The sequence below is a fragment of the Stenotrophomonas sp. MYb238 genome (assembly GCF_009496535.1).
GTDB lineage: Bacteria > Pseudomonadota > Gammaproteobacteria > Xanthomonadales > Xanthomonadaceae > Stenotrophomonas.
This window is the reverse complement of the sequence record NZ_WIDL01000007.1, coordinates 126,045-167,957: the sequence shown is the minus strand read 5'-3', so window position 1 is coordinate 167,957 and position 41,913 is coordinate 126,045. Positions and strand designations below refer to the sequence as shown.

At 70.1% G+C, this 41,913-nt stretch carries 29 protein-coding genes and 2 pseudogenes; 18 read left to right on the top strand and 13 right to left on the bottom strand.

Going from position 1 to position 41,913, the window contains the following annotated elements; genetic code table 11:
- Positions 1 to 178: 178 nt before the first annotated feature.
- The 3 genes from CQ393_RS07025 (at position 179) to CQ393_RS07015 (ending at position 3,567) form a co-directional block, all read left to right on the top strand.
- Positions 179 to 652: a DUF3574 domain-containing protein gene (locus CQ393_RS07025; protein WP_153190842.1), complete on the top strand. Its 474-nt coding sequence runs from the start codon at positions 179 to 181 to the stop codon at positions 650 to 652.
- 121 nt (positions 653 to 773) lie between these two features.
- Positions 774 to 2,381 (top strand): hypothetical protein, encoded by a 1,608-nt coding sequence (locus CQ393_RS07020; RefSeq protein ID WP_153190841.1) that lies wholly within the window; start codon positions 774 to 776, stop codon positions 2,379 to 2,381.
- A gap of 415 nt (positions 2,382 to 2,796) precedes the next feature.
- Positions 2,797 to 3,567, top strand: coding sequence for an energy transducer TonB (locus tag CQ393_RS07015; RefSeq protein WP_194269603.1), 771 nt, complete (start codon positions 2,797 to 2,799; stop codon positions 3,565 to 3,567).
- Positions 3,568 to 3,719: 152 nt separating this feature from the next.
- Here the strand turns inward: CQ393_RS07015 and CQ393_RS07010 are convergent, their stop codons facing one another.
- The 8 genes from CQ393_RS07010 to CQ393_RS06975 all read right to left on the bottom strand — a co-directional run bounded on the left by CQ393_RS07010 (position 3,720) and on the right by CQ393_RS06975 (position 11,630).
- Positions 3,720 to 4,481: a putative DNA-binding domain-containing protein gene (locus CQ393_RS07010; RefSeq protein WP_153190839.1), complete on the bottom strand. Its 762-nt coding sequence runs from the start codon at positions 4,479 to 4,481 to the stop codon at positions 3,720 to 3,722.
- Positions 4,478 to 5,326 carry a DUF692 domain-containing protein gene (locus tag CQ393_RS07005; protein ID WP_153190838.1) on the bottom strand — a complete coding sequence of 283 codons (849 nt, stop codon included), beginning with the start codon at positions 5,324 to 5,326 and terminating at the stop codon, positions 4,478 to 4,480. Before CQ393_RS07005 ends, CQ393_RS07010 begins: the two co-directional genes overlap by 4 nt.
- 16 nt (positions 5,327 to 5,342) lie before the next feature.
- Positions 5,343 to 5,687 carry a hypothetical protein gene (locus CQ393_RS07000; RefSeq protein WP_153190837.1) on the bottom strand — a complete coding sequence of 115 codons (345 nt, stop codon included), beginning with the start codon at positions 5,685 to 5,687 and terminating at the stop codon, positions 5,343 to 5,345.
- A gap of 54 nt (positions 5,688 to 5,741) precedes the next feature.
- A complete protein-coding gene (locus tag CQ393_RS06995) occupies positions 5,742 to 6,914 on the bottom strand; it encodes a cytochrome c peroxidase (protein WP_153190836.1) in 1,173 nt (390 codons plus the stop codon).
- Positions 6,915 to 6,919: 5 nt separating this feature from the next.
- Positions 6,920 to 7,219: a hypothetical protein gene (locus tag CQ393_RS06990; RefSeq protein ID WP_153190835.1), complete on the bottom strand. Its 300-nt coding sequence runs from the start codon at positions 7,217 to 7,219 to the stop codon at positions 6,920 to 6,922.
- 16 nt (positions 7,220 to 7,235) lie between these two features.
- Entirely contained in the window at positions 7,236 to 10,040 is a 2,805-nt protein-coding gene (locus CQ393_RS06985) for a TonB-dependent receptor plug domain-containing protein (RefSeq protein ID WP_153190834.1), read from the bottom strand.
- 119 nt (positions 10,041 to 10,159) lie between these two features.
- The gene (locus CQ393_RS06980; protein ID WP_153190833.1) at positions 10,160 to 11,146 is read right to left on the bottom strand and encodes a FecR family protein; all 987 of its coding nucleotides are present in this window, start codon (positions 11,144 to 11,146) and stop codon (positions 10,160 to 10,162) included.
- Positions 11,136 to 11,630: a sigma-70 family RNA polymerase sigma factor gene (locus CQ393_RS06975; protein WP_153190832.1), complete on the bottom strand. Its 495-nt coding sequence runs from the start codon at positions 11,628 to 11,630 to the stop codon at positions 11,136 to 11,138. Before CQ393_RS06975 ends, CQ393_RS06980 begins: the two co-directional genes overlap by 11 nt.
- Positions 11,631 to 12,012: 382 nt before the next feature.
- Here CQ393_RS06975 and clpB point away from each other — a divergent pair, with 382 nt between their 5' ends.
- The 4 genes from clpB to CQ393_RS06955 all read left to right on the top strand — a co-directional run bounded on the left by clpB (position 12,013) and on the right by CQ393_RS06955 (position 21,237).
- On the top strand, positions 12,013 to 14,598 hold the full coding sequence (gene clpB, locus CQ393_RS06970) for an ATP-dependent chaperone ClpB (protein ID WP_153190852.1): 2,586 nt from the start codon (positions 12,013 to 12,015) through the stop codon (positions 14,596 to 14,598).
- A gap of 384 nt (positions 14,599 to 14,982) precedes the next feature.
- Positions 14,983 to 17,439, top strand: a complete 2,457-nt coding sequence (locus tag CQ393_RS06965) for an EAL domain-containing protein (protein ID WP_228114332.1) — start codon at positions 14,983 to 14,985, stop codon at positions 17,437 to 17,439.
- Between the two features lie 139 nt (positions 17,440 to 17,578).
- Positions 17,579 to 19,816 (top strand): bifunctional diguanylate cyclase/phosphodiesterase, encoded by a 2,238-nt coding sequence (locus CQ393_RS06960; RefSeq protein WP_153190831.1) that lies wholly within the window; start codon positions 17,579 to 17,581, stop codon positions 19,814 to 19,816.
- A 134-nt stretch (positions 19,817 to 19,950) separates the two neighbouring features.
- Positions 19,951 to 21,237 (top strand): aminotransferase class I/II-fold pyridoxal phosphate-dependent enzyme, encoded by a 1,287-nt coding sequence (locus tag CQ393_RS06955; protein ID WP_153190830.1) that lies wholly within the window; start codon positions 19,951 to 19,953, stop codon positions 21,235 to 21,237.
- 197 nt (positions 21,238 to 21,434) lie between these two features.
- Here CQ393_RS06955 and CQ393_RS06950 read toward each other — a convergent pair whose 3' ends face one another.
- On the bottom strand, positions 21,435 to 22,085 hold the full coding sequence (locus tag CQ393_RS06950; protein ID WP_153190829.1) for an NAD(P)H-binding protein: 651 nt from the start codon (positions 22,083 to 22,085) through the stop codon (positions 21,435 to 21,437).
- 122 nt (positions 22,086 to 22,207) lie between these two features.
- Here CQ393_RS06950 and CQ393_RS06945 point away from each other — a divergent pair, with 122 nt between their 5' ends.
- Positions 22,208 to 23,113 (top strand): LysR family transcriptional regulator, encoded by a 906-nt coding sequence (locus CQ393_RS06945; RefSeq protein WP_153190828.1) that lies wholly within the window; start codon positions 22,208 to 22,210, stop codon positions 23,111 to 23,113.
- An 18-nt stretch (positions 23,114 to 23,131) separates the two neighbouring features.
- On the opposite strand, the gene ybaL is transcribed toward CQ393_RS06945, so the two are convergent.
- Together ybaL and CQ393_RS06935 are read right to left on the bottom strand one after the other, a co-directional pair.
- Entirely contained in the window at positions 23,132 to 24,829 is a 1,698-nt protein-coding gene (ybaL, locus tag CQ393_RS06940; protein ID WP_153190827.1) for a YbaL family putative K(+) efflux transporter, read from the bottom strand.
- A 354-nt stretch (positions 24,830 to 25,183) separates the two neighbouring features.
- Complete coding sequence (locus CQ393_RS06935; RefSeq protein WP_153190826.1) at positions 25,184 to 27,574, bottom strand: TonB-dependent receptor; 2,391 nt, start codon at positions 27,572 to 27,574, stop codon at positions 25,184 to 25,186.
- A gap of 311 nt (positions 27,575 to 27,885) precedes the next feature.
- On the opposite strand from CQ393_RS06935, the gene CQ393_RS06930 reads away from it, so the two are divergent.
- A complete protein-coding gene (locus tag CQ393_RS06930; protein ID WP_153190825.1) occupies positions 27,886 to 29,760 on the top strand; it encodes an ATP-binding cassette domain-containing protein in 1,875 nt (624 codons plus the stop codon).
- 96 nt (positions 29,761 to 29,856) lie between these two features.
- Here the strand turns inward: CQ393_RS06930 and CQ393_RS06925 are convergent, their stop codons facing one another.
- Positions 29,857 to 30,726, bottom strand: coding sequence for a LysR substrate-binding domain-containing protein (locus CQ393_RS06925; protein ID WP_153190824.1), 870 nt, complete (start codon positions 30,724 to 30,726; stop codon positions 29,857 to 29,859).
- Positions 30,727 to 30,899: 173 nt separating this feature from the next.
- Here CQ393_RS06925 and bla point away from each other — a divergent pair.
- The 4 genes and pseudogenes from bla (at position 30,900) to CQ393_RS06905 (ending at position 36,626) form a co-directional block, all read left to right on the top strand.
- Positions 30,900 to 31,788, top strand: a pseudogene (gene bla / locus CQ393_RS06920) (class A beta-lactamase).
- Positions 31,789 to 31,894: 106 nt separating this feature from the next.
- A complete protein-coding gene (locus CQ393_RS06915) occupies positions 31,895 to 33,130 on the top strand; it encodes a cation:proton antiporter (RefSeq protein WP_153190823.1) in 1,236 nt (411 codons plus the stop codon).
- A gap of 75 nt (positions 33,131 to 33,205) precedes the next feature.
- The gene (locus CQ393_RS06910) at positions 33,206 to 35,935 is read left to right on the top strand and encodes a tetratricopeptide repeat protein (RefSeq protein WP_153190822.1); all 2,730 of its coding nucleotides are present in this window, start codon (positions 33,206 to 33,208) and stop codon (positions 35,933 to 35,935) included.
- A 103-nt stretch (positions 35,936 to 36,038) separates the two neighbouring features.
- The gene (locus CQ393_RS06905) at positions 36,039 to 36,626 is read left to right on the top strand and encodes a hypothetical protein (RefSeq protein ID WP_228114336.1); all 588 of its coding nucleotides are present in this window, start codon (positions 36,039 to 36,041) and stop codon (positions 36,624 to 36,626) included.
- A 35-nt stretch (positions 36,627 to 36,661) separates the two neighbouring features.
- Here CQ393_RS06905 and CQ393_RS06900 read toward each other — a convergent pair whose 3' ends face one another.
- Positions 36,662 to 37,612 carry a DUF3011 domain-containing protein gene (locus CQ393_RS06900; RefSeq protein WP_153190820.1) on the bottom strand — a complete coding sequence of 317 codons (951 nt, stop codon included), beginning with the start codon at positions 37,610 to 37,612 and terminating at the stop codon, positions 36,662 to 36,664.
- Positions 37,613 to 37,772: 160 nt separating this feature from the next.
- Between CQ393_RS06900 and aspS the strand changes: the two genes are divergently transcribed.
- The 5 genes and pseudogenes from aspS to CQ393_RS18040 all read left to right on the top strand — a co-directional run.
- On the top strand, positions 37,773 to 39,524 hold the full coding sequence (aspS, locus tag CQ393_RS06895; RefSeq protein ID WP_153190819.1) for an aspartate--tRNA ligase: 1,752 nt from the start codon (positions 37,773 to 37,775) through the stop codon (positions 39,522 to 39,524).
- Positions 39,525 to 39,622: 98 nt separating this feature from the next.
- The gene (locus tag CQ393_RS06890; RefSeq protein WP_153190818.1) at positions 39,623 to 40,132 is read left to right on the top strand and encodes a GNAT family N-acetyltransferase; all 510 of its coding nucleotides are present in this window, start codon (positions 39,623 to 39,625) and stop codon (positions 40,130 to 40,132) included.
- Positions 40,133 to 40,262: 130 nt separating this feature from the next.
- Entirely contained in the window at positions 40,263 to 40,895 is a 633-nt protein-coding gene (locus tag CQ393_RS06885; RefSeq protein ID WP_153190817.1) for an alpha/beta fold hydrolase, read from the top strand.
- Between the two features lie 66 nt (positions 40,896 to 40,961).
- Entirely contained in the window at positions 40,962 to 41,693 is a 732-nt protein-coding gene (locus CQ393_RS06880) for a YebC/PmpR family DNA-binding transcriptional regulator (RefSeq protein WP_153190816.1), read from the top strand.
- Between the two features lie 75 nt (positions 41,694 to 41,768).
- A pseudogene (locus CQ393_RS18040) lies at positions 41,769 to 41,913 on the top strand (crossover junction endodeoxyribonuclease RuvC); the annotation flags it as partial.

The window sequence follows — 41,913 nt, the reverse complement described above, 5'->3', positions numbered from 1 at the left end:
AATGACGTGGGGGAGGGGGGCGGATGATTTGTTACATTCATCCGGATGGAGCGATATGTTATCTTCGCGTGATGCCGGTCCCGGGTGCAAGCCCCGCGCGGCATCAGTTCATCCGCAAACGTGATATGCCGGCGCAGTGACAAGGATGCCACCCTGCAGATCCCTACAGAGGTCATCCATGAAGTTTTCCGCTTTGCTGTTCCCGTTGTTGCTGTGCCTGGGCGGGGTTGCCTCCGCCGCGTCTCCCGCGGCCGATCCGCCGCCCACCGCCGCGCTGCACGGCGACGCCGCCCGCCCCGCCGAGGGCGCCCACTGGGTGCGCAGCGAACTGTACTTCGGCGTGGGCCAGGAGAACGGCGACTCCCGCCGCGAACAGACCGACACGATCAGCGAAGCGCAATGGCGCGCCTTCCTCGACCGCGAAGTGACGTCGCGTTTCCCCGACGGCCTGACCGTGTTCGACGCCTACGGCCAATGGCTGTTCCGCGGCGCGCCGGCACCGAACCGGCTGCGCACCAAGGTGCTGGTGGTGTTGCACGAGGACACGCCGCAGCGCCGCAACGACATCGAGGCGATCCGCCTGGCGTGGAAGCAGGCCACCCACCACCAGTCGGTGCTGTGGTCGCAGCAGGCGGTCGAGGTCTCCTTCTGACCGGCAGTACCCCGGCACCCGGTAGGAGCGGCTTCAGCCGCGAATAGGCTTTACCGGTAAGGCCCGATCGCGGCTGAAGCCGCTCCTACGAAAAGACAGAAACAACCACCCAGGCCCACGCATGACCTCCACGTCCGCCTCTCCCCGCCCGCGCTGGTTCGTCGCCGGCGACCTCAACGGTTTCTTCGGCCTGGTGGTGGACAACCTGTCCATCCTCGGTTTCATCGCCATGGCGCTGGTGGGCATCTTCCAGTTCCCGGCCGAGGTGGTGTTCGGGCGCATGTTCCCCGGCACCGCCTTCGGCGTGCTGGTCGGCAACCTGCTGTACACGCTGATGGCGCGGCGGCTGGCCGCGCGCAGCGGCCGCGACGACGTCACCGCGATGCCGCTGGGCCTGGACGCGCCGACCAGCATCGGCATGGCGCTGCTGGTGCTGGGCCCGGCCTTCGCCGGTTTCCGGCAGCAGGGCATGGAGCCGCAGGCCGCGGCGATGGCCACCTGGCAGCTGGGCATGGCGGCGCTGGTGATCATGGGCGTGTTCAAGCTGGTGCTGTCGTTCTTCGGCGAGGCGGTGACCCGCGCGCTGCCGCGCGCCGCGCTGCTGGGCTCCATCGCCGGCATCGCGCTGGTGCTGATGGGGCTGCTGCCGCTGCTGGAGGCGCTGCGTTCGCCGGTGGCGGGCTTCGTCACTCTTGGCCTGCTGCTGTACGTGCTGGTCGCCAAGGGCCGCCTGCCGGTGCGGGCGCCGGGCGTGCTGGTGGCCTTCGTGGTGGGCACCGCGCTGTACTACGGGCTGGGGCTGGCCGGACTGGGCGCGCCGGGCTTCACGCTGCCGCAGTGGACGCCGCCGCAGATGGTGCTGCCGTTGCCGACACTGGGTTTCATCGACGGCCTGCCGGCGGCGATGGACTACCTGCCGCTGCTGCTGCCATTCGGGCTGCTGATGGTGGTCGGCGGCATCAACGTGTCCGAGAGCGCGCGCGCGGCCGGCGACGACTACCGTACCCGCGACATCCTGCTGGTCGAGGCGGTGGCCACCCTGGTGGCCGGGCTCTGCGGCGGCGTCGCCCAGACCACGCCCTACATCGGCCAGCCTGCCTACAAACACATGGGCGCGCGCAGCGGCTACACGCTGCTGACCGGCCTGTTCGTCGGCATCGGTGGCATGCTGGGGGTGATCTCCGGGCTGGTGCAGTGGCTGCCGCTGGCGGTGCTGGCGCCGATCATCGTGTACGTGGCCATCGACATCACCACCCAGGCATTCGAGGCCACGCCGAAGCGGCACGCCGCGGCGATGGTGCTCGGCTTCCTGCCGTCGGTAGCCTACCTGCTGGCGATCAAGGCGCCGGGCTGGATCGCGCCGGAGCGGCTGGCGGAGCTGACCACCGCCGTGGATGGCCACGGCCTGCCGGAGCTGGCGGTGATCTTCGCCCTGGGCAATGGATTCATCATCACCGCGATGCTGTGGATCGCCACGGTGGTGGCGATGATCGAGCAGCGGCTGCACCGCGCGTCGGCGCTGCTGCTGGTCGCCGCGCTGCTGACCCTGTTCGGCCTGATCCATTCGGTCGACCCGCGCGGCGGCGTGTACCTGCCCTGGGCGTTGCAGGGGCTGCAGCGCAGCATCAGCTGGCAGTTCGCCGGCGCCTACGTGGCGTTGGCGGCGGTGTTGGGCCTGCTCGGTTCGCTCCAGCCGGCAGGAGGCAAGGACACCCGGGCGGATGGATAAGCCAGGCCTCGCGTTCCGGATGATCCGGAGCGGAGGTCGGGCAAAGCGGGGTGGCGGGCAGGGGCCCTCCAGTATCTGGCAAGGCGGCCAGGCGAGTGAGTCGGGATTGCAGGCGCTACCCCATTGGCGTTGCCGGGCTGTCGCGTCGTTTCGGATGAGAGGTTGGCGTTACCGACGGGGGCTCACGATTTTCCCGTTGATTTCCAAGGCATCGATGCACGCGGGTTAGCCGACGGATCCGTTTCACCGGACAGCAGGCGGGTTGCGGGGCCTTCACTGGGGCATGTGCGTGGAGAGTCCGTGTCCCGGGTATAATTTGAGAATGATTATCATGTCCATGGTGGCCGGCGCGATTGATGGGGAGCCGGCGACAGCCGAGGTCCTCTCGACGCGGAGGTGCCCCGGAGGTGCTGCCTTGAACGGGCCGCTCGGCCGGGCTGGCATGAGGCGTACGAAACGCACGCTGGCCGACCGTGAGCGGCGCACGCATTGGCTAGCGGCGGCAAGTACCGTACTGCTGCACCTGGCTGTAGCGGTGGGCGTGTTGGGTGGCTGGGCACGGATGCCGGTGCCGGCGAAGGTTGCGGAGGAAACCGTGCGGGTGCAGTTAAACCTGCTGCCGCCCGCGGCCCCGGCGATGCCGGTGGCGCAGTTGCAGGCACCGACGCCGACCCCCGACAGCACGGCGTCACCTCCGCGCTCCTCTGCTGCGCTGGCGCCGCCGACCTTCGAACGGCCGCTGGCCGAGGCCATGCCTGCGGCCGCGCAGTTTCCCGACGTGGTTGCCGAAGCGATACCGGAGCCGCCCTCATCGCCCGCGTCGCCGGACGCCGCCGAACGCAGCCAGCAGGCGGCTCCGCCCGCCCCATCGCTGCCGCCGGCGCCGCGCCATGCCGGCAGAATGCAGGCGAACTGGACCGGCGAGGTGCTGGCCCGGCTGGAGCGGTTCCGCCGCTATCCGCGTGCGGCACAGGTCGCGCGGCAACAAGGGGTGGCATACGTGCACGTGCGCATCGACCGGCAGGGGCGCGTGTTGTCGGCGGCGTTGCAACGAAGCAGCGGCCACGCGCTCCTCGACGAGGAGGCATTGCAGACCTTCCATCGCGCGCAGCCGTTGCCAGCGCCGCCGGCTTCGCTGCCCGACCCGGTGGAGCTGGAAGTGCCGGTGGAGTTCTTCCTGCGCTGAAGGGCACCGCACCGTTGCCGCGGCCGCAAGCACACCCGCTCACCTTGTCGTGACACTTCCCGGCGGACGTGTGCGGGCATATCGGGCGTCTCCTGCGCTCCACCATGCCGTGCCGATCACAAGGGTTCTTGCGGCGTCGAAGCCCGCCCCGGTCAACCGGCCTGGCCGGGCCGGATGCCGAGCAGGACGCCTTGCTGCCGCCAGTGCCGCAGCAGGTCGTACCCGGTTGCCATGAATGCGGCGGGATCGGGCGCGGCGGTTTCACCGGCCAACCGGGCAAGCGCTTCGGCCGCGCTTGGCGGTTGTGGCTGGGCGAGCCATTCCAGCAGGCGGAAACTGGCCGGGCTGAGCTCGGCGAAGTTCACCTCGCCGGTTGGCGCACGCCAGACAAGCAGCAGTGTCGGCATGGCCGGGCGCGTGTCCTCGGGCAGGCGGTCTCCGCCGAGGCGATGCACCGGCCAGCGGTAGGCCAGCACGCGCAGCCATGGCGACAACACGGGGGTGCCAGTTTGCAGGTCCCCCTCCGCGAGGTGCACCGGCGCCGGGTCGTCGGCGGTCTGCAAGGTCAGTTCGACTGTTTCGTAGTGCGCCAGTTCGACCAGCCAGGCCGGCGCTTCGGCTTGTGGGGTTTGCAAGTAGGCGACGAATTCGTCTGGAATCCGGACGAACAGCGGCGTCCGGCAGCGGTGCCGGGCATGGAAGCGGCGTACCCAGGCTTGCCATGCGTTTTCCCCGAGCAGGGTCCGGCAGACGGGGAAGGCGGCGTCCAGCATGCGTTGCAGGTTGCCGAGGACCAGCTCGCGGTACAGCGCCAGCCGGCGCGCTTCGACGCCGGGCGGTGGCGGGGCATGTTCCGGGTCGCGGAGATGGTGGGCGAACTGCAATTGCTGCCGGCGCAGCGTGTCCTGGTTCATCGCGGCAGTCCTGCCGTGCCGGCGGCCTGGATGCGGCGGATGTGCGCCACCTCGTCCAGCAGCCCGGACAGCGGCGGAAAACCGAAGTCACGCTCCAGCAGGGTGGGGCGTACGCCGTGGAGGCCGAAGGCCAGCGCCAGCAGCTCCCAGACCGGCTCGCTCACCGCGCTGCCGTGGGTGTCTATCTTCAAATCCGGCGCGACGTCCAGATGCCCGGCGACGTGGTAGCCCGCGACGCGCCGGGAGGGCATGCGGGCGATGAACTCGGCGGCGTCATAGCCGTGATTGACGGCGTTGACCTGCACGTTGTTGACGTCCAGCAGCAGGTCGCAGTCGGCCGTATCGAGCACGGCATTGATGAAGTCCGCCTCGTCCATGTCGCGCCAGGGGGCAGCGTAGTAGGCGATGTTCTCCACGGCGATGCGCCGTCCCAGCAGGTCCTGGGCCTGGCCGATGCGTGCGGCCACATGGCGCACGGCCGCTTCGGTGAAGGGCAGCGGCAGCAGGTCGTACAGGTGGCCTTCGTCGGTGCAGTAGCTCAAGTGCTCGCTGTAGTGGCGCACGCAGTGGTGGTCGAGGAAGGCGCGGGTGCGGGCGAGGAATTCCCGGTCCAGCGGCTCCGGCCCGCCCAGCGACAGCGACAGGCCGTGGCACGTCAGCGGATGACGGGCGGCCAGCGCGGCCAATGCCTCGCCCGGTGGGCCGCCGATGCCGATCCAGTTGTCGGGCGCGCATTCGAGGAAGTCGAAGGCGCCGTCGGGTGCTGCGACCAGATCCGCCAGCAGGTCCCGCCGCAGGCCGAGTCCGGCCGATGCGGCAGGCAGGGAGGAAGCGGGGACCGGCATGCCGAAGGCCGTAACGTCAGCGCCCGGCGCGTGGCGACGGTGCGGCGGCAGCTGCATCCGCGGCGGGCTGTGCCTGCTGCGGCTTGGACTTGGACTTGGGCTTGGCGTTGGCAGCAGGAGCAGGAGCCGGGGCGGCCGCAGGAGTGGCAGGGGTAGCGGGTGCGTGGGCCCCGCACTTGCCTTCGCCGCACTTGCCTTCCTGGGCCTTCTTCGCCGCGGCCGGGGCAGCCTGCGGGCTGCCGGCTGCGTCTTGTGCGTAGCCTCCGGCCAGCGCCTGCACGGCGAAAGTGGAGCCGGCCAGTGCGAGGCTGCCGGTCAGGGCCGAGCGGAGGATGCGGGAGGTCGAGGTGTTGTCAGGCATGGGAGTCTCCGGGTGCGGCCAGGCCGCAAGGAATGAGGGAGTTGCGAAGGCAGGCTACAGGCTTTGCAGGAATTCGGTGATGGCTTCCAGCTCGGTCTTGTGCAGATCCAGCACTTTCAGCAGCGGGTCCGGTTGCGGAAACAACGGGTCGCCGGCCTGTTCCGGCTTCGGTTGCGGGCGCGGCATGCCGACGTTGTACATGTTGACGATGCCGCGCATCCGGGTGAATCCGCCCGTATGCATCCACGGTCCGGTATTGCCTACGTTGCGCAGCGAAGGCGTGCGGAATTTGCCGCTGTCGGCGGGGTTGCCGGTGATTTCGTAGCGGCCGAGATCCTGTTGCGGGCGGCCGTAGAAGTGCAGGCCGAGGTTGTGGAAGCCGTTGTCGGTCAGGGCCGGGCCGCTGTGGCAGTTCATGCAGCGCGCATGGGTGCGGAACAGGTGCAGGCCCCACAGCTGCTGGTCGCCGAGCAGGTTGCGGTCGCCTTCGAGGAAACGGTCGAAGCGGTTGTTGCGTGGCACCAGCGTGCGCTCGTAGGCGGCGATGGCCTGGCCTACCTCGCGCACGCTGATCCTGCGGTTGCCGAACACGCGGGCAAATTCGACCGGATAATCCTTGCTGCGGTTCAGGCGGCGCTCCAGCTCGCGGGTGGTGAAGGCCATTTCCTGGGAATCCTGGATCGGGAACGCGGCCTGTTCTTCCAACGTGGCGGCGCGTCCGTCCCAGAACAGGGGATGCGCATACGCGGCCATCGCCACGCTCATCGCGTTGCGCTTGCCGGCCTGGCGGTCGTGGCCGAAGGACACCTTGCGGCCATCGCCCCAGCCCAGCTGGCGGTCGTGGCAGCTGGCGCAGGCGATCTGCCCGGAGCGCGACAGGCGAGGGTCCTCGAACAGCTTCCTGCCCAGTGCGATCTTTTCCGGGGTACCGGGATTGTCGGCCGGCTCGGGAGGTTGTTTCGGCAGCGGCGCCAGCTCCTGCCATTGCACGCCGTCGTCGATGTAGGGTGCGGGCCATTGCGCGACCGGCAGGGCATAGACGCGGCGCAGGCAATCGAAATCGATGCTCGGCGCGCTCGGTGAGATGCGCTGGCGGCATTGCTCCAGCGTGGGCGCAGCGTCCGGCGCCTTGGCGCTGGTTTGCGCCTGGGCGACGTACAGGCTGCCCACCGAGCACAACAGCAGAGCGGCGAGCAGCAGGCGTGATGGAGAAAGGACGCGAGACATTCGAATCAAAATCCGCTGGCGATCATGGAGAGGCGTGCCACCATCAGCCAGGCTGGAATCATCAGCAGGCGCAGCGGCCACCGGATACGGTCTGCGCAGGGAAGCGACACCAGCCCGAGCAGAAGGCCGGCGGCAGTCAACAACAGACCGCCGCCGGCCAACACGTTGCCGGCATGCGTATTTCCAATGAACGCGCCCAACGGGAACAGCAGCACGATCTGCAACGCCACTATCGCCAACGGCGCCCACACCAGCGTGTTGGCGATGCGGGCCAGCCGGACGTACAACGCGGCAGGTGCGCTCATCGGTTGCGTCCTCCAGTCAGAACTTGTAACCCAGTTCCAGCCAGAAGCTGCGGCCGGCCTCGTAATACATCGAGCTGCTGGTGGTGCCGCTTATCTTGTTGGCGCGGTTCAGGATGTTGGCGACTTCGACGCGGGCATAGGCCTGCTGCTCGCGTGGCAGCTCCAGGGTGTATTCGAAAGTGCTGTCGAAGGTGAAGGCGCGCGGGTAGTCGCGGTCGATGTAGACGGCCAGACTCTCGCCGTTGTAGTTGCCACTGCCGTCCCTGACGATGTCGCGGAAGCCGTCGCGGTAGCGCAGGAAATTGCTCCACAGCAGTTCGCCGTGCCCCAGCGGCAGGCGGGTCTGGGTGGACAGGCGCGCGCTCCACTTGCGGGCAAAGTCCTTGGCCGGCAGGTCGTACAGCCACACCGCTTCGCCCTTGTACAGGACCAGCTCGTCGCTGGCATCGCTCCACGTGGTCTGGTAATCGGTGTAGTTGCGTTTGGTGTCGGTGTAGTCGAAGGCAAGTTGCAGCCTGGTATGGCTGCGGCCCCAATCCAGCGTCTGCGCCGGGGCGGCGCTCAGGGTGTGGATGCTGCTGCGGCTGCGGCCCTTGTTGACGTACTGGTAGACGCTGGTGGAGTAGTAGCCGCTGCTGTCGCCGCTGCGCACCGATTGGCGCAGCACTTCGTCCTTGTTGTCGCGGTTGACGTATTTCAGGCTGACGTCCCAGCCCTTCCATTGCTGGTCGAAGCCTAGGGTCCATTCGTCGGTGTGTGGGATGTCCACGTCGGAGATGCGGTTGGTCGAGGTGCCGAGGGTTCCGGTCACGCTGTCCCACGAGGTGCTGCTGCTGGTGCGCAGCTTGATCTCGGTCAGGCGTTCGCGGCCTTCGCGCAACAGGTAGCTGAAGAAATTGCGCCCGTAATAGCGGTTGACGCCGGCAGTCAGCACCGATTCGCGATTGCCGAGGATGTCCCATGACGTGGCCAGGCGCGGCGACAGTGTGGTCCGGTTCCAGAGGTTGTCGTCCTCCACGCGCAGGCCGGGGCGCACGCTCCAGTTGCCGATGCGGATGTCGTCCTGCAACCAGCCGGCCCATTCGTTGCCGCTGACACTGAACCTGCCGGCGTGGTAGATGGTCAGGCGGCGGAAGTACTGACCCTGGCCGGCCACCAGGACGGGGGCAGCGACCGTACCGGTGGAGGCCTGCACCGGCGACAGCGAGCAGCCGTCGCTGTCCACGGTGCCGTTGCTGAAGGCGCAACTGGTGGTGGCGTAGGGCTGCAGGTAGCTGAGGTGGTCGTTCAGGCGCTCGTAGTCGGCCTTGCGCTGCTGGTACGACGCGCCGAACTGCAGGGTGTGGCGGCTGGCACCCCAGTCGAAGGCCGTGCGGTTGGCCTCGAACCGGTAGCCGAGCTTGCGGTCGTGCTGGTCGACATTGCCCCAGCTGCCCTCGAAGCTGCTGTTGTTCACGCCCCAGTCGTGGACTTCGGATTTTGCCCAGGCCTTCCAGTAGTCCACCTGGCTGCGGCGCGAGCTTTCCAGGTCGCTGTAGCTGAGCGTGTTGTTGAACGACCACGCGGCGCGCTCCAGGTTGGCGCGCAGGCTGAACACGGGGCCGCCCTGCTTGATGTCGAACCAGGCGTCCCTGGCGTTCATGATGAAGTAGCGGTCTTCGGTGGGCGCATGGACCAGGTTCGCGCCCAGCGTCAGCCCTTCGCCGTTGCTCCAGTCCAGATTGAGGGTGGCGGCGGTGTTTTCGCGGGTCTGGGTCTTGCTGTTGGCATCGGTGGCGCTGACGTTGCCTGCGCTGTAACCGCGCAGCGGAATGTCCGAACGTGTGCGGGTGACCGTGCCGATCATGCCGAGGCCGGCGGCGGTGCGGCCTTCCAGGCGCACCCCGAACTTGTACTTGTCGTAGCTGGGTTGGTAGGCGAAGGTGGCCGACTGGTCCCAGGTGGTTTCCTGGTCGCGCGGGATGATGACCTCGTCCCAGGCCGAACGCGCCATGCGGTACCAGACCTTGCCATGGAGCGTATCGCCGGCCTTGCGCGTCTGCGCATCGACCACGCCGCCGGTGAAGTTGCCGAAGCTGGCGGGCACGTTGCTGTCATAGACGGTCACGCTTTCCAGCATGTCCGTGTCGATGGCGATGCCCTGCGACTGGCTGGGCACGTCGGTGATGTTGTTGACGTCGGCGACGGCGGTGAAGGCGTTGGCCGGATCGATGTCGTTGTTGACGCTGACGCCGTCGAGCAGAAACGCGTTCTGGTAGAACGGCGCGCCGTTGATGCTGATGTCGGCCGGGCGGATTTCGCCGCCGTTGCGCGAGCTGCGCGCGGTTTCGCCGAACTGCACCGCCGGGTTGATGCGCAGCAGGGTGGCGAGATCGCCGTTGCCCTTGTTGGTGTCCTGGATGTAGGCCTGGTCCAGCACGGCGCCTTCCGAATAGGGGAAGGCGCGCTGCGCGCCGATGCGCAGCGGCGCCAGCGGGATCGTGCCGTTGCCGGCCGGTGCCTTTTCCAGCGTGTAGCTGCCGTCGGACAGGGCGATCAGGCGCAGGCCGGAGCCCGCCAGCAGGCGTTCCAGCCCTTCACGGTCGCCGACCTGGCCACGCAGCGCGGGTGCCTGCAGGCCCCTGGTCAACGCCGGTTCGTAGGCCAGGGCGATGCCGCGCTGGCTGGCGAAGGCGGCCAGCGAGCGGCCGAGCGGACCGGCCGGCAGCTCGGCGTTCGTCCCGGACTGGGCGACGGCTGCGGGGATGAAGGGTGACAGCGGGGTTGCGGCGAGGGCGGCCGCGAGCAGGCTGACGCGGAACGGGGAGGGCAGTCGGCGCATGGGGAATGTTCGGAATGAAGGGGATACGTAGTGCTTGCCACGCGAGACCGCAAAAAGTGTCAGGCGTTTTTCATTCGACGCGTTTGCCGCCGCCGGATGCGGCGCGGAAGGGCCGGGGTTCAAGCCCCGCGCGGGCCTACCGTGATCCACCAGCCGCCCGCGCCCCGGCGCACGGCCACCGGATAGATGGCTTCCAGCATCGCCAGGCTGCGCTCGATGTCGTCGAGCGGGAACGCGCCGGAAACGGCCAGCGCGGCCACCTCGGGGTCGCAGCGCAGCCGGCCGCTGCGGTAGCGCGCCAGTTCGCCGATCAGCTCGCCCAGCGGCATGCGGTCGGCCGCGAGCATGCCGCCGACCCAGGCCGCCTGCGCAGGGTCGGCGTCGAGCGGTGCGCTGCAGCCGTGGGCGTCGAACCATGCCAGTTGCCCGGCGTTGACCACCCGGGTTTCCACGGTAGGTAGGCCGAAGCCCAGGCGGACCGCCCCTTCCAGCACCATGATCCGGTGGCGGCCGCCGATGGCGCGGACTTCGAAACGGGTTCCCAGCGCCTGCAGGTTGCCGAAGGCGGTGCGCACCCGGAACGGACGCGGCGGCGCGATCGGATCGGCGGCGGTTTCCACCAGGATCCGGCCCTCGCGCAGGCGCACGCTGCGTTCGCTGGCGTCAAAGCGCAGGTCCAGCGCGGTGGCGGTGTCCAGTTCGACCCGGCTGCCGTCGGGCAGGCGCAACTGGCGGCGCTCGCCGGTGGCGGTGCGCTGGTCGGCGCTCCATTCGCTGCGCTGCCACAGTTGCCAGCCCAGCCAGCCGCCGGGTGCGGCGCTCAACAGCAGCGCCAGGTGCTTGATCGCGTTGCGGCGCCCCGCGTCGGCCGGGCGGCCCAGCACCGGCAGGGCAATGGCGGGCGGCACCTGGCCGAACAGGTCTTGCAGGCGCTCCACCCGCGCCCAGGCGCGGGCGTTGGCAGGCGATGCGTTGCGCCAGCGCTCGCAGGCCAGGCGGTCGGCCTCGCTGCCGGCACCGTCGTGCAGGCGCAGCATCCACTCTGCGGCCTGCTCCAGCACGGCCGGTTCCAGCGGGTCTTCCCGATGGGGAGTGTCAGGGGACATGGGCCAGGCAGCCGACGAGGGCGCGCTTCATGTGGCGCTTGACCGTACTCAGGGAAATGCCGAGCCGGCGGGATATTTCGTCGTAGCCGATGCCTTCGAACTGCGCCAGCAGGAACACCTGGCGGGCATCGCCTGGCAAGTTGTCGAGCATGGTGTCGATCAGGTGCAGGGCCTCGCGGACCAGCGCCTGATGCTCGGCCGAGGGCATGCTCGGTTCGGGCAATGCCGCCAGGCTTTCCAGATAGGCGCGCTCCAGCGATTGGCGGCGGCACCAGTTGGCCATCAGGCCCTTGGCGATAGTGGTCAGGTAGGCGCGCGGCTCCAGCACGCCCTGCAGGTCGCGCCCGGCCAGCAGCCGCGCGAACGTATCCTGTGCAAGATCGGCTGCGACTTCGCGGCAGCCGAGTCGTCCGGCCAGCCAGCCGCGAAGCCACGCGTGGTGGTCGCGGTAGAGCGTGACGAGGGTTTCGGATTGGGCCGCCATGAGGGTCGCATGAAGTGGGACTGGGGCGCCTGTTCACCTTCCGGTGGCGTGGCCTGATCCGTTGATGAGTGATAATTGAGAATCGTTATCAATTATGGCGGCGCTGCCGCTGCTTGACCAGCGTGGGCCGCCGACGAGTGCGACTGCAGGAGGTTTCCGCTGGGGGAGGGCGTTCGGGGATGGCTTCGCGGCGTGGCGCGGTTCACGGAAGGTGAAGGTGATTGCGCTGGATCAAAGGCGTCGCACCTGCCGTGTTTGATACTGGAAAGATCAAGATGGTTGCGGCTGAATGGCTGTCGGTGGCGGGCTTGAATCACACCGCCGCAACCGCATCTGAACGAGTATCGCCGGCGGCGCCGGCCCCTGATTCGGGATGACCACCATGCGGATGGACAAGCTCACCTCCAACTTCCAGAAAGCCCTGGCCGACGCGCAGTCGCTGGCCGTGGGCCGCGACCACAGCATCATCGAGCCGGTGCACGTGCTGGCCGCGCTGCTGGACCAGGCCGGCGGCAGCAGCCGGCCGCTGCTGGCCCAGGCCGGCGTCAACGTGCCGCTGCTGCGCGAGCGCCTGGGCGAGGCGCTGGACGCGCTGCCCAAGGTCTCCGGCCAGGCCGGCAACCTGTCGATGGGCAACGACCTCAGCCGCCTGCTGAATGCCACCGACAAGCTGGCCCAGCAGCACAACGACCAGTTCATCGCCAGCGAATGGTTCCTGCTGGCCGCCACCGACGACAGCGGCGCGGCGGGCATGGCGCTGCGTGCGGCCGGTGCGGACAGGAAGAAGCTGGAGGCCGCCATCGACAAGCTGCGCGGCGGCGAGACCGTGCAGAGCGAGAACGCCGAGGAGCAGCGACAGGCGCTGGAGAAGTACACCATCGACCTGACCGCGCGCGCCGAGAGCGGCAAGCTCGATCCGGTGATCGGCCGCGACGAGGAAATCCGCCGCACCATCCAGGTCCTGCAGCGCCGCACCAAGAACAACCCGGTGCTGATCGGCGAGCCGGGCGTGGGCAAGACCGCGATCGTCGAGGGCCTGGCCCAGCGCATCGTCAACGACGAAGTGCCCGAAGGCCTGCGCGGCAAGCGCGTGCTGTCGCTGGACATGGGCGCGCTGATCGCCGGCGCCAAGTTCCGCGGCGAGTTCGAGGAACGCCTGAAGGGCGTGCTCAACGACCTGGCCAAGAACGAAGGCCAGATCATCCTGTTCATCGACGAGCTGCACACCATGGTCGGCGCCGGCAAGGCCGACGGCGCCATGGACGCGGGCAACATGCTCAAGCCGGCGCTGGCGCGCGGCGAGCTGCACTGCATCGGCGCCACCACGCTGGACGAGTACCGCCAGTACATCGAGAAGGACGCCGCGCTGGAGCGCCGCTTCCAGAAGGTGTTCGTGGGCGAACCCAGCGTCGAAGACACCATCGCCATCCTGCGCGGGCTGAAGGAACGCTACGCCGTGCACCATGGCGTGGAGATCACCGACCCGGCCATCGTCGCCGCCGCCACGCTGTCCAACCGCTACATCACCGACCGCCAGCTGCCGGACAAGGCCATCGACCTGATGGACGAGGCCGCCTCGCGCATCCGCATGGAGATCGACTCCAAGCCGGAGGAACTGGACCGCCTGGAGCGTCGCCTGATCCAGCTCAAGATCCAGCGCGAGATGCTGAAGAAGGAAAAGGACGAGGCCTCGCGCAAGCGCCTGGCCGACCTGGAAACCGACATCGACGGGCTGGAGCGCGAGTTTTCCGACCTCAACGAGATCTGGAAGTCGGAGAAGGCCGCGCTGCAGGGCACGACCCGGATCAAGGAGCAGATCGAGCATGCCCGCCTCGAGTTGGAGGCCGCGCAGCGCCGCCAGGACTTCGCGCGCATGAGCGAGATCCAGTACGGCCTGCTGCCCAACCTGGACAAGCAGTTGGCCGCCGCGCAGGAAGTGGAGCGCAAGGATTTCAAGCTGGTGCAGGACCGGGTGACCGACGAGGAGATCGCCGAGGTCGTCTCGCGCTGGACCGGCATCCCGGTCAGCAAGATGCTCGAAGGCGAACGCGACAAGCTGCTGCGCATGGAGGACGTGCTGCACACCCGCGTGGTCGGCCAGGAAGAGGCGATCCGCGTGGTGTCCGACGCCGTGCGCCGCTCGCGCGCCGGCCTGTCCGACCCGAACCGCCCGAGCGGCTCGTTCCTGTTCCTCGGCCCGACCGGCGTGGGCAAGACCGAACTGACCAAGGCGCTGGCCGATTTCCTGTTCGACAGCCCCGACGCGATGGTGCGCATCGACATGAGCGAGTTCATGGAGAAGCACAGCGTCGCGCGCCTGATCGGTGCGCCCCCGGGCTACGTCGGCTACGAGGAGGGCGGGTACCTGACCGAGGCGGTGCGCCGCCGCCCCTACAGCGTGATCCTGCTGGACGAGGTCGAGAAGGCGCACCCGGACGTGTTCAACATCCTGCTGCAGGTGCTCGACGACGGCCGCCTGACCGACGGCCAGGGCCGCACCGTGGACTTCCGCAATACCGTCATCGTGATGACCTCGAACCTGGGCTCGCACCAGATCCAGGAGCTGAGCGCGGACGATTCGCCGGAAGCCTATACGCAGATGAAGGCGGCGGTGATGGGCGTGGTGCAGGCGCACTTCCGCCCGGAGTTCATCAACCGCCTGGACGACATCGTCGTGTTCCACCCGCTGGACAAGCAGCAGATCCGGCAGATCGCGCGCATCCAGATGCGCGGGCTGGAGAAGCGGCTGGGCGAGCGCGGGCTGAAGCTGGAGGTCGCCGATTCGGCGTTCGACCTGCTCGGCAACGTCGGCTTCGACCCGGTGTACGGCGCGCGTCCGCTCAAGCGCGCGATCCAGCAGCAGCTGGAAAACCCGCTGGCGCAGAAGATCCTCGCCGGCGAGTTCGCCAGCGGCGACACCATCCACGTCGAGGCCGGCAGCGGCCAGCTGCGTTTCGCCAAGGGCTGAGCCGGCCGAAGCTGGGAAGCAGGCGTGCCCGGGGCCATGGTCCCGGCACGCCCCTGTCGCGTGCCATCCGCGTCGCTCCGGGGAATGGGCGACCTAGGGTGTTTACCCTCCTGCGCCCATGAGTCCCTGCGGTAGCCGGGACGGCCCGGCCACGGCCGGATGCCATGGAGTCGGCGGCGCCGTTTTTGTGCCAGCATGACGCCGCCGCCGGTGTCGCTCTCCGGTGAACCGACACCTGGGCCATCCTCCTTGCGCATGCCGTCCTTCCGCATTTCGCTTCGTACCGGAGTCATCGTTCCGTTCATCGCGGTTTTTGCGCTGGCGGTCGGCCTGCTGTCTTTCTGGCAACAGCGGCAGGTGGACCGGCTCATCAACCAGGAAAGCATGCGCCTGCTGGATGCCATCACCACCGCATCGCGGCAACAGCTGGTCGACTATCTGGAAACGCCCCTGCAGGTGCAGCATGCCCTGGCCCAGGCGCTGGGGCAGGCCGGGCTCTACACGCCGGGCGACATGCGCCCCATCTACCTGCACCTGCTGCGCGCCTTTTCCCAGCTGTATGCGCAGTACGACCAGATCAGCGTCCTGAGCTTCGGTGGCGTGGGCGGCGAATACACCGGCGTGCGCCGCGAAAGCGATGGCCGCTACCGCCTGATCCTGCAGGACGACAGTACCCACGGCGTCCTGCAGGTCTTCGCAGGCCGCGAACCGGTTGCCGGCACGGCGCGGAGCTTTCCCGGCTACGACCCGCGCGTGAGGCCGTGGTATGTGCACGCCACCACGGCCGAAGGCACGAGCTGGTCGCCCATCTACATGGTGACCGGCGAGCGCGGCGACGTGGCCATGTCCGCTTCCACCGTGGTGAAGACCGCCGACGGGATGGTCGGCGTCGCGGCGGCCGACCTCAGGCTGAGCACCATGGGCCGCTTTCTGCGCACGCAGCCGCTGCGCGGCAATGGCTATATCGCGATCATCGATGCGCAGGACCGGCTGGTCGCCCATTCCCTGCCGCAGTCGGTGCTGGCGCGCAAGGGCGATGCCTACCAGCCCCCGGCGCTCATGCGGCTGTCCGATTCGCCGGCGGCGGCCCTGCGCGCCGCCGCCCGCTGGCTGGAGCGGTCGGCGCCCGCCGACGGCCCCGTGCGCATGCGCTTCACCGAGCAGGGCCAGCTCTACCACGCCCAGATCACGCCTTTCCACGACCCGCGCGGCATAGATTGGCGCATCGTGGCAGTGTTGCCCGAGTCCGACCTGGTCAGCAGCATCCGCGCCGACAGCCGCAAGGCCATGACCAGCACGCTGGTGCTGGCGGTCCTGGGCCTGGCGTTCGGCCTGTGGTTGCTGCAACGGGCGATACGCCCGATCCAGGTCACCGCCCAGGCCGCGCACCGCCTGGCCCGCGGCGAATGGGACGCGGCCCGGACGTTGCCGGTCACGCCGTTGATCGAGCTTTCCGCGCTGGTGGACGCCTTCAACCACATGGCCCAGCAGTTGCACCAGTCCTTCGAACAGATGCGTGCGCTGCTGCAGTTCGACGGCTTGACGCAGCTGCTGACGCGGTCGGGCCTGGTCGAGCGTGCCGACGACGCGACCGCGGACGGTGCCCGTCCGGCGGCACTGTGCCTGCTGGAGCTGCAGAACTTCCGCAGCCTGCGCGACGACGTGGGACACCACACCGGCGACCAGCTGCTCCAGGCCGTGGCCGATCGCCTGCGCGCGCACCTGCAGTCGCAGGCCCTGCTGGCCCGTTCCGGCCACAACGAGTTTGCGGTGCTGTGGCTGGAAGCGCCGGCTTGCGAACAGGCCGGCAGCGACGGCCAGCAGGTGCTGGCACTGTTCGACCGGCCCTTCTCCGTGGGCGAAGACGACATCCTGCTGCAGGCCTGCGCCGGCATGGTGACGGGCACGCTCACACCCGGCGCGCTGCCCGAATGGCTGCGCAACGCCAGCATCGCCCTGAGCGAGGCCGAACGCGGCGCCAGCCGCTGCGTGCGCTACGAACCGGAACTGGCCAAGCGCATGCATGGCCGCAGGCACCTGGCCATGGAACTGCGCCAGGCCCTGGAAAAACACGAACTGCAGCTGCATTACCAGCCGGTGGTGGACCTGGCCACGGGCACCATGCGCGGTGCCGAGGCGCTGGTGCGTTGGCCCAGCCCCGCGCGCGGCATGGTGCCGCCTTGCCTCTTCATCCCGGTGGCCGAAGAGTCCGACCTGATCCTGGGCATCGACCGCTGGGTGCTGCACAAGGCCACGCACGACATCGCCGCCCATCTGCCGCGCTTGCCGCCGGGCTTCGAACTGCACGTCAATGTTTCCGCGCGCGAGCTGATCCAGTCCGACTTCGTCATGACGCTGGAGCAGGCGTTGACCTCCAGCGCCCTGCCGCCGGCCATGCTGACGCTGGAGTTGACCGAGTCCATGCTGCTCGATGGCGGCGACGCCACCCTGCAGCGCATCGGCGCCATCAAGGCGTTGGGCGTGAAGATCGCCATCGACGACTTCGGCACCGGGTACTCCTCGCTGGCGTACCTGAGCCGCCTGCGCTTTGACTGCATCAAGATCGACCAGAGCTTTGTACGCAGGTTGCCGGCATCGCAGGCGGACACGGCCATCGTCACCGCGGTACTGCGCATCGCCGACGGCTTCGGCGTACAGGTGGTGGCCGAGGGCGTGGAGGAACCCGCGCAGGCCGAACTGCTGTCGCGCCTGGGGTGCGGCTTCGCCCAGGGCTATCTGTTCGCGCGGCCCGCGCCGCTGGCGCAGATGCTGGCCTGCCAGGCGGACATGACGGCCGCATGGGCCTCCGGCGCCCGGTTGGACCGTACCCCGGAGGTCTGAACCGGTTTCGGATGATACGAAACCGGTGCGGTCTTTTTGTGCCAGCATGTCCTCGTCGCCGGTGGTCGATCCCGGACGGCGTACAGGGGATCCGCGCATGCATCGATGGGTGGCCACCAGGGGGGGAAAGGTTCTGCTGTTGGGTGGCCTTTGCCTGCTGCTGCAGCAGGTGGCCGTTCCCTACCAGCTGGAGCTGTGGGGCGATGTCTCCAAGGCCTCGCTGGTGCACCTGCACGCCGGATTGCTGCTGGCCATCGCCATGCTCGAACGCGACCGCTGGGTGCTGCCGGGCTGTTACCTGCTGGTCACCCTGGGCTGGGTTGCGCGCGCGCTGGCCTTTTCCTATACGCCGGTACAGATCGGCATCGGCCTGGTGATTTCCGCCGGCGGCCTGGTCTGGACGCTGCTGTGCGCGCGGGGCATGGGCTGGCCGAGAGTGCCGGGGCAGGATGTCGTGTCGCGCGGCGATCTGCCGCGTTTCGCGCTGATCGGGTTGCTCGCCTATCCGGTCGGGTCCGCGTTGCTGGGCCTGCTGTACGGGCTTCCCTATGGCGCGGCCGGCCAGCTCGGGGGCCTGATCCAGACGTTGTTCGCCAAGTATTTCGGCGTGGCCACGCTCACCCTGCCGCTGGTCGTGGCCTGGAGCGAGCGCCATCGCGCGCCGCTGGTCCGGCGCAGCGGGCGTTGGGCGCTGTGGCCGCTGTTGATGGGCGTGGGCCTGGCCTCGAGCGTCATCCTGAGCCGCCGGGTGCAGACGGAGTTCGGCACGCTGCCCCCGAGCGGGCTGGTATTGAGCGACTACCGCATCGCCGCGCTGGCGGTGATGGCCTGGTGCATGTTGTACCTGCGCCTGGTGGTGGCGTTGCCGATGCTGGCCGGCCTGTTGCTGCTGATGGCCTCCCGCCTGGGCGACACCGCCACGCTGAGCCATGCGCCGCTGGGTTTCCTCAACCTGCTGCACCTCGCGCTGGAACTGGGCATCGTGCTGGTGGTGTTGTTCTATTACCTGTTGGCCAACCGCGACCGCGAGGACATGGCGCAGCGGCTGGACGAGCAGGCGCAGCACGATTCGCTGACCGGCCTGCCCAACCTGCGCGCGCTGCGGCGGCAGGCCGCGCAGCGGCCGGAAGCCTGCGGCCTGGCCTGCCTGCTGCTGGACCAGACCGACACGCTGGCGGTGGGGTATGGCCTGGGCGCGCAGTCGATGGTGATGACCGAGGTCGCCGCGCGGCTGGAGGCCCACGACGTGAACTGCTGTTACCTGGGCAGCGGGCAGTTCGCGCTGCTGGCCGAATGCGGCGGCCGGATCGACTGGGCCGGCCTGCTGCGCGATATCGAACAGCCCGGCTTCGTCGTGGACGGGCGCAACGTGCGCCTGTTGCCGTACCTGGGCGTGGCGCGCTTCGGCGGCGACACCGGACTGGATCTGGACGGCGCGCTGATGCTGGCCTCCAGCCTGGCGTTCGAGGCGCGCGCCAGCAACGAGGTCGAGCCGCTGTTCGCCAACGCCGAGCGCGCCACCTTGCAGCAGGCGCAGGCGCGCCTGCACGGGGCCAGCGCGGCGCTTGCGCACCTGCGCCGTCCCGACGGGCTGGTGCTGTTCTTCCAGCCGGTGCTGCCGCTGGGCAGGCGCCGGCCGGAGAGCGGGGCCGTCGGCGAAGTGCTGTGCCGCCTGCGCGACGAGCATGGCGACCTGCTGCGGCCGGACCGCTTCCTGCCGGCGGTCGAGGCCGCGCGGCGCGGTCCCGAACTGGACCTGGCGGTGGTGACCGAACTGTTCGCGCAGTTGCGGCAGGTGCCGGAACTGGCGGTGGACTGCGCCCACATCTCGGTGAACCTGACCGGACAGAGCCTGGCGTCGGAGAGCTTCCGCGTGCGCCTGCTGGAACTGCTGGAACAGGCGCCCTTGCCGCTCTCGCGGCTCTGCTTCGAGATCACCGAGACCGTGGCCATCTTCAGCGCCGAGCAGGCGGGGCAACTGCTCGACGAACTGCGCGCGCGCGGCTGCCGCATCGCCATCGACGATTTCGGCGTGGGCATGCAGAGTTTCGCGCGGCTCAAGGAACTGCCGGTGGACATCATCAAGATCGACGGGTCGTTCGTGCGCAACATCACCCGCGAGCACCGCGACTACGCGATGGTGCAGGCCTCGGTGGCGGTGGCGCGCGCCTGCGGCGCCGAGGTGGTGGCCGAGTACGTCGAGGACGAGGACACCGCCGCCTGCCTGCACAAGCTCGGCGTGCACTGGGGGCAGGGCTACCACTACGCCCGGCCGATGCCGTTGCTGGAAGGGCTGCGCTGGGTGCGCGCCGACACTCCGGCCGGCGCCGGTGCCGACGCGAGCGCCGCCTCGCGGCCGCAGGCCAACTCCGCCTGATCCGGCGCCACTGGGCATGTCCGTCGCCCGCGGCATGGGCTGATGGCGAACCGGCATAAGTAACCGGGGCAACCAATGGCCGTGGTGTGGACCGGCTGGGCTATGGTCAGCAGCCCTCACGAGCGGATGCCGCGATGTCCCAGCCGAACTGGAAGCCCGAAACCATCGCCGTGCACGGCGGCTATCGTCCCGACCCGACCACCCGCGCGGTGGCGGTGCCGATCTACCAGACGGTGGCTTACGCCTTCGACGACACCCAGCACGGTGCCGACCTGTTCGACCTGAAGGTGCAGGGCAACATCTACACCCGCATCATGAATCCGACCACCGACGTGCTGGAACAGCGCATCGCCGCGCTGGAAGGCGGCGTCGGCGCGCTGGCGCTGGCGTCGGGGCAGGCGGCGGTGACCTATGCGATCCAGACCATCGCCGAGGCCGGCGACAACATCCTGGCCTCCAGCGCGCTGTACGGCGGCACCTACAACCTGTTCGCGCACACGCTGCCGCAGTTCGGCATCCAGACCCGCTTCGCCGATTACCGCGATCCGCAGGGCTTCGCGGCGCTGATCGACGAGCGCACCAAGGCGGTGTTCGTCGAATCCATCGGCAACCCGCGCGGCAACATCACCGACATCGAGGCCATCGCCAGGATCGCGCACGCGCACGGCGTGCCGGTGATCGTCGACAACACGGTCGCCACGCCCTACCTGCTGCGCCCGTTCGACTTCGGCGCCGACATCGTGGTGCATTCGCTGACCAAGTACCTCGGCGGGCATGGCACCAGCCTGGGCGGGGCGATCGTCGATTCCGGGCGCTTCCCGTGGGCCGAGCACAAGGAGCGCTTCGCGCGCCTCAACACGCCGGACGTCAGCTACCACGGCGTGGTCTATACCGAGGCGCTGGGGCCGGCGGCCTACATCGGCCGCGCGCGCGTGGTGCCGCTACGCAACACCGGCGCGGCGATCTCGCCGTTCAATGCGTTCCAGATCCTGCAGGGCATCGAGACGCTGGCCCTGCGCATGGACCGGATCAACAGCAATGCGCTGGCGGTGGCGAGCTACCTGCAGCAGCACGCCAAGGTGGCGTGGGTGAACTACGCGGCGCTGCCGGATCACCCCGAGCACGCGCTGGTGCGCAAATACCTGCGCGGGCAGGGCTCGGGCGTGCTGACCTTCGGCCTGCCCGGCGGCCGCGAGGCCGGCGCGCGTTTCCTCGACGCGCTGCAGCTGTTCACCCGGCTGGTGAACCTGGGCGACGCCAAGTCGCTGGCCACGCACCCGGCCTCGACCACCCATCGCCAGCTCGACGCGGCCGAACTGGAGAAGGCGGGCGTGACGCTGGACACGGTGCGGCTGTCGGTCGGCATCGAGCACATCGACGACCTGCTGGCCGACCTGGAACAGGCCTTGGCGAAGGCCTGAGGACGGCGGGGGCCGACGCCCGCGCCGCGGCGCGGCGCACGCCAGTGGCGTGGGCGCTCCAAACTACGCGCGCCAGTGGCGCTCAGGCTGTGCCTTCTCGCCCAAAGGCAGGGAGGCCAGTGCGTTGCCTGCCGGCGCGATCCGAGCCCCTCCGGGAGAGGGGGTGGGGTAAGGGGCGCGCGCAGCGCAGGCCGGCTTCACCACGCGACCGTGAAGCGCCGGCGCAGGTGCCGCGGCTGCTCCAGCTCGTCGACCAGGGCCACCGCCAGGTCGGCCGCGCTGATCGTGCCGGGGCCGTCGGCGGCCATCAGCGGCGTATCGGTGCCGGTGCGGTAATGGCCGGTGCGTTCGTCCGGGCCGCCGGCGTGGAAGGCGACCGGCGGGCTGAGGAAGGTCCAGTCCAGCACGGACTCGCCCTTCAGGTCTTCCAGCGCGTCGCGCGCGGCGCGGGCGCCGTCGTGGAAGGCGGGCGGGAAGTCAGGCGTATCCACCAGCTGCACGCCGTCGGCGGTGTACAGGCTGCCGGCGCCGCCGACGACGAGATAGCGCTTCACGCCGGCGGCTCTGGTGCCGGCAACGATCGCGCGCGAGCCCTGCATGAAGTCGTGGTAGATGTCCGGGTTGCCCCAGCCGGCGTTGTAGGCGCTGAGCACCGCGTCGCTGCCGGCCACCGCGGCCTGTACCTGCGCGGCGTCCTGCACGTCGGCGCGGACCACGCGCAGATGGTCGCGCGCGGCGAGTTTTTCCGGGTGGCGGGCCAGCGCGGTGACGGCGTGGCCACGGGCCAGCAGTTCTTCGAGCAGGGCGCGGCCGACGAAGCCGGTGGCGCCGATCAGGGCGACTTTCATGGCGATTCCTCGCGGGGGAAGAGGCCGCCAGTGTCCTCCCGGCCCGGTGACGGCGGCAGTCTCCGGGGGCCACAATCACCTTGAAGCCACGCTTCACGACGGCTGGCCGACAGGAGGGGGCGATGGAGAATCTCAGGCGCATGGCGCTGTTCGCGCAGGTGGTCCAGCACGGCTCCATGAGCGCGGCGGCGCGCGCGCTGGGCATGAGCACCTCGGCGGTCAGCCAACAGGTGCGGGCGCTGGAGCACGAGGCCGGCGTGGCGCTGCTGCACCGGTCGACCCGGCAGCTGTCGCTGACCGACGTGGGCGGCCGCTATTACGCGGCCTGCGCGCGGCTGCTGGATGCGGCCGGCGAGGCCGAGGCCGAACTGTCGGCCGCGCGCCACGCGCCCAGCGGCGAACTGCGCCTGTCCGCGCCGCTGGGCATGGCCGACCACATCGGGCCGGCGCTCGGCCCCTGGCTGCGCGACAACCCGCAGCTGCGCCTGCACCTGCATTTCGAGGACGGCTGGACCGACCTGGTGCAGGCGCGCATCGATCTGGCGCTGCGTTTCGGCCGGCTGCCGGACAGCGACTGGATGGCGCAGCGGCTGGGCGTCCTGCGGCGCTGGCCCTGCGCCGCGCCGGACTGGCTGCAGCGGCATGGCGCGCCGTCCGATCCGCTGCAGGTGCCGGCCAGCGACTGGCTGGGGCTGGCGCAGGTGCCGGGGCTGGCGTGGCGGCACCGGGTGTCGGGACAGGAACGGCAGGTGCCGGCGCACCCGCGCCTGGTCAGCCACAACCAGCCGGCGGTGCGCCAGCTGTGCGAGTCGGGACTGGGCGTGGCGGTGCTGACCTGCCTGGACGTGATGCCGCTGCTGGCCGACGGCCGGCTGGTGCGGCTGCTGCCCGAGTGGGATCTCCCGCCGCTGCCGGTATGGGCGGTGACGCCGCACCGGCAGACCCAGCCGGCCAAGGTCCGCCAGGCGATCGACCTGCTGGGCGGCTACCTGTCGCGCATTCCCGGCGCCGCCGATCCCGCGGCCTGAGCGGCCGCGGCGGCGCAGTCAGGCCGGAGCGGCTCCGGCGCGCATCGCGCGGTAGGGCGGCGTGGCCATCACCATTTCCGCCAGCGAATGCGCCAGCTCGCGTTCGGCCATCACCGTGCCGTCGGCGCCGTGTTCGAGCAGGTGCTTGACCTCGGCGTCGCTGTGCGCGCGCGCCAGCAGGGTCAGGCCGGGATTGATGGCGCGCAGCTTGGCCAGCGCCTCGCCGGCTTCCAGCGGCTGCGGGATCGCCAGGATGGCGATCTTGGCGCGCTCGGGATGCGCTTCGGCCAGCACCCGGTCGGCGGCGGCGCTGCCGCGGATGCCGGGAATGCCGGCGGCATGCGCGCGCTCGACATGGTCGCGGTTGTCGTCGATCACCAGCACCGGCACGCCGCGGTCGCGCAGCACCTGCGCCAGGGTGCTGCCGACGCGGCCGTAGCCGATGACGATGGCATGGTCGTGCAGGTCCAGCGACGGACCGGGCGGGATGTCCGGCGTCTCCGGCACCGGCTGGGTTTCCTTGTGCCGCGCCTGCCAGCGGTCGAGCAGGCCGAACACCAGCGGGTTGAGCATGATCGACACCAGCGCGCCGGCCAGCACCAGCGACTGCCCGGTGGGCGGCAGGATCTTCAGCGCCACGCCGAGCCCGGCGATGATGAAGGCGAACTCGCCGATCTGCGCCAGCGAGGCGGAGATGGTCAGCGCGGTGGCCTTGGAATGGCCGAAGGCGCGCACGATCAGGAATGCCGCGGCGGACTTGCCGAACATGATGATCGCCACCGTCGCCAGCACCTGCCACGGGTGCTCGACCACGATCATCGGGTCGAACAGCATGCCCACCGAGACGAAGAACAGCACCGCGAACGCGTCGCGCAGCGGCAGCGAGTCGTGCGCGGCCTTGTGGCTCAGTTCCGACTCGTTGAGCATCATGCCGGCGAAGAACGCGCCCAGCGCGAACGACACGCCGAACAGCGCCGCCGCGCCGAACGCCACGCCCAGGGCGATGGCCAGCACCGACAGGGTGAACAGCTCGCGCGAGCCGGTGCCGGCGATGCGCTCCAGGATCCACGGGATCACCCGGCGCCCGACCACCAGCATCACCGCCACGAACAGGCCCAACTGCACGAAGGTCCAGCCGATGGAGGCCAGCACGCTGCCGACGCTGTGGTGCTGGCCCTGCGCCTCGGGGCCGAACACGCCGGCGATCACCGGCATCATCACCAACGCCAGCACGCAGGCCAGGTCCTCCACGATCAGCCAGCCGACCGCGATCTTGCCGCGGGTGGTTTCCAGCAGGCGGCGCTCCTCCATCGCCCGCAGCAGCACCACGGTGGAGGCGGTGGCCAGCGAGAAGCCGAAGATCACCCCGTGCAGCGCCGGCCAGCCCATCAGCGTGGCCACGCCCCAGCCCAGCACGGTGGCCACCGCGATCTGGCCGATGGCGCCGGGAATGGCGATGGCCTTCACCGCCATCAGGTCCTTGAGCGAGAAATGCAGGCCGACGCCGAACATCAGCAGCATCACCCCGATCTCGGCCAGCTGGTTGGCCAGCGCCTGGTCGGCGACGAAGCCCGGCGTGAACGGCCCGACCACCACCCCTGCGACCAGGTAGCCCACCAGCGGCGACAGCCGCAGCCGGTTGGCCAGGGCGCCGAACACGAAGGCCAGGCCCAGGCCGATGGCGACCATGTTGATCAGGGCGGTGTCATGGTGCATCGGGACTCGCAGGGGAAGGGGGTGTTCCGATTCTAAGGGGAAGCGGGCGCGCCGTTGCTTTCCTGCCCGCGTTGCAGCGTTCCGTCGCTCCGCCGCTCCGCAATGCGTCCCCACCGGTGGCACCCGGTCGTTGATCGTGCCGGCGGCGCGAAGCGGCGGGAGTGTCCGCCCACGGCATCGGCCGCAGCCGAGCCGCAGTGCCGGTCGCTGCATGGTGCCGCAAAAGACGTGCCGCCGGCCGGCACCACGGGACGACTTCTTGCCGGCGCCCGGCATCGCCGGATGGTGCCCCAAGACGCCGATGCCCGGGTTTCCCCGGGCATCGGCGCGACACGCTAACGCATTACGCGTGGCTTACCACTTGTAGCCGATGCGGCCGTACACGTAGGCGCCGTTGAAGCCGGCCGGCGCATAGTTGCTGTACGGCATCTGGCCCCAGGCGTTGACGCCGGTGAAGGCCGGGTCGACCTTGTCCGGGTGCGAATCCAGCACGTTGTCCGCGCCCACGGTCAGCGTCCACTGTTCGCTCGGCTTGAAGCTGGCCGACACGTCCAGCACCCACTGCGGGTCGTAGCCCTGGTCCAGCGCGGCATTGGTCTGGCGCACGGTGAACTTGCCGTAGCGGGTGGCGTTCAGGCCCAGCGTCCACTGGTCCGAGGTCCAGGTGCCGCCGAGGATGGCCTTGTCGCGCGGGAAGGCGTCTTCCAGGCGGCCGATCTCGTCGCGCGCCACCAGCGGCGTGGTCAGGCCCAGGCTGGTCAGCACGCCCGGGGAGGGCGCCAGCCGCGTCACTTCGGTCTTGTTGTAGCTGTAGCTGGCGGTCAGGTCCAGGGCGCTGGCGGCCAGCGGGATGTTGTAGCTGCCCACCACGTCCACGCCGCGGGTGCGGGTGTCGGCGGAGTTGTTGAAGTAGCGGAAGGCGGTGACGTTGTTGATGCCCAGCGAGTTCAACAGCGCGTTGGTGGCCGCGTTGGTGTTGATGGTGGAGGACAGCAGGATGCGGTCGTCGATGTCGATCTGGAACGCATCGATGGTCAGGTACAGGCGCTCGGCCGGCTGCAGCACCAGGCCCAGGCTGTAGGAGGTCGAGGTTTCGGCCTGCAGCGGCTTGGAACCCAGCGCCTGCGCCACGGTGCTGGTGGCCGGGAAGGTGCCCGACTCGACGAACACGCCGTTGGAGTAGTTGCTGGTGATGACCTGGTAGCTCTGCTGTGCCAGCGACGGTGCGCGGAACCCGTTGGAGACGGTGGCGCGCAGGGCCACGGCGTCGGTGAACGCATAGCGCGCCGAGAGCTTGCCCGAGGTCTTGCTGCCGAAGTCCGAATAGTCCTCGTAGCGCGCGGTGGCGCCGGCCGACAGCTTGTCGGTGAGGTCGGCTTCCAGGCCGGCGTAGAACGCGTAGTTGTGGCGGTCGGCATGCACCGCGTTGATCGGGGTGAAGCCGCCGAAGCCCTGCGCACCGCTGCCCAGGTAGGAGTTGGGTTCGCCCGGCGACTGGTTCCACTTCTCCTGGCGGTACTCGCCGCCGAAGGACAGCGTGACCGGGTAGGCCAGGCCCCAGTCCAGCGCCTGCGAGAAGTCGGCGTTGACGATGTTGTGGGTGTACTCCAGCGCGCCGTCGTGGAAGCTGGTCGGGCTGTTGGCGCCCAGCGTGTAGTTCATCGTGTTGCGGGTGGCGAAGTCGATGCGGCTGTAGCCGTAGTTGTAGCTCACGTCCCAGTTGAAGCCGCCGTCGGTGCCGCCCTTCAGGCCGGCGACCAGCGAGCGGTCCTTCAGGTACTGGTTGATCTCCGGCACGAAGCCGTCGGGATAGAGCAGCGAGGTTGCCGCGTTGTGGTTCTTCGAGCGATAGAACGCGAACGAGGTGATGTCGCGGTTGCTGGCGATGGCGGTGGCGTAGCCGCGCAGGTTGTCGCTGAAATCGAAACCGGCGTTGCCCGACACGGCGCGGGTGTCTACTTCCGGGTCGCCGACCACGAAGGCCTTCACGCCCACGCTTGGCCAGTTGACGGTATTGGGAGTGGGGTTGCCCGGCAGGCCGTAGGCGTTGAACGGGCCGGCGCGGTTGGTGCGGTCCTGGTGCGTGAGCTGGCCGGCCAGATGCACCGTGCCGCGGCCGTCGGCGAAGCCCACGCCGGTGTCGCCGGAGAGCTGGTACTGCTTGCCGTCGCCGGCCGAGTACTGGCCCAGGTCCAGCGCCAGGCTGCCGCCGCTGCCGGCGCCCTTGAGCACGATGTTGACCACGCCGGCGATGGCGTCCGAGCCGTACTGGGCCGAGGCGCCGTCGCGCAGCACTTCCACGCGCTCGATCGCGGCCACCGGGATGGTGTTCAGGTCCACCGCCGAGGAGCCGCGGCCCATGCTGCCGTTGACGTTGAGCTGGCCGGACAGGTGCCGGCGCTTGCCGTTGATCAGGATCAGCACCTGGTCCGGCGACAGGCCGCGCAGCTGCGCCGGGCGCACGCCGCTGGTGCCGTCGGTCAGGGCCGGGCGCGGGAAGTTGAGCGAGGGGAGGGCGCGCGACAGCGCGGTGGCCAGTTCGGTGGAGCCGGTGGCCTGCAGCGCTTCGGGGGTGATGATGTCGATGGGCGACTGCGACTCGGCCACGGTGCGGTCGGCCACCCGGGTACCGGTCACGATCACGGTATCGAGCGTCTGCGCGCCGGACTGGGCGAAGGCGGGGGCAACCGGGAGGCCGAGGGCGATGGCGACGGCAACGGCGAGCGTACTGGACTTGCGGTTCATCAGATTGCAGCTCCGGTATGAATGGGCGGCACCGGCGGACAGGGGGTTGCCTGTCACGGAGGGGTGGTGCGGTGCGCCATCATGGATTAATGGAATTTTTACGTGGTGTCAAATGCGCATCGGCATGCCCATATCGTTGCTTTTGAAAGCATTTCGACCGGCATGCGGAGCGCGGGCATGGGTGGGGGAGGGCATCCCGGCGTGGAGTTCCTGCGCGGGGAAAGCGTCGGTCAAGTATTCGTTAACGCTAGAATCGCGTCGCAGGAATGTTGCTTACGTGCACATTCCTTTTCGTTATAACGGATCCCCTCATGATTTCCCTTCGTAATTTCGCCCTGCGCCGAGGCGAGCGCCTGCTGTTGTCCAACGTCGACCTCACCCTGCATGCCGGCTACCGCGTCGGCGTGGTGGGCCGCAACGGGGCGGGCAAGTCCAGCCTGTTCGCCGCGGTGCGCGGCGAACTGGAGGCCGACAAGGGCGACGTGTCGCTGCCCGGCAAGGTGCGCATCGCCGACGTGGCCCAGGAAACCCCGGCGCTGCCCGACCGCGCCATCGACTTCGTGCTCGGCGGCGACGACGTGGTGGCCGCGGTGCTGGCCGAGGAGGCCGCCGCGACCGCGCGCGAGGACTGGGAGGCGGTGGCCGAGGCGCACACGAAGATGGCCGAACTGGGCGCCTACGACGCCGAGGCGCGCGCCGGCAAGCTGCTGCACGGCCTGGGCTTCCCGGCCGAGACCCATTCCCGCCCGGTGGCCGCGTTCTCCGGCGGCTGGCGCGCGCGCCTGAACCTGGCCCGTGCGCTGATGATGCCCAGCGACCTGCTGCTGCTCGACGAGCCCACCAACCACCTCGACCTGGACGCGGTGTACTGGCTGGAACAGTGGCTGCTCAAGTATCCGGGCACGCTGCTGCTGATCTCGCACGACCGCGAGTTCCTCGACAACGTCGCCACCCACACCCTGCACCTGCACGGCGGCAGCGCCAGGCTCTATACCGGCGGCTACACCGACTTCGAGCGCCAGCGCGCCGAGCACCTGCGCCAGCAGCAGATCGCGCACGAGAAGGAACAGGCCGAGCGCGCCCACCTGCAGAGCTTCATCGACCGCTTCAAGGCGCAGGCGAGCAAGGCCACCCAGGCGCAGAGCCGGATGAAGCGCCTGGCCAAGATGGCCGGCACCGAGGCGGTGCGCGCCGAGCGCGAGTTCCGCATCGAGTTCTCCGAGCCGGCCAAGCTGCCGTTCTCGCTGATCCGCCTGAACCACGTCGTCGCCGGTTACGGCCAGGACGCGGTGATCCTGAAGGATGTCGGTTTCGGCCTGGAAGCGGGACAGCGTGTGGGCCTGCTCGGCCCGAACGGCGCCGGCAAGACCACCCTGGTCAAGACGCTGGTGGGCGACCTGCCGCCGCTGGCCGGCGAGCGCAGCGCGCATCCGGACATGAAGATCGGCTACTTCGCCCAGCACACGGTGGAATCGCTGCGCGAAGGCGCCACGCCGATGGACCACTTCCGCGAGATCGACCCGGACGGGGTCAACCAGAACTTCCGCGACTTCCTCGGCAAGTGGAACTTCCCCGGCGACCGCGCGTTCGAGCCGGTGGACGGTTTTTCCGGCGGCGAGCGCGCGCGCCTGGCGCTGGCGCTGATCGCCTGGCAGCAGCCCAACGTGCTGCTGCTCGACGAACCGACCAACCACCTGGATCTGGAAATGCGCGAGGCGCTGGCCGAGGCCCTGAGCGTGTTCGAGGGCGCCATCGTCATGGTTTCGCACGACCGCCACCTGATCGGCCTGGTCTGCGACACCTTCTGGCGCGTGGCCGACGGCGTGGTCGAGCCGTTCGCCGGCGACCTGGACGAATACGCCGCCTGGCTGCGCACCCGCGCCAGCGCGCAGGGCGCGCGCAGCAAGGCCGATCGCGTGGAGAAGGTGGAAACGCCCGCTCCAGTGCAGGTGGCCGCACCGGCCGGGCCGGCCGCGGCGAAGAAGCCGGTCAACCCGCACAAGCTGGAAGCGGCCGAGAAGAAGGTCGAGCAGCTCGGCGCGGCGCTTGCCGACATCGACCGCCAGCTGGCCGACCCGGCCAACTACGCCGACGCGGCGAAGATGACCCGGCTCGGCGGCGAGCGCGACGTGCTCGCGCAGCAGCTGGAGCAGGCCGAAGCGGCATGGATGGAGCTGCTCGACTAGACCGCGCCGCCTGTCTCTTGTAGGAGCGACTTCAGTCGCGAAGAGGCTTCACCGGTAAGTCCCCATCGCGGCTGAAGCCGCTCCTACGACAAACGCCTACGACGCGCCCTGCGCCTGCAGCCACAGGCGGAAGCGCCGCAGCGGCTCGCGCTCGTGGCGCGAGCGCAGCCGCGCGAGCCAGTAGCGGCCCAGCGTCAGGGTCTGCGGGAAGGGCTGCAGCAGGCGGCCATCGGCCAGGTCCTGCTCGAACATGCGCAGCGGCAGCAGCGCCACGCCGGCGCCCGCGGCGGCGGCGCTGGCCAGCGCCAGCGAGGAGTCGAACACCGGGCCGCGCGCCTCCACGCCGGCCACGCCGGCGGCCCGCAGCCAGCGCGGCCATTCGTCGTTGCGGTAGGAACGCAGCAGCGGCACGCCGGCCAGGTCGCGCGGCTGGCGCAGGCGCCGCGCCAGCGCCGGCGCGCACACCGGCGCGAACGGCGCCTCGACGATCGGCGTGCATTCCTGCCCCTGCCAGTCGCCGTCGCCGAAGCGGATTGCCAGGTCCAGGCCCTCGCCGGCCAGGTCGATGCGGTTGTTGTGGGTCTGCAGGCGCAGCTCGATGTCCGGGTGCGCGGCCTCGAAATCGGCCAGCCGCGGCAGCAGCCAGCCGGTGGCGAAGGTGCCGACCACGCCCACCGTCAGCACCTCGCGCAGGCGCCCGCCGGTGAAACGGTCCAGGGCGATGGCGATGCGGTCGAAGGCCTCGGTGAGTACCGGGTGCAGCGCCGCGCCCTCGTCGGTGAGCGCCACGCCGCGCGGCAGCCGGTGGAACAGCGCGACCTGCAGGCGGTCCTCCAGCGTGCGGATCTGGTGGCTCAGCGCGGCCTGGCTGACGCACAGCTCCAGCGCCGCGCGGGTGAAGTTGAGGTGGCGCGCGGCCGCCTCGAAGGCGCGCAGGGCGTTGAGCGGGAGCTGGGGGCGGATCATGCCTGAGCCATGACGACAGGTGATGGGTGGCGCCATTATTCCTGCATGGAACGGCGGAAGCGTGGGCTTTGCTGCCAATAAATCTAATGGCTGCCGATGGTTTTTCGTGCTGGTGGCGTGCGGCCGCGGCTTCCAATAATCGGCGCCATCCAACGCCCAAGGAGAGCTTCCGCATGATCGCCCGTCGCCAGTTCCTCGCCTTCGGTGGCGCCGCCCTTGCCGGCGTCGTCGCCGTGCCCGCGCTGGCCCACGCGGCCGCCACGGCGGCTCCTGTCCCCGCGGCCGGCGATTTCGCCGCGCTGGAGGCCGGAAGCGGCGGGCGGCTGGGCGTGTGCCTGTGGCATCCGGCCAGCGGCGCGCGTTTCGGCCACCGCATGGACGAGCGTTTCCCGATGTGCAGCACCTTCAAGTTCCTGCTTGCCGCCGCGGTGCTGCACCGTGCCGGGCAGGGCCGGCTGTCGCTGGACCGGCGCGTGCCGGTGCGTGAGTCGGACATGCTCGGCAACTCCCCGGTCCGTGCGCCATGCCGGCAAGGACCTGACGGTGCGCGACCTGTGCCGGGCGACGCTGGTCACCAGCGACAACGCCGCGGCCAACCTGCTGTTGCCGCTGGTCGGCGAACCGGCCGGGCTGACCGCCTTCCTGCGCGCGCAGGGCGATGCGGTCACCGTCGCCGCGCGCTACGAGCCGGAGGCCAACCGCTTCGCGCCGGACGACCCGCGCGACACCACCAGCCCGGCGGCGATGGCCGGCAACCTGCAGCGTTTCGTGCTCGGCGATGCGCTGGACGAGGCCTCGCGCCGGCAACTGGCCGACTGGCTGATCGACAACCAGACCGGCGACGCGCGGCTGCGCGCCGGTCTGCCCCAAGGCTGGCGGGTAGGCGACAAGACCGGCAGCAACGGCCGCGACACCACCAACGACATCGCCGTGCTGTGGCCCGGACGCGGCGGCCCGCCGTGGGTGCTTACCAGCTACCTGCAGGGTTCGACGCTGGACGAGGACGGCCGCAACGGCATCCTGCGCCGGGTCGGGGAACTGGCCGCCGCGCACCTGCGCTGAGCCGTGGCGGCGCCGGCATGGCCGGGCGATGCGCCGGCATCCGGCGGTGCGTCAGCGGAAGGCGCGCGTGTACCCTGTGCGCCTCGTCGGAACGGAACCCGGGCGCATGAGCCGCGAACTGGTCTACCTGTCGTTGATCTTCGCGCTGCTGGTGATCCCGCGCGCGCTGCAGCGCTTCTGTCTGCCGGCGCCGCTGACCTGTCTGGCGTTCGGCATCGGCGCCATGCTGTGGCTGGGCGACGGCGCGCACGACCCGGTGGTGGGGCTGCTGGCCACGCTGGGCATTTCCTCGTTGTTCCTGTTCGCCGGGCTCGAGGTGGACCTGCAGGACCTGCGGCGCGGCATGTGGCCGCTGCTGGTGCACCTGCTGATCCGCAGCCTGACCCTGGCCGGCGTGGCCTGGCTGGGCTGGCGCTACGGCGACCTGCAATGGCAGGCCGCGGGGTTGCTGGCGCTGGCGCTGCTCACGCCGTCGACCGGTTTCATCATGGATTCGCTCGCGCGCCTGGGCCTGGACGAAGCCGAGCGGTTCTGGGTGAGCAGCAAGGCCATCGCCGGCGAGCTGCTGGCGCTGGCGGCGCTGTTCGTGGTGCTGCAGGCCGGCGATCCCGGGCACATGGCGCTGTCCAGCCTGGCCCTGCTGGCGATGATGGTGGGCCTGCCGCTGCTGTTCGTCGGGCTCGGCCGCTGGGTGGCGCCGCACGCGCCGGGCTCGGAGTTCTCGCTGCTGGTGATGGTCGGCCTGCTCGCGGCCTACATCACCTATTCGCTGGGCGTGTACTACCTGGTGGGCGCGTTCATCGCCGGCCTGGTCGCGCGCCTGCTGCAGCAGCGCATGCCGCTGCTGGCCTCGCACGAGAACCTGCACGCGCTGCGCCTGTTCGCCTCGTTCTTCGTGCCGTTCTACTTCTTCAACGCCGGCACCAAGGTGCCCGGCGACGCGCTCAGCCTGCAGGCGCTGGGACTGGGGCTGGTGATCACCCTGGTGGTGCTGCCGCTGCGGGTGGCGGTGGTCTGGCTGCAGCGGCGGGTGCTGTTCGGCGAGAGTTTCCAGTCCAGCCTGCGGGTGTCGCTGGCGCTTTCGCCGACCCTGATCTTCACCCTGGTGCTGGCCGCCATCATGCGCGAACGCTTCGACGCGCCGGCGGTGCTGTACGGCGCGCTGCTGCTGTACGCGGCGTTGAACACGCTGCTGCCGTCGCTGGTGTTCCGCGCGCCGCTGGACGTGGATCCGCTGCGCAACGAGGCGGCGCAGGAAGCGGCGGTGGCGCAGGAAACGGCCACGGCGCCGTCGCCGGACGCATCGCCGGCGATCGACGCCGCCCGTCCGCCTTCCGGCTAGGCCGCGCGGGGCGGCTATCATCCGCGCCCGGGAAGCCGTCCGGCCGTGGGCGGCGCATCGACACGGGGCAGGTGGGTGGACAGCGACAACTGGCAGCGCGTGCGCGAACTCTTCGATGCGGTCTGCGACCTGCATCCGTCGCAGTGGCGGACCGAACTGGCGCGCCTGAGCGCCGATCCGCAGGTCGTGGCCGAGACGCTGGAACTGCTGCAGGCGCAGACCGCCGACCTGTCGCGCGCGCGGCCGCCGCTGCGGGAACTGCTGGATGCCGGCGTGCGCGCGGAGCTGGCCGAAGGCGAGCGGCTGGGGCCCTGGCGGCTGTGCGAACGCCTGGCCAGCGGCGGCATGGGCGTGGTGTTCCGCGCCGAGCGCGCCGACGGGCTGTACGCGCAGGAGGTGGCGATCAAGGTGCTGCACGCCGCGCCCGATCCGCGCATCGCCGAGCGGCTGGCCGCCGAACGGCGCATCCTCGCCGGCCTGCAGCATCCGAACATCGCGCGCCTCTACGACGGCGGCACCACCGCCGGCGGCCAGCCCTACCTGGTGATGGAGTACGTGCGCGGCGAGGCGCTGGATGCGTACTGCCGGAAGCGGCGCCTGGACCTGGGCCAGCGGCTGGCCCTGTTCCTGGAGGTGTGCGCGGCGGTGCAGGCCGCGCATGCGCGGCTGGTGCTGCATTGCGACCTCAAGCCGGCCAACATCCTGGTGCGCGCCGACGGCGGGCCGGTGCTGCTGGATTTCGGCATCGCGCGGTTGATGGGCAACGACGGCAGCCAGGGACGCGTGCAGTTCTTCACTCCCGGCTATGCCGCGCCCGAACTGCGCGCCGGCGAACCCGCCGGCATGGCCAGCGACGTCTACAGCCTGGGCGTGGTCCTGGCCGGCCTGCTGTGCGCGCAGGATGCCGCGCACGGGCTGGCCACGGGACAGGCGCCGGCGGCGCCCAGCCAGCTGGCGGACGCGCGCTGCGCCTGGCGCGGCGCACTGCGCGGCGACCTCGACGCGATCGTGATGCGGGCGGTGGCCGCGTCGGCGCAGGCGCGCTATCCCTCGGTCGAGGCGCTGGCGGCCGACGTGCGCCGCTACCTGCAGCACCGGCCGGTCGCCGCGCGCGGTGGCGGCGGTTTCTATCGCGGCCGGCGCTGGTTGCGGCGCAACTGGAAGGGCGCCGCCGCGCTGGCCGGCGTCGTGCTGCTGGCCGGTGTTTTCGTCTGGCGGCTGGCCGATGCCCGCGCCGAGGCCGAACGGCAGGCGCAGGTCGCCGAACAGGTGAGCGCGTTCCTGGTGTCGATGTTCGAGGCGGCAGACCCGCGCGAAAAGGGCGCGCGCGCCGGCGTGGACATCACCGCGCGCGAAGTGCTCGACCGCGCCGCGGCGCGGGTGGATGCCGACCTGGAGGCTTCGCCCGAGGTGCAGGCCCGGCTCAAGGGCGTGATCGGCCTGGCCTACCGCAACATGGGCGACCTGGTGCGCGCCAATCCGATGATGCGCGCGTCGGCCGAGGCGCTGGCCGCGCGCGGCGGCGCCAGGAACATCGACGAGGCCGCGCGCCAGTTCAACCTGCTGGCCGGCAGCCATGCCAACAACCGCAACGGCCGCGAAGGCGAAGCGCTGGCCCGGCGCGCGCTGGCACTGCTGGGCCGACAGCCGGCGGACAGTTTCCGGGTCGCGCAGTCCTACAACTCGCTCGGGCTGTCGCTGCTGTCCGAGCAGCGCTACGACGAAGCGGAACGGGCCTTCCGACAGGCGCTGCAGCGGCACGAGCTTGGCAAACGCGACCAGTTCATCGGCGTGACCCTGGACAACCTGGGCATGATGTACCGGCGCAAGGGCGAGCTGGCCAACGCTGCGGCAATGTTCGAGCGTTCCACGCCGATCTTCCTGCGCATGTTCGGGCCGATGTCCTACGACTACTGGGCCAGCCACAGCGAACGCAGCCTGGTGCTGCTCGACCAGGGGCGGCTGGACGAGGCCATCGCCGCGTTCGAGGCCAACCTGGCCCGCGCGCCGCGCATCTTCGGCGAGCGCAGCGTGTACTACATCAGCGAGAACAACCGCCTGGCCGGCGCGCTGATCCGCAAGGGTGACTACCTGCGGGCCGAAGAGCACGTGCGCACCGCGCTGCGCCTGTCCGCCGCGGTGATGGGCCAGGACAGCTTCAACTACTCCCTGATGCTGGAAACGGCGGCGCAGCTGGCCGAGGCCCGCGACGACCTGCCCGCCGCCGAAGCCGCCTGGCGCAGGGCGCTGACGGTGCGCCGCGCGGCCATCGGCGGCGACCATCCCGACACCCTGGATCTGGAACTGCAGCTGGGGTTGTTCCTGGCCCGGCAGGGACGCGGCGAAGGCGACGCGCTGGTGCGGCGCGCGCACCAGGCATGGTCGCCGCGCATCCCGGCCAGCAGCGCCAACGGGCTGCGCCTGCGCCAGGGGTGGGCCGAGTGGCTGCTGCGGAACGGCCGCCTGCCTGAAGCCGATACCGCGCTGGCGGCGTTGCGCGCCGATGCCGCGGCGGCCAGTCCGGACACCGCGCTTCGCCAGCAGACGCTGCAAGCAATGCTGCTGCAGCGCCGGGGCGAGGGCGAAGCGGCGGTCGCGGCGTGGCGCGAGGTGGTGGCCGCCAGCACGCGCCTGCTGGGCGCGCAGTCGGCCTGGACGGCGCGCTCGCAGGTTGCGCTGGCCGATACCCTGGTCGCCGCCGGGCAGCGCGGCGAAAGTGAAACCGCGCAGGCGCTGCCGGTGCTCAGGGCGCAGCTGGCCGCCGGCAGCCCGCTGCTGCGCCGCCTGGAACAGGCGCGCCGATGAGCCTGTACCGCTTGTCCGGGCCCGGGGCAGCGGCTAGGGTCGGGGCATGAAACGTTTCCTGCTCGCAGGTCTCCTGCCGCTGTTCCTCGTTCCGCCGACATCGATGGCGGCCCCGGTTTCCCGCAGCGCCGACGAGACTGGCGCCGCCGCCTTCCTGGCCGCGCTGGCGCAGCACTGCGGACAGGCCTTCGCCGGCCGCGTGGTGGCCAACCGGCCGGCCAGCGCCGCGCCCGATCCGTTCGAGGGCAAGGCGCTGGTGATGCACGTGCGCGGCTGCGAGGCGCCGGAGCAGGAGCTGCGCGTGCCGTTCCATGTCGGCGAGGACCGCTCGCGGACATGGGTGCTGACCCGCATCGGCGACCGCCTGCGCCTGAAGCACGATCACCGCCATGCCGACGGCAGCCCGGATGCGGTCACGCTCTACGGCGGCGACACGCGCGAGGCCGGCACCGCGCTGCGCCAGGAATTCCCGGTGGATGCCGAATCCGTTGCGATGTTCGAGCGCGCTGGCCTGGCCGGATCGGTGCGCAATGTCTGGGCGATGGAAGTGGAGCCGGGCAGGCGTTTCCTCTACGAACTGGCGCGCCCGGACGGCCGCCTGTTCCAGGTCGAGTTCGACCTGGCACGCCCGGTCGACGCGCCGCCACCGCCATGGGGCGCGGACATGCCCGCCACGGAAAAGGGCGCCTGACCGGCGCCCTTCCGTTTGCCGCGGGACAGCGGTTTTCAGCGGACGCCGAAGCGCGCGCGGCAGCCGCCGTTCACCCACAGGCTGTTGCCGTTGTAGCCCCAGTTGCGGCCTTCCACGCACTGGGTCTTGGACAGCTGCTGGATCAGCACCGGCCGGCCCTGGCGGCGTTCCCAGGCGCACGAGCGCATGCGGTTGTCGTCGCTGCTGCATTCGATGCTGTAGTTGGAACCGCCCCAGTTGCCGCCGTTGCCGCCGCCCCAGCCGCCGCCGCGGCCCTCGGCGAACTCGGCGCGACAGCCGTCGCTCACCCACACCGCGCCGTTGCTGCTGCCCCAGTTGCGGCCCTCCACGCACTGCGACTTGGACAGCTGCCGCACCAAGGTGGCGCGCCGCCAGTCGGTGCGGCACACGCGCTGGCGGTTGTCGTTGCTCTCGCAGCGGATGGTCTGGCCGTCGCCGGCGTTGCCGCCGTTCCAGCCGCCGCGGCCTTCGGCGAACTCGGCGCGGCAGCCGTTGTTGACCCACACCGCGCCGTTGTTGCTGCCCCAGTTGCGGCCCTCGATGCACTGGGTATTGGACAGCTGGCGCACCAGCACGGCGCCGCGCCAGCCGGTGTTGCACACGCGCTGGCGGTTGTCGTTGCTTTCGCAGCGCAGGGTGCCGCCGTTGCCGTTGCCGCCGCCGTTGCTCCAGCCGCCGCGGCCGGGACCGAAATCGGCGCGGCAGCCGTTGCCGACCCACACCGTGCCGTCGCGGCTGCCCCAGTTCTGGCCTTCCACGCAGCGGGTGCTGGACAGCTGGCGCACGATGATGGCGTCGCGCCAGCCGGTATTGCAGACCTGCTGGCGGTTGTTGACGCTCTCGCAGCGCACTGCGGCCACCGTGCCCGGGCCGTTGCCATAGGGCGACTGCGCGGCGGCATCGGTGGCGAGGAAGGCGCCCGGCAGGAGGGCGGAAAGTCCGGCGAGCAGAAGCGGGCGGTTCATGGCGGCGTCCCTGTTCAGGTTTGGATGGAGCGAACTATAGGGAGAGTCCGGCTTAAGCGGGCGTGACTGCGGACGGATTTGCCCCGTTCGCCGGGCGGCCGCAGAATAGCCGGCTCGCCGGCGTCCTCCCGTGCCGGTATTGCCCCTGCGGAGCCCCTCCATGCGTACCCACTTCTGCGGCCTGGTCGACGAGACCCTGATCGGCCAAACCGTGACCCTTGCCGGCTGGACCGACGTCGCCCGCAACCAGGGCGGCGTCTGCTTCATCGATCTTCGCGATCATGAAGGCATCGTGCAGGTGACGGTGGAGATCGACAACGCCGAGGTGTTCGCCGTGGCCGCCTCGCTGGGCTACGAGGACGTGCTGCAGGTCGAAGGCGTCGTGCGCGCCCGCCACGCGGTCAACGACAAGATGCGCACCGGCAGGGTGGAAGTGATCGCCAGCCGCATCACCGTGCTCAACAAGGCCGCGCCGCTGCCGTTCCACGCCCACGAGAACCCGGGCGAGGACACCCGCCTGAAGTACCGCTACCTGGACCTGCGCCGCCCGGAGATGCAGCGCATGCAGCGCACCCGCATCAAGCTGGTGCAGGCGTTGCGCCGCCACCTGGACGCGCGCGGCTTCCAGGACATCGAGACCCCGATCCTGACCAAGGCCACCCCGGAAGGCGCGCGCGACTTCCTGGTGCCGGCGCGCATGCACCCGGGCGAGTTCTACGCCCTGCCGCAGAGCCCGCAGCTGTTCAAGCAGATCCTGATGGTGGCCGGCTTCGACCGCTACTACCAGATCGCCCGCTGCTTCCGCGACGAGGCGCTGCGCGCCGACCGCCAGCTGGAATTCACCCAGCTGGACATGGAGTTCGCCTTCGTGCGCGAGCGCGACGTGCAGGATTTCGTCGAGGACATGATCCGCTCGATCTTCCGGGAAGTGGTGGACGTCGAACTCGACCCGCAGTTCCCGCGCATGACCTGGGCCGAGGCGATGCGCCGCTACGGTTCGGACAAGCCGGACCTGCGCATCGCGCTGGAACTGGTGGACGTGGCCGAACTGGTCAAGGACAGCGAGTTCGCCGTGTTCACCGGCCCGGCCAATGACGCCGACGGCCGCGTCGCCGCGCTGCGCATCCCGGGCGGCGCCACCCTGTCGCGCAAGCAGATCGACGAGTACGCCGCGCACGCCGCCAAGTACGGCGCCAAGGGCCTGGCCTACATCAAGATCGCCGACAACGGCGAAGTCAGCTCGCCGATCCAGAAGTTCTTCAGCGAGGCCTCCTTCGCAGCCCTGGTCGCCCACGTCGGCGCCGGCAACGGCGACATCGTGTTCTTCGGCGCCGGCGGCTACAACAAGGTGTCCGATTTCATGGGCGCGCTGCGCCTGAAGGCCGGCAGGGACTTCGGCCTGGTCGCCGAGGGCTGGCGCCCGCTGTGGGTCACCGACTTCCCGATGTTCGAATGGGACGAGGAAGAGCAGCGCTACGTGGCCCTGCACCATCCCTTCACCGCACCGGCGGTGGACGACGTGGCCGACCTGCGCGCCAACGCCAGGACAGCGGTATCGCGCGGCTACGACATGGTGCTCAACGGCAACGAGATCGGCGGCGGTTCGATCCGCATCCACCGCCCGGAAATGCAGAGCGCGGTGTTCGAGCTGCTCGGCATCGGCGCCGAGGAGGCGCGCGCGAAGTTCGGCTTCCTGCTCGACGCGCTGAACTACGGCGCGCCGCCGCACGGCGGCATCGCCTTCGGCATCGACCGCATCGCCGCGCTGATGGCCGGCACCGAGTCGATCCGCGACGTGATCCCGTTCCCGAAGACCACCGGCGCGCAGTGCCTGATGACCGACGCGCCGTCGCCGATCGCCGACGCGCAGCTGGCCGAAGTGCACGTGCAGGTCCGCCCGAAGGCGCAGTAAGCCGCCGCGTCGCCGGCCTTGAGCCAGGAACTGGAGGAAGCCACGGGCTTTCGCCGGTTCCTGGTTTTTTACGTTTCCATGCCCCGGAATTCCCGCCGATGACCATCCGCCGCGCCACCCCCGACGATGCCGCGCTGTTGTGCGCGCTGGCCGAACGCACCTTCGTGGAGACCTTCGGCCACCTGTACCCGCCGCAGGACCTGGCCGACTACCTGGCTGGCGCCTATCCGCCGGACCAGCAGCGCCGGCAGCTGGAATCGGGCGACTACGCCGCATGGCTGCTGGAGGTGGAGGGCGAGGCGGTCGGCTTCGCCTTCGCCGGCCCCTGCGGCCTGCCGCATGCCGAGGTCCGTCCGGGCGACGGCGAACTGAAACGCCTGTACGTGCTGCGCGGCCACCAGAACGGCGGCTGGGGCGGCAGGCTGTTCGCGCAGGCCGAGCGGTGGCTGCTGGACGCCGGCCCGCGCACCCTGTGGATCGGCGTCTGGTCGGAGAACCCGGGCGCGCAGCGCTTCTATGCGCGGCACGGCTTCGACCGGGTCGGCGAATACGAGTTTCCGGTCGGCCGTACGCGCGACCGCGAATTCATCCTGCGCCGCCGGCCCTGAGGCCGCGGTACCTTCCTGCAAGCGGTACGGCGAGGCAGCGGCGGAACCGCGTCGCTTCACCCGCCGTTGCGGAACATTCGGCTTCAATCCCGGCATGATCGAGGCGCCGCTCCGGCGCAGGATGGAAGGCATGACGCATCGCGTGCTGCTGCTGCATGGCATCTGGAACGCCCGCGCCTGGGTCGGGCCGCTGGCGTGGCGCCTGCGCGCGCGCGGTTTCCAGGTCAGCGCCTTCGGTTATCCCAGCGTGTTCGGCGGCCCCGACGTGGCGGTGCCGTCGCTGATCGAGCGCCTGCGCGGGCGGGGCAGGGTGTCGCTGGTCGGGCACAGCCTGGGCGGGCTGGTGGCACTGGAGGCGCTGCGGCAGGAACCGGGGCTGGACGTGCCGCGGGTGGTCTGCCTGGGCTCGCCGCTGTGCGGCAGCGAGACCGCGCGGACGCTGGCCGGGCACGGCTGGTCGGCGGCGCTGGGACGCAGCGGCGGCCTGCTGCTGCATGGCCTGCCGGAATGGCATGGGCGGGCGGAAGTGGGGCTCGTGGCCGGCAGCGTGCCGCACGGTCTGGGCGCGCTGATGGGAGCCCTGCACGGCGACTCCGACGGCACCGTGGCGTTGGCCGAAACCCGCCTGCCGGGCCTGGCCGACCACTGCGTGGTGCCGGTCAGCCACAGCGGGCTGGTGCTGTCGCCGGAGGTGGCCGTCCTGACCGCCGCGTTCCTGCGCGACGGGCGCTTCGGCGCAGGGGCCGCGCAGCGGGCCGCATGACGGGCCGCGGTGCGGGGATCGGGTAGAATCCGCCCCCTGTTCCCGACAGATGTACGGTAGATCCCCATGGGTAGAGGTCCTTCCATCGAAGCCCGCAAGAACGCGTCCGACGCGAAGCGCGGCAAGATTTTCACCAAGATCATCCGCGAGATCGGCGTGGCCGCCCGCGGCGGTGGAGGCGACCCCAACAACAACCCGCGGCTGCGCGTGGCGATGGACAAGGGCCTGGCCGCGAACATGTCCAAGGACGTGATCGAGCGCGCCATCAAGAAGGCCACCGGCGAGCTGGAAGGCGTCGAGTACGAGGAGATCCGCTACGAAGGCTACGCGCCGGGCGGCGTGGCGGTCATCGTCGACTGCCTGACCGACAACCGCGTGCGCACCGTGGCCGACGTGCGCCACGCCTTTTCCAAGTGCGGCGGCAACATGGGCACCGAAGGCTCGGTGGCCTTCATGTTCAAGCGGCTGGGCGTGCTCAGCTACGCGCCGGGCGCCGACGAGGAGAAGATCACCGAAGCGGCCATCGAGGCCGGCGCCGACGACATCGTGGTGTACCCGGACGACGCTTCCATCGACGTCATCACCGCCCCGGAGAATTTTTCCTCGGTGAAGGACGCGATGGACGCCGCCGGCCTGGCCGCCGGCCACGCCGAGATCACCTTCCGCGCCGAGAACGACATCGCCGTCGCCGGCGACACGGCGCTGCAGGTGAAGAAGCTGCTGGACATGCTCGAGGACCTGGACGACGTGCAGGACGTGTACTCCAACGTCGACCAGGCCGGGCTGGAGCAGGCCTGACGGCGCGCCCGCGTCCCGTCCTGTGAGACGGCGGCCGCCGATCATGGCCGCCGTTCCTTCCCGGCCGCCACGGCAATGACCCGCATCCTCGGCATCGACCCCGGCTCGCAGCGCACCGGCATCGGCATCATCGAGATCGATGCCGGCGGGCGCGCCCAGCAGCACCAGCGGCTGGTGCACGGCGTGCACGCGCTGATCGACGAGTACCAGCCGCAGGAAG

Bases quoted from the DNA above. Each gene is read 5' to 3' on its own strand.
- CQ393_RS06885 (WP_153190817.1), top strand. From the start codon at position 40,263: ATGACGCATCGCGTGCTGCTGCTGCATGGCATCTGGAACGCCCGCGCC.
- CQ393_RS07020 (WP_153190841.1), top strand. From the start codon at position 774: ATGACCTCCACGTCCGCCTCTCCCCGCCCGCGCTGGTTCGTCGCCGGC.
- aspS (WP_153190819.1), top strand. From the start codon at position 37,773: ATGCGTACCCACTTCTGCGGCCTGGTCGACGAGACCCTGATCGGCCAA.
- CQ393_RS07010 (WP_153190839.1), bottom strand. From the start codon at position 4,481: ATGAACCAGGACACGCTGCGCCGGCAGCAATTGCAGTTCGCCCACCAT.
- CQ393_RS06965 (WP_228114332.1), top strand. From the start codon at position 14,983: ATGCGCCTGCTGGATGCCATCACCACCGCATCGCGGCAACAGCTGGTC.
- CQ393_RS06900 (WP_153190820.1), bottom strand. From the start codon at position 37,612: ATGAACCGCCCGCTTCTGCTCGCCGGACTTTCCGCCCTCCTGCCGGGC.
- CQ393_RS06950 (WP_153190829.1), bottom strand. From the start codon at position 22,085: ATGAAAGTCGCCCTGATCGGCGCCACCGGCTTCGTCGGCCGCGCCCTG.
- CQ393_RS06935 (WP_153190826.1), bottom strand. From the start codon at position 27,574: ATGAACCGCAAGTCCAGTACGCTCGCCGTTGCCGTCGCCATCGCCCTC.
- CQ393_RS06930 (WP_153190825.1), top strand. From the start codon at position 27,886: ATGATTTCCCTTCGTAATTTCGCCCTGCGCCGAGGCGAGCGCCTGCTG.
- CQ393_RS06945 (WP_153190828.1), top strand. From the start codon at position 22,208: ATGGAGAATCTCAGGCGCATGGCGCTGTTCGCGCAGGTGGTCCAGCAC.
- CQ393_RS07025 (WP_153190842.1), top strand. From the start codon at position 179: ATGAAGTTTTCCGCTTTGCTGTTCCCGTTGTTGCTGTGCCTGGGCGGG.
- CQ393_RS06915 (WP_153190823.1), top strand. From the start codon at position 31,895: ATGAGCCGCGAACTGGTCTACCTGTCGTTGATCTTCGCGCTGCTGGTG.
- CQ393_RS06890 (WP_153190818.1), top strand. From the start codon at position 39,623: ATGACCATCCGCCGCGCCACCCCCGACGATGCCGCGCTGTTGTGCGCG.
- CQ393_RS06955 (WP_153190830.1), top strand. From the start codon at position 19,951: ATGTCCCAGCCGAACTGGAAGCCCGAAACCATCGCCGTGCACGGCGGC.
- CQ393_RS07000 (WP_153190837.1), bottom strand. From the start codon at position 5,687: ATGCCTGACAACACCTCGACCTCCCGCATCCTCCGCTCGGCCCTGACC.
- ybaL (WP_153190827.1), bottom strand. From the start codon at position 24,829: ATGCACCATGACACCGCCCTGATCAACATGGTCGCCATCGGCCTGGGC.
- CQ393_RS06985 (WP_153190834.1), bottom strand. From the start codon at position 10,040: ATGCGCCGACTGCCCTCCCCGTTCCGCGTCAGCCTGCTCGCGGCCGCC.
- CQ393_RS06995 (WP_153190836.1), bottom strand. From the start codon at position 6,914: ATGTCTCGCGTCCTTTCTCCATCACGCCTGCTGCTCGCCGCTCTGCTG.
- CQ393_RS06905 (WP_228114336.1), top strand. From the start codon at position 36,039: ATGGCGGCCCCGGTTTCCCGCAGCGCCGACGAGACTGGCGCCGCCGCC.
- CQ393_RS06975 (WP_153190832.1), bottom strand. From the start codon at position 11,630: ATGGCGGCCCAATCCGAAACCCTCGTCACGCTCTACCGCGACCACCAC.
- CQ393_RS07005 (WP_153190838.1), bottom strand. From the start codon at position 5,326: ATGCCGGTCCCCGCTTCCTCCCTGCCTGCCGCATCGGCCGGACTCGGC.
- CQ393_RS06880 (WP_153190816.1), top strand. From the start codon at position 40,962: ATGGGTAGAGGTCCTTCCATCGAAGCCCGCAAGAACGCGTCCGACGCG.
- CQ393_RS06990 (WP_153190835.1), bottom strand. From the start codon at position 7,219: ATGAGCGCACCTGCCGCGTTGTACGTCCGGCTGGCCCGCATCGCCAAC.
- CQ393_RS06980 (WP_153190833.1), bottom strand. From the start codon at position 11,146: ATGTCCCCTGACACTCCCCATCGGGAAGACCCGCTGGAACCGGCCGTG.
- CQ393_RS06925 (WP_153190824.1), bottom strand. From the start codon at position 30,726: ATGATCCGCCCCCAGCTCCCGCTCAACGCCCTGCGCGCCTTCGAGGCG.
- clpB (WP_153190852.1), top strand. From the start codon at position 12,013: ATGCGGATGGACAAGCTCACCTCCAACTTCCAGAAAGCCCTGGCCGAC.